The organism is Actinotignum schaalii FB123-CNA-2, from assembly GCF_000411135.1.
GTDB lineage: Bacteria > Actinomycetota > Actinomycetes > Actinomycetales > Actinomycetaceae > Actinotignum > Actinotignum schaalii_A.
The window spans coordinates 1246522-1289037 of sequence record NZ_KE150262.1 but is presented as its reverse complement, the minus strand read 5'-3'; the positions used below and the strand labels follow the sequence as shown (position 1 = coordinate 1289037).

The following is a 42516-nucleotide window of genomic DNA, read 5'->3' as shown; positions in this document are numbered from 1 at the left end:
AAAAAATTCACGTAAAAAATAATAGTCAGACACGCTATTAAGCATCCAAACACCACACCCACACCCCACACCAACCACCAAAACCATTGACTGGTCAGCCCAGGAAGAATCATCCACGCTCAAGAAGAGCAACCCCGTAAGCCTACCACCACAAGCCGACCCATTCAAACCAGGAAGCTAGTGAACTAGGCCACTCACGAGGAGTTTCCGTGCCACCTCGAGGCGTTTCCGGCTCTCGGCGACGGATAACAAGCTTACAAGCCCACCCCGCTATACGCAAACCAAACCAGAGAGACACCCACCACACCTGGCTAAATAAGCGGAAAACACTTGGAAAACACCCAAAAACCCGATAAAAAGCCGCAGCACGCCCGGCAAAAATCGTCAATTACGCCGATATCCCCCTACTGATCTATTCGTGCACCGTGGTTCATAGATAGTGGCGGCGCTACCACTACCGGTAACGCCGCCTACCCATCACAGCTCACGTGCGAAAGCCGTTTTGACTTCGCTATTTACTCCGTAACGCGGATAACCGCGAGGTTTTTCTTGCCCTTGCGTAACACCACAACACCCCCGGGAAGCACATCGCTGCTAGTCAGCACGTCAGCCTCTGCCACTTTGCGGTTGTTGATATTCAGCCCGCCGGATTTCGCGGTACGCCGCGCGGCGCCCAGACCCCGTTCTTGGCCCGTGGCCACAAAGAGTTCCGGAATCGGAGTTCCCAGGCTCGCGTTCGCCTGCGGCAGTTCTGCCACGGCATCACGCAGGGTATCCGCATCCAAAGCGGCCAAACCGTCACCGCCGAAGAGCGCGCGCGAGGCATTATCCACTCGTTCTGCCACGTTCGCGCCATGCACCCAGGCCGTCACATCTTGAGCAAGTACGCGTTGTGCCCGCCTTTCCTGGGGGCGCTCCGCCACCGCGGTAGCCAGCTCCTCGATCTCTTCCCGAGTCCGGAAAGTAAAGACCTTGAGCATGTGCACCACATCTTCGTCGGCGGTATTGAGCCAGAACTGGAAGAACTTGTAGGGACTGAGCATCTCGGGGTTGAGCCATACCGCCCCTCCCTCGGATTTCCCAAACTTTGTGCCATCCGACTTGGTAATCAGCGGATTCGTGAGCACGTGCACCGACTCCCCTGTCACCTTGCGGATGAGGTCCATTCCGCCAACAAGGTTGCCCCACTGGTCGTTCCCGCCAACCTCCAAGGTGCAGCCGTAACGAGTGAACAGCTCAAGGTAATCATTGGCCTGGAGAACCTGGTAAGAAAATTCGGCGTAGGAAATGCCCTCGTCCGATTCCAGGCGCCGCGCCACAATGTCTTTGGAAAGCATCGTCCCGAGCCGGAAATGCTTACCCAAGTCGCGCAGGAAATCAATCGCGGAAAGCTGCCCGGTCCAATCCAAGTTATTGACGAGCCGAGCCGGGTTATCTCCCTCGAAATCCAACAGGCCGCGCAACTGCCCGGCCAGAGATTCCACCCATTGAGCAACGGTGTCCCGTGAATTAAGCGTGCGTTCGGTTGAGGGGCGCGGATCCCCAATGAGCCCGGTTGCCCCACCTACCAGCACCAGGGGATGGTGTCCGGCCAGTTGGAGATGCCGCATGAGCTTCACCGCGACAAGGTGACCGTGGTGCAGAGAAGCCGCCGTCGGATCAAAACCGCAATAGAAGGTGACCGGACCGGAGTTCAGCGCGCTACGCAGCGCGTCAATATCCGTATGCTGGGCGATCAGCCCCCGCCATTCCAGTTCCTCAAGAACGTCCTTCACGTCTCGTGTCCTTCCGTTGTGATTCGCGCGTCACGGGCCTTTCCGTAACGTCACGTCCGGACGTTATCACGCCCGGTTTTTTCTTGCCACTATATTTTTACGACGACGCATCGGTCGCGCTGCGGGCAAAGCCCTCCGCGCGCCCGATGAATTCCCGCGCACTGGCCAGCTGCTCCGCGACCCGCTCCGGGGCGGTGCCGCCCGCCCCGCGCCGGGCCCCTACAGAGGCGGCCACCGTGAGTACTTCCCGGACATTCGGAGTGAGCCGCGCGTCGATGGAGCGCAGCTCGTCGTCGTCCATATCCCATAACTCAATACCGCGCTCTTCGCAGAAGGCGACCGCGCGACCCGAAATTTCATGCGCGTCACGGAAAGGAGCCCCGCCACGCACCAACCACTCGGCGATATCGGTGGCGAGGGAGAATCCCTGGGGCGCCAGCTCGGCCATGCGCTCGTAGTTAAGCACCATGGTCTCTACCATGCCCGCTACCGCGGGGAGGAGGAGGTCGAGGGTATCGATGGCGTCGAAAACCGGTTCTTTATCCTCTTGCAGATCTCGGTTATAGGCGAGCGGGAGTCCCTTGAGGGTAGCTAACAATCCGGCCAGATCACCGATGAGTCGTCCGCTCTTGCCGCGGGTTAATTCGGCCACGTCCGGGTTCTTTTTCTGCGGCATAATCGAGGATCCGGTCGCGTAGGCATCATCAAGAGTGACGAAGCGGAATTCGCGGGTATTCCACAGGATAATTTCTTCGGAAAGCCGCGAGAGATCCACCCCGATCTGGGCGCAGATATAGCTGAATTCGGCAACCAGATCCCGCGCGGCCGTGGCGTCGATGGAATTGTGTTCCGGGGCATTAAAGCCCAGTTCTGCCGCGATTGCCGCAGCATCCAGCCCCAGGGTATTCCCCGCGAGAGCCCCGGCACCGTAGGGTGAATACGCAGCCCGCTTATCCCAGTCCTGCCAGCGCCCGATATCGCGCAATAACGGCCAGACATGGGCGAGCAAATGATGGGCCACCAGCACCGGCTGGGCGTGCTGGAGGTGGGTGCGCCCGGGCATCACCGCGTCGCCGGCGCGTTCGGCCTGCGAAACGAGGGCCCGAACCACCGTCAGCAGTTTTTCACTCAGGTACCGCGCCGCGTCGCGCAGGTACATGCGGATGAGAGTAGCGATTTGATCATTGCGCGAACGTCCAGCGCGAAGCTTTCCTCCCAGCTCCGCCCCGGCTTCGGCCAGCAGGGCACGTTCTAGAGCCGTATGCACATCTTCATCATCGGGGGAAGGCGTGAGTTCCCCGCTCGCCACCCGCTGCCCGAGCGTATCTAAAGCGGCGAGCATCGCGGCAAGCTCGGAGTGGTCCAAGAGGCCTGCCTTGGCCAACGCCCGGGCGTGGGCGTGGCTCCCGGCAAGATCGTAGGGTGCCAAGCGCCAATCAATATGAGTCGAGCGTGAAAGTTCGGTCAGGGCGTCAGCGCTGGAACCGCTGAAGCGCCCACCCCATAGGGCGAGATGTTCAGTCATTACACTATTCTAAACACGGTCACTTTCATGCGGGAAGTTCAGCCGCTCCCCCGCGGAAAATTCCGTGCACCCGCCGGTATCCCACTACTCTGCTACGTCTTCCACTGGAAGTGCCACGTCAAAGCCCTGCGCTCCAATGGCTGCCAGGAGTCGCCCACGGCGTGCCACCGACCCGCTCAGGCGGGTGGGTACGTACTCGGTGAAAGGCCCGACCGGCTTTCCGTAACGGATATCCACCCAGGGCGCGATAGCGGCGTCGTATTCACGCAGCGATTCCACCGCGGATTCCGGTTCCTGATAATGATCGGTAAAAACGCGCAGCCCGGCATCCATGCGCGGTTTGAGCTCGGGAATGCGCTGCGAATCGGGGTATCCCATAATGAGGCCAATGACCGGGAACGTGAGTTCGGGCAGGTCCAGCACCTGGCACATGCGTTCGGCGTCGTTCAAAATAGAACCGAGGTAGGTGGTACCCAAACCGTGACCTTCCGCAGCCACCACGGTGTTCTGGGCCGCGATCATGCAATCCGCAACCGCGGCGTTAAAGGCGTCATAGCTACGGGCCCCGGCGCCCTCGACCCCCTGCTCCTGGCATACGCGCCAGACGCGGCGCGTATCCGCCACGAAAATCCACAATTCAGGTGCCTGCGCCACATAAGCCTGGGTGCAGATTTCCGCAATCGCCTGGCGGCGGTCCGGATCCTGCACCCGGATAATACTTGCGTATTGCATGCCCTGCGAGGTCGCGGCGTGCAGGGCTGCCTGGATCAGGGCGCCAGTAAGTTCCTCTCCGAGCGGCCGGCCATCAAAATCACGAATGGTGCGGTGGTTAAGCTGAGTGCGCAGAATCTCTTCCGCGCCGCTGTTGGCAGGACGCGTATCTTCTGAAGTCTTATGTGAAGTATCCATACGGGTATTCTCCCACGCTTGGGCCGCGGCGCAAGATTCGTCACAACTGGCATTGGCGGGGAATGCTGCTATGCTGGCACCCGTACCGGGACTGCTGTCTCTGCTCGCTCGCCTCCGCGCGGGCTCTTTTTGTGCATGCGCCGGGTGTTCGGCTACCCTGCCGCCCCGCCGCTCACCTTTGTACACCACAGCATCACAGAGTTACCGGAGCTAGGGTGCGTTCGTCTCACGGCTATATCTATGCCGCCAGCGTGCGCGTTGTTGTGAAGGATGGAATGGAAAATACGCGTTATTTCACGATTCCGGGTTCGGACCGAACGTATGACCGCAATAAGCTCCTCGTGGTGCTCATCGTTGCGCTCGTCATGTCGCTTATTCAGGTCAGCTCGGTTAATAATCTGCTTCCCATTATCGAAACGGGCCTGAATGCCGGGCGCGGTGATATTCAGTGGGTGCTCTCCGGCTATTCCCTAGCTTTCGGGCTGCTCCTGGTACCCGCGGGGCGCCTGGGTGATATCTTCGGACGTTCCTCGCTGTGGATGATCGGGATGGCGGTGTTCACACTCGGCTCGCTACTGTGCGGGGTGGCCAGCGACGCGTTGATCCTCAATATCGCGCGCGCCCTCCAGGGCATCGGTTCGGGGATTTTCTCTCCCCAGGTCACCGGCATGATTATGCAGTATTTCGACGGTCACGCCCGCGCGAAAGCCTTCGCCTATATGGGCCTGGCCATTTCTGCCTCGGTTGCCGTGGGACCGCTGCTCTCGGGGAGCCTCGTCCAGATCTTCGGGCCCGTGGGCTGGCGGTGGTCCTTTATTCTCAACGTCCCGCTCGGCTTGCTCGGTTTGGGGCTGGGTATTTTCTTGCTGCCGTTCCTGAAGGAACGGCGTGCTATTGGCGACGACGCCGCCAAGATCGACGCCGCCTACCGGGCAGAAATGGAACGCCGGGGCCAACCGGTCGGTCGCCGACGCGGGCATCACCTCGACCTCGACCCGGTGGGAATGACCCTGTTGGCTCTCGCGGTGCTCTGCCTCATGCTGCCCTTCATGTCGCACTTCGCCTGGCGCTGGGCGCTGCTGGGCGGTGGGGCCCTTCTCGGGCTCGCCTGGGTGCTCTGGGAGCATTCTTACGCGAAGCGGGGCCGGATTCCCATGGTCAACCTACGCCTCTTCCGCATCGAATCCTTCAGTTTCTGCACCTCCATTACCGCCATCCAGTTCCTTGGGACAACATCTGTTTTCGTGGTGCTGGCCATGTATCTCCAGCAGGGCATGGGATTCAATGCGCTGCAGGCCGGCATGCTCGGCCTGCCCAATGCGATTGCCTCGGCCTACGCCTCGGTGTGGGCGGGGCGCTACGCGGTGGCTTGGGGCCGGCATATCCAGGCTGGCGCTTTCGCGCTCGCACTGGTATCGCTCGCCTCAAGTATTCCGTTGGCTGCTGGAATTGCCTATTCGGGGTGGAGCCCGTGGTGGCTTTCCCTTCCCATTTGCGTTTTCGGCTTCGGAATTGGCGTCATTGGTTCGGCCAATCAGACCCAGGCGATGATTGATGTTCCGCGAGCCCACGGCGGTACCGCGGGCGGGGTGCAGCAAACCAGTCAGCGTATTACCACCGCTATCGGCAATGCCATGGTAACCGCCATCCTCTTCGCTTTCGTCAACGAAGGTACCCCACGCGGAGACGGTGCCTGGTTCACCGGTTACGCGGCTTCCATGGGGACCATCTGTTTTATTGTGGCACTCGCTCTGACTGTCTCGATTATTTTCATGCGCCGGCCCGCTTCGCCGGCGATGCTGCGCGCCCGCGAAGCGAAGTAACGCATTGTCAAGCACCGAATAAAAACGGGGCCGGGGTTATGACGACCTCGGCCCCGTTCTCTATACGGCTAAGTTGGCGTGCATCCTAAATATCTGTAGCTGCTCGCCGGGAACCTCGCCGCGCGAGCAAAACTTAGTTCGGTCGAGCTCACGCGCCTCACTAGTTCAGCCGCGCGGGCGGGATAGCCACCCCGCGCCCGAAGGTAACATCGCGAGCGGCTGCAAGTTTCGCGGGCAGCCCGGTCAATTCGATGAAGCCCTTCGCGTGGGACTGGTCGAAGGAGTCACCGGCATCGTAAGTAGCCAAATTGAAATCGTAAAGCGAAGCCTCCGAGCGTCGCCCGGTGACGGTAGCGCGCCCGCCATGCATAACCATACGAATATCACCGGAGACATAACGCTGGGTATCTTCGATATAAGCATCGAGGGAGCGCTTAAGTGGGGAGAACCACTGGCCTTCGTATACGATATCTGCCCAGCGATCTGCGACCGTACGCTTGAAACGAGCTTGCTCGCGATCCATCGTCACGTTCTCGAGTTCCTTATGCGCGGTGAGCAGCGCCATGGCACCCGGTGCCTCGTAAATCTCACGGGATTTAATACCGACATAGCGGTCTTCAACCACATCAATCCGGCCAATCCCCTGCTTTCCAGCCCGCTTATTGAGCTGTTCAATAGCTTGCAGCGGAGTGACTGCTTCGCCGTCGATCTTAACCGGAATACCGCCCTCAAAGGTGATAATCACTTCATCAGGCAATGGCGGATAGGTCGGATCATCCGTGTAGGTATACACATCCTTCGTGGGTGCATTCCATAGATCTTCGAGGTATCCGGTTTCAATGGCTCGGCCCCACACATTCTGGTCAATGGAGAAGGGATTATGGTGGGTGGTTTCGATGGGCAAATTGTGCTTATTGGCGTAATCAATAGCGAATTCGCGGGTGAGCGCGAGATCGCGCACCGGGGATAGGCAGGCCAGATCCGGTCCCAACTGGGTAATGCCGTTTTCGAAACGTACCTGGTCATTGCCTTTTCCGGTGCATCCGTGCGCTACCGTACTCGCCCCGAATTGCCGGGCCGCTGCCACCAGGTGCTTCACGATGACCGGACGGGAAATCGCGGAAATAAGCGGGTAGGCGTCCATATAGAGCGCCCCGGCCTTGAGGGCCGGCATGCAGTATTCGCTGGCGAATTCATCGCGGGCATCGGCGATATAGGCTTCCACGGCCCCGCAATCGAGGGCGCGTTGGCGAATGGTCTCCAGATCCTCGCCACCCTGGCCTACATCCACGGCGACCGTGATGACTTCGGCTCCGGTTCGTTCCCCGATCCAGCCGATCGCCACCGAGGTATCCAGTCCGCCCGAATAGGCGAGAACTACCCGCTCCTTCGCCATTATTACTCCTTTTTCTCCCCCATTGAGAGGAGGTGTTGCCTGATCTCTACCGCGCGTTCTTCGCTACGGGCAATGACCAGCACGGTGTCGTCTCCGGCAACGCACCCGAGCACGCCATCCAAGCGCGCCCGGTCAATCCCGGCGGCGAGTAGCTGCGCGGCCCCGGGCGGGGTGCGCAACACGATCTGGTTGAGAGCACATTCGGCGCTGAGCAGTATTTCACGAGCCCACCGCGCCAGGCGCTCCCCGGTATCCATCGTCTGGTCAGCGATGCGATATGCCATCGATCCGTCCACCCGGATCTTAACGGCCCCCAAATCGTCTAAATCACGGGAGAGCGTAGCCTGGGTGGCATCCACCCCGGCACGTATGAGATACTCCCGCAGTTCATTTTGGGAACCGATGAGATGAGCATCCAGAATCGAGGCGATAAGCCCTTGGCGGGCGGTGCGACTCGAAGGAATTCCGGCGGTCACAATGATCCTTTCGCATCACCGGGAGCGCGAACCGGCGGCCCGCGCTCCCTTGCATTATAATCATACACGCGCATGCAAGTTCTTGCATTACACGCGGCGGGTGCCGGCCCGAGTCAGGCAGACACCCGCATTAATGATGCCACGGCGCGCGCAAAGTCTCGGTAGCGTTCCATTTCCGTGCGGAACGGCACCAGCACGTTTTCGCGAACTTCGGTTTCGATAGCGGCGCGCGCCCGCGTGGTGACCTGACGTTGAAGGCGTTGCGCCCCGTGCGTGCGTGCGGCCCTCGCGCTCATACTTACGACGACGCCGCATACGGAACCGGCCACCAAGCAGATCAGGCTCGCCCGACGCAGCCCCAGCGGAAGGGTCACTCCCCCGACCTCGGTGATGATTCCGGCGGCTAGTCCTAGCGTTCCCAGCATCAGAGCGGCGAAAGCGAGCCATTGGAGGGCCGCGGCGCAGCCCCACCAGCGCGGCCGGTGCCAGGCCTGGCTTTCCCGCGCGATTATCCGGGCGATGTTATCGGCGAGCCGCGCAGCTTGCCGGGAACTCTCATCGCGTACCGCCCCGCGCCAGGAACGCGGGAGAAAACGGGTAACTTGGGTGGTGAATTCGGCCAAAGTTACCCGAGTGTTTTCCACGGCTCCGGAGCTAGCCACTGCCGCAACGCTGCCCGCCACATATGGCCTGGCACCCGTATCGGTGGTGGCGGCCGAATGAGACGTAACTCCCGCTGCGGAACTACGCATAATATCTGCGCCGCTTCCGTTTCTGCCACCGGGAAGGGCTCGCCTACCCCGCCCGCGCAGCGGCGGCCAGGCGGTGGCACGCCGTGCCGCCCTCCGGTAATGGCCTGCCGCTTCGCGTGCTGCGGAGCTGAGCCCGCCGGCCCGAGCCAGCCCGCTAACGAGCTCATCCACCCCGGCAATATCGGTGAGGTCACGCGGATAGCCGCCCTGGTCAATGAGGTTCTCCGTGAGCGCGGCTCCCGCGGTCCGCACATCCGCGGCGAGTTTTTCTGCCGCAGCTCTCTTCCCCGCCGCGATTTCTACCAGTGCCCCGCGAATCTCTTCGATGCCGCGCCCGGTGAGTGCCGAGGCCGCCACAATATCCGCGCTCACGCCTTCGGTGACGAGAATACGCCCCAGATCCGCGACAATAGCTTCTTCATCACCAGCACCGAGACGATCAACTTGATTGATAACGATGAGGAGAGACGAATGATATTCGCTCATCGCGGCCAAGAAGTCTTCGTGAACCACGGCATCCGCGTATTTTTGGGGGTCGAGTACCCAGATAACCACATCGGCTCGGGCAATAATACGCTCGGCCTGGACGCGATGGGTATCCGCCGTGGAATCAATATCCGGCAGGTCCACAAGCACCAGATTGGCGGTGGTATCGGGAGCTAGCTGGAGCAGCACTTTACGTTCGCGCACCCCGAGCCAATCGAGGACATCAGAGGCATGGTGCCCCGAGACTCCTAGAGGTGCGCGGGTGGCTGGACGGGTGGCGGCCACCCCGGCCACCTCCTGTCCCACAATGGCGTTAAGCAGGGATGACTTACCCGAGCCGGTGGCGCCTGCCAGAGCCACCACGGTGCGTTCGGTTCCTATCAGACCGCGCTGGCGCGCGCGGTTTAGCACATCGCGCGCCTGGGCACGCACCGACTCATCAAGGTAGGCACCACCCAGGTCGAGGGCCTGCTCCAGGTTCTTTAATCCAGTGGGGAGATCCATCCGCGCCTCCCTTCCGCGCTGCGCATCGCCTCATCTAGCTCATTCAGAGCATCTGTGCTGACTCCCAAGCGCGCGATTTCCTCTCGATAGGGTGCGGCCGTGGCCGCGAAGAACTCTTCTGCGCGCCCGAGGAGATCCTCGGTAGCGGAAGCGGCCATGCGGCGAACAGCGTCGTCGCCGAAAATAGCTTCCAAAACGCGCTGCGCTACCACGGCCGTTCCCCCGGCGATAGCTACTTCTCCACCGGTAAGACCGGCGGAGTGAGCAAAAACAACCAGCATGAGCGCGACGCCCACCGCATTAATACCGAGGGAAACGACGCGTGCGGTGAGCTGCTTGCCGTGTCCCTGCTCGCCGAGCATATCCATGAGAGAGCGGCGCCAATCACGGACCAGGGCTCCGGCAGCGTCCCGGCGAGCCGCGCGATCCCTGCCGGCTTCGATAGCCCCGCCTACCGCGGCATCATGCCCGGCATCTCCCGCCGCGGTATCGCGCTCGGAACCGGCCTCCGCGCCCCGGGACTCAACCGCGAGAACTATTCCCGCACCCGCTGCGCTGCGCTCCAATTCGGTGGTAAGGCAAGTGGCCAGGCCGGTGTCCGCGGTGAGGAGCATATCGGTGAGGGAGTCTTCGATGGCCTCTCCCACGGCGTCTTCGCTCGCGTTCCGGCTAGCGGTTCGCCGCGAGCTCAGCCGATCACGCCAACGCGTGACACCTGCCTGCACAGCGCGAGCCCACTGCCCGCTGCCGAGCATCTCATGCCAGCGACGCAGCACTTCTCCGCGCAACACGGTACCATCCGCGATACCGGATTCTATACGGGCACGTGCCTCTTTCAGCGCAGCACTGACCTCTGTGTCTAAGCGTTCGGCTTCCTCGATCTGTTCGAGATAAGAGTCGCGGGCCTGGGCGCAGGTATCGGCCAGGCTAGCGAGCGCCCCGGTGAGAGTTTGGCGCGCTACCGAGGCACGCGAACGTTCATCGCGGGCGAGCCCGGCGAGCCACTCGCGCAGCGGAGCCACATCGGCCTCCGGAATGCCCGGCGCCCCCGGGTACTCGGTTATCACAAAGAGCGGGGCGCTTCCCAAACCGCGTTCCTCAAGCCTGCGGATCAAATCGGGGCGAATCGCCGCGGCATCCCCAACAGGAACCCTATTGAGGACAACGGCAATGACAATATTGCGCTCGGCTGCTTCATCGAGGAGGGCCCATGGAATCGCATCCGAATAACGCGCGGCGGTGGTAACAAAAACCCACAAGTCAGCCGCTTGGAGAAGCTGGCCGGCCAATCTACGGTTATCCCCCTCGACTGAGTCAATATCCGGAGAATCCACCAGTGCCAGGCCCCGCGGGACACGAGGTGATTCCACCAAGCGGATGGCACCGCTCGCTTTCGCCGCCCGCGCGCTACCAACCGCTGCTGCGCCGTCGCTCACAACCACCGCTGCGCCCTTGCCGGAACGTTCTGGCGCAAGCGCTGCGCCGTCGCCACTCAAACGAGCTAGCCCGGGGAAAATACGGTCGCCGGAAAACCATGCTTCCTCCCCGGGAGCGTGGGCGAGCACCGGGATCCGGGTAGTGGGGCGCAGCGCGGAGGATGGTGTCACCGATGCACCCACGAGGGCGTTCACCAGGGCCGATTTACCCGAGCCCGTAGATCCGCCCACCACGGCCACCAGCGGCGCATCCAGGGAGCGCAGGCGCGGGAGCACGTAGTCATCAAGCTGGTGGAGACCGTCGGTGCGAGCATCACGCCCGTCTGCCGCCCCCGGGGTGGGCAGTGGGAACCTCAGGTCTTCCAGTGCCTGGCGCACCCGCTCAAGGGAAAGCAGGCGACTCACGGCATAATCACCCGCGGGTAGCGATCTTCTTCCGGCGGAGTCCAGGTATCCGGGTCAGCGGGGACCTGGGTGCCCGAGCGCACATCACGAACCTGCTCGCCTTCCGCCGTTGTAAACCACACAAAGGGAATACCGCGCTTATCAGCCGCTTTAATCTGCTTACCGAACTTCGTGGCGTTATGCGAGACGTCCGCCGGAATACCGCGGGCACGCAAACGTGCCGCGATGGTGGAGGCATGGTGACGTTCGGATTCATCGTTGACCGCCACGTACACGGCCGTGGGAACCTTGCGGCTAGCGCGCAGCAGATCCTGGTGCAGGAAACGTGCGAGCAGGCGCGATACCCCGATGGACAGGCCCACGCCCGGATAGCTGCGGTTACCGGCCGTTGCCAGGTTATCGTAGCGCCCACCCGAGCATACCGAGCCAAGATCTGCGTGACCTTCCACCGTCGATTCGAAAACAGAACCGGTGTAGTAGTCCAGACCGCGTGCAATAGATAGATCCGCGCTGACCGAACCGGGGATAAGAGAGTTCGCTTCGGTGACGAGTGTTGCTAGTTCTTCCAGACCTTCGTCCAAGAGCGACGACGACGCACCGAGCGCGCGGACTCTGTCTACGAAGGAGGCATCTTCGGTGGTGATACCCGCCAAGCTCAAGGCAAGTTGCGCCTGCTCCGCGCTGGCTCCCACGTGTTCGGAGAGTAACTCGGTCACCACTTGCGGACCTACTTTGTCGAGCTTATCTAGGATTCGCAGGGTTTCCTCGGTATTTTCCAGCCCGATCGCTTCGTAGAAGCCCTGGGCGAGTTTACGGTTCGAGGCACGCACCCGCACCCTTGGGATGGGAAGCTTGCTCAACGCATCAACCATGACGAGCGGCAACTCAATATCGTGGTGGAAGGCGAGGGAGTCCTGGCCAACCACATCAACATCAGCCTGGTAAAACTCCCGGAAGCGCCCGTCCTGGGGGCGTTCGCCGCGCCAGACCTTCTGGATTTGGTAGCGCTTGAAGGGGAAATCGAGTTTTCCGGCGTTTTCCAGCACGTAGCGGGCCAGCGGCACGGTGAGATCGAAATGAAGACCGAGGCCGGAATCCTGGCCTTCCTCCCCCTGGAGGCGGCGCAGCACATACACTTCTTTGGAAGTTTCGCCCTTGCGCAGCAGCTGATCCATAGGTTCGACGGCGCGAGTTTCCACGCCCGAAAAACCGTGGAGTTCAAAGGTGGAACGCAGGGTGTCAAGAACTTTCTGTTCCACGATACGGGCTTGCGGAAGCCATTCGGGGAAACCGGAAATCGGCGCAATTTTCATAGGTACTATTCTTTCACTTCATCGCGATATAGGCGCGCAGGTACGGTGAGGCTTTGAGCTCGCGCGCCAGGGTGGAGGGTTTGCCGTGGCCGGGGAAGAAAATCGTGGAGCCGTCCACCTCGGCAACGATGGTGCGCAAGGAAGCGCGCATCTGCGCATCGTTCCCGCCCGCGAGGTCGGTGCGGCCCACTCCGTCCCGGAAGAGCACATCTCCGGTGATCATGAAATTCTCCCCGAAACCCCAATCGGGAAGCTGCGGAGTTTCTGGATCCGCTTCGAAGCGCCCCGAGAAGAGAAAAACTGTCGAGCCCTCGGTATGCCCCGGGGTAGCGAGGGCGCGCAGGTGCACACCGGGAACCAGCTCCATTCCCTCCGCGTATATTTCTTCGGGAAGAGGCACGATCTTTTCCGGTTTCACCCAGGAACGCCCCCCGGTGGCGGCCAGGACGAGCGGCGCGTAAAAAGCATTGGCGATCGGATTATCCAGCCGGTATGCGTCAGGCTCAGCGATAAAGCACGGCACGCTTGAGCCGGCCACCACCCCGGCATCCCACACATGATCCCCGTGCCCGTGCGTGGCCAGTACGGCGCCCAGGCGCAAATGACGGGCTGCCAGGGTGCGTTCTACCCACGCGGCGCTGCCAGCTCCCGCATCAACAACCAGGGCAACCCGATGAGTAGGGTCGGCCATGATATAACAATTCGCCTCCAGGGCAGTATTGGAATACCGCAAGAAAATCATGCATTAACCGTATCCTTTCTCCCGATTTTTTCCTACTGGCACCCGGAATCCCTTTCTCCGTGGCACAATTGTGGTATACCGTAAGAATTAAAGTTGTCCCGCGGCGTGTACCTCACGCCTCTTTCTCCACAAGGAGTAACAATGTCCACAGCTCATCCCGCTCAGCCCGCTCCCGCGCCGCTGGATCCGGCCGCCGTCGCCAAAGCCCGTCCTTTCGGACGCGTGGACGACGAAGGGAAGGTGTGGCTTAAGGATGGCGATACCGAACGGGTCGTTGGCCATTACGCGGCTTCCGGCACCGAAGATGATGCCCTGGAATTCTATATTCGCCGCTATATTGACCTGGATACCCAGGTAAGTCTGGCAGAAACGCGTGCCCACCACGTATCCCCCGAAGAAAGCCGCAAGTCAATTGCATCCCTACGCAAGGAACTGGCCGAACCGGCCGCGGTGGGTGATATCGCGGCGCTGCGCACTCGCTTGGATAAGCTCGAAGAAGTCGTGGCGCTGCGCGCCAAGGAATACGCGGCTCAGCGCGCCGCCGCCAAGGAAGCTGCTCTCCAGGAGCGAACCCAGATTGTGGAACGCGCTGAGGAACTCGCCAACGCGAATCCGCACACCATCCACTGGCAGAATACCCGCGCTGAGCTCAATGATCTTTTCGAAAGTTGGAAACGGGCCCAGCGCCAGGGTGCGCGCATTGATCGTCCCACCGAAGAAGCACTGTGGCGGCGCTTTGCTACTGCCCGCTCCACCTTTGATCGCGCCCGGCGCAACCACTATAAGGAACTGGATGTACGCCGCAGCCAGGTGAAGGCCACCAAGGAAAAGCTCATTGCGGAGGCCGCCGCGCTCTCCTCCTCCACCGATTGGCGGGAAACCGGGGATCGCTACCGCGAACTCATGGATGAATGGAAGCGGGCAGGGCGGGCCGGGCGCCGCGATGACGATAAGCTCTGGGAGCGTTTCATGGCCGCTCGCCAACCTTTCTACGACGCTCGGGATGCGCATTTCAGCCAGGTGGATAGCCAGTACGCGGAAAATTTGGCCGCGAAGCTCGAATTGGTGGCGGAAGCTGAAGCTCTCCTTCCCATTACCAATGTTGATGAAGCCCGCGAAAAGCTCCGTGAGATCGGGGAACGCTGGGACGAGATCGGCTTTGTGGCCCGCGGTGATATCGCCCGGACCGAGGGCCGGATGCGGGAAATTGAGGAAAAGATTCGCGCGGCGGAAAACGACCGCTGGAACCGTACCGACCCGGAAAAGCAGCAGCGTTCTTCCGGTATGGCCGCACAGCTCGAAGCGCTTATCGCCGAACTCGATGAGGAAATTGCCCAGGCCCGACAGGCCGGTGATGAAAAGAAGCTCACCGAGCTAAACGAGGCGCGGGCCGCCCGCGTGGCCTGGCTCGAGCAGGTAAATAAGGATCTGTAACTTTTTCCTACCTGTGGATAAATGCAAGCCGCTCTCCCCGCCTGGGGAGAGCGGCTTGCATTATTTTATTCACCACCACACACTCTCGGTATGTATGTGGACGGGGTGCAGCGCCTGGATATTAACGCTGGCTTGCTGGTGGAATACGCTCCCGGGTTAGTGTGCGCGGCTGATTGTGCCGCTTATGCGCCGCTACGGGCTTCTCTTCTTGCGCAGGTACTGGGGCGGGATAGCATTGCCACCACACTGAGCGCAATGTGGGTTTATACCGGTTACTGGCCCGCGGACCGGCTGATTCGGATCTGTAGCGTGCGAGCTAAGTCACGGACTATCCGCAAGCCGGCACCCGAGGAGCGCCAATCGATAGCCGGCTTGTGCTTAACCACGCTGCCACGTACCATCACGGATATTTTTCGCCAGGAAGAGCTGGACGTAGCAATTACCTGTGCTCTGGAGGTGGCGCGGCAGCGCCTTCTAGAAGCTGATGGGTGGGAAGCGGCGGCAGAAAACCTGACCGGCCGGCACCTCGCCGCAGCGCGTGCGGCTGTGCATGCTATTGCCCAGCGCTAAGCACGGGAGCGACCAGGAGCTTCCGGCGTTCAGCTCCGTGCCGTAACCGCGGCGAATCCGCGCTATGCACGCGGAGATTCCACCCGGCGCTGATTAGCGGGCTTGGAATTAGTCACCCGGTACGCATCGTACACGCCTTCAATCTTGCGTAGATCTGCCAGCACCCGAGCTAGGTGATGCGGATCGGCCATCTCAAAGGTGAAGGTGTTACGCACCATGCGTTCTTTCGTGGTCATCATATTGCCGGCCAGAAGATTCACCCCGTTATCCAGGAGCGCTCGGGAAATATCGGAGAGCAAGCCCTGCCGGTCGAGTGCGTCCACCTGGACCTGGATAACGTACACCGCTTCGGAATCATCAGCCCAGTGCACCTCGAGGAATCGTTCCGGTTGCTTTTGCAACTGCTCCACATTCGGGCAATCCGCGCGGTGGATGGACACACCCGAGCCGCGAGTCACGAAACCAACGATGGAATCGGGGGGAACCGGGGTGCAGCAGCGGGCTAGCTTGACCATAACATCCCCGGCTTCCATGCCTTGGACCACCACAGCGTTATCGGTGCTGGCCGTGCTCCGCCGCCGTGAAATACGGTTCGGAGTCACTGCCTCCGCGAGAGTTTCCTCCACCCCGGCCTGCCCGCCCTGGGAGGTAATGAGGTTACGCACCACTGTTTCGGGGGAGATATCCCCTTCCCCAATACCCGCGTACAGGTCATCGACGGAACTGCGTCCGGCCTCCCGCGCTACTTCCGCGAGTGTGTCATGGCTCATGAGGCGCTGGACGGGTTGGTTACGTTTACGGATGGCGCGGGCAAGCTTATCCTTGCCCTCTTCTACCGCTTCATCCCGGCGACTCTTCTTGAACCACACCCGGATCTTGGCGCGGGCACGCGGACTTGCCACGAAATCAAGCCAGCCGAGGGAAGGTCCGGCATCCGGGCTTTTCGCGGTAATAATCTCAACCGTATCCCCGGATTCCAGCTTGTGATCGAGGGTGACGAGACGATCATTCACCCGCGCCCCCACCGTACGATGCCCCACTTCCGTGTGGACAGCATAGGCGAAATCGACCGGGGTGGCTCCGGTGGGGAGCTCCATAACTTCCCCGGCCGGAGTGAACACGTACACCTTATTACCGGAGATCTCATAGGAGAGCGACTCGAGGAATTCTGCCGGGTCCGCGGTTTCCCGCTGCCAATCAACTAGCTGGCGTAGCCAGTTGAGCTGGGTTGTTTCTTCGTCGACTTTCGCGGTCCCGCCCCCGCGCTTGGTGGCATTCGGGTTTTCCTTATACCGCCAGTGCGCTGCCACTCCGTATTCCGCGCGCCTATGCATATCGTAGGTACGGATCTGAATTTCAAGAGAGCGGTTATCCGGGCCGATAACCGTGGTGTGAATCGACTGGTAGAGGTTGAATTTAGGGGTGGTGATATAGTCCTTGATCCGCCCCTGAATGGGCGTGAAAATAGTATTGGCAACACCCAGCACCGCGTAGCAGTCCGGGATAGTTTCCACGAGTACCCGCACTCCCACGAGGTCATAAATATCTTCGAAGTCCTTACCCCGCAAAATCATCTTCTGGTAGATGGAGTAATAGTGCTTGGGGCGACCGGTAATCGTGCATTTAATATGGGAACTCTTGAGCTCCCGCTCCAAAATGGCCTTGATTTTCGCGATATACGCTTCGCGTTCCGGGGTGCGTTCTTGCACCAGGGATTCAATTTCGGCGTAGACCTCCGGGTACATGGTTTTAAAAGAGAGGTCCTCGAGTTCCCATTTAATGGAATTCATGCCGAGGCGGTGCGCGAGGGGCGCGTAGATCTCCAGGGTTTCATGTGCCTTGGATCGTGCCTTTTCCTGCGGCATGAAACGCCAGGTGCGGGCATTATGGAGCCGGTCGGCAAGTTTAATGAGAAGCACGCGGATGTCTTTGGACATCGCGATCACCATTTTGCGCACCGTTTCCGCCTGCGCTGCTTCTCCGTATTCGACCTTATCGAGCTTCGTGACTCCGTCCACGAGCAGTTCCACGGTGGAGCCGAAATTATCCCGGACCTGCTCGAGGGTATATCCGGTATCTTCCACTGTGTCGTGAAGGAGAGCACCCACGAGGGTATCCTCGTCCATTCCGAGTTCGGCGAGGATGGTTGCCACCGCGACCGGATGCGTAATATACGGCTCTCCCGAGCGCCGCTTCTGGCCACGGTGGCATTCCTCCGCCACGTTATACGCCCGGATAATGCGTTCCTTATCAACATTACCCAGGGCGCGCATAAGGGGTTCCAGGGCATCAGGAACCTGGCTGGCCGTGCGTCCGGTCAACCACGATAGCCGCGATAGTACCCGCGGACCCTGCGATTCCGACATGCCCCACTCCCCTCTTGCGTTAATCGAAGGTTAGCACCGCTTCGACCTGCCTACCGGCCAGACGCTCCCGACCGCCCATACCCGCCAGCTCAATGAGCATGCACAGGCCGGCCACAATCCCGCCCGAGCTTTCCACCAGCTCACAGGCTGCATTCGCGGTTCCACCGGTGGCGAGAACGTCATCGATGATAAGAACGCGCTGTCCATCTTCAATATTAAAGGGCTGAACCTCCATCCGGGCCGAACCGTATTCCAGTTCATAATCAACCCCGATAACCGGCCCGGGCAACCGCCCGGCTTTGCGGATGGTAACCATTCCCAGCCCCATGGCGTATGCCAGCGGCGCGGACAAAATAAATCCGCGTGATTCCAGCCCGGCAACGGCGTCGATCTTACCTTCGTAATGGCGGGCCAGCTCATCAATAAAGAGGTGGAATGCTTCACCGTCTGCTATCAGCGGGGTGATATCACGAAAGATAACCCCGGGCGCCGGGAAGTTTTCACGTTCTCGCACCCGACTGGCCGCTAGTTCCACGAGTTGCGAAGAAAACGCAGTGCTCACTTCTTGCTCCTCTTCTTGCGGCGCGGCTGCGCGGTATTACCAAGATGGTGGCCAGGTTCGAGCACCGCGGAGACGACGTCCTCTTCCGCAACACCGGCCTCAACACGTTCGGCGCGCGCAGCAGCCACTTCCGCGTTATGGGCCTTGATGCGCGGATCGGCATTCGTCAGGGTGACGGCGAGCGGCGCCGCCAAGAAGATGGACGAGTACGCCGAGAGCAGCAGACCGACGAAGAGCACCAGCGCAAGATCGCGCAAGGTACCCGCGCCCATAAGGTACACCCCGATGAACAGAATGGATGCCACCGGCATAATCGAGGTGACCGAGGTGTTGATGGAGCGGATGAGAGTCTGGTTGACGGCGTGGTTCGTGGACTCCCCGAAGGTCACACGGTGCTGACGCAGCACGTGCTCGGTATTTTCACGGACCTTATCGAAAACCACCACGGTGTCGTACAGGGAGTAGCCGAGGATTGTCAGCAGACCAATCACGGTGGACGGCGTGAATTCGAATCCAAAGAGACAGTAAATACCCACCGTCACCACAAGGTCGTGGAAGAGCGCAACGATTGCGCCCAGGGCATTGCGCCAGGATCGCATATAAGCCCACAGCGCGAGGAGCACCAGCACGATAAAGACCACGAAACCCTGGAGGGCCTTCGTGGAAATATCCTGGCCCCACACCGGGCCGATATAGGTGGAGGTGACATCCTGAACGGAGGTTCCGTATGCTTCAGCCAATTCCGTGCGGATCGCTTCTGTTTCCGTATTGCCCACGCCGGTACCATCAGCATTCGCCGAGGTTTGGATGCGCAGGGAGTTCTCACCTACCTGGGCTACGCGAGCGGCTGCATCCCCGCCGTGGCGGGCCATGATATCCGAGGCGAGGCGCTGATCGGTGGTTTGTGCCCCCGAGACCGTGAACTGGGATCCACCGGTGAACTCAATACCCATATTGAGCCCGCGGGTGAAGAGCGCGATAAACGAGGCGATAACGCAAATAATCGCGATGGTGTACCAGGTCTTGCGCCGCTGCACAATTTTGAAGCTGCGCCGCCCAGAGTAGAGATCATTACCTAAGCTGTACATCGACATTAGGCGTTCTCCTTTCCCTCGCTGCTCGCGGGGAGAGCGGCCCGACGCTCGCGGGTGCGACGCTCAGCAAGCGAGCCTTCCCCGGGAACCTTACGGCCGCGGTACGCCGGGGTATGCGCCAAATGCTTGGCGGACATACCCGATGCCGGGTGCCCCCCGCCGAAGAACTTAGTGCGCACCAGCAGCGTCATAAGCGGATAGGTAAACATAAAGACGACAACGAGGTCGAGGATCGTGGTGAGCCCCAAAGTGAAGGCGAAACCGCGCACCGAGCCCACTGCAATGAAGTAGAGAACCCCGGCGGCAATAAGGTTGACGGAATCAGAGGCGATAATCGTGCGGGTTGCGCGCTTCCATCCGCGCTGCACCGCGGTACGTACCGCGTGCCCGTCACGAATCTCATCCCGAATACGTTCGAAGAACACAATGAAGGAATCGACCGTGATACCGATAGAAATAACCAGACCGACGACGCCGGCCATTGACAAGCGGTAACCCATCACCCAGGACAGTAAACAAATAACCCCGTATGACAAGCCCGTGGCAAGCACCACCGAGCCGATAGCCACAATAGCGAGGGCGTGGTACTGCCAAATCAGGTAAAGAACAATAAGCACAAGACCGATCAGCCCGGCCACCAGGCCCGCGCGCAGCGATTCAGAACCGAGGGTGGCCGAAATTTGCTGTTCGGATTGCACCTCAAATTCCAGGGGTAGCGAACCGAATTGCAGCTGGTTGGCCAGCACCCGCGACGTCGTCGCGTTAATGCCGGAACCGTTAATAACGGCCTGCCCGCCTGAAATCTGGGTTTGCGGAACCGCGGAGGAAATAACGCGCCCGTCTAGAACGATAGCGAATTGGTTTTGTGGACTCTTCAGGCCCACCAGCCGCCCGGTCACTTCAGAGAACTTCTGCGCGCCCTCGTTATCGAATTCCAACTGTACAATCCACTGGCCCTGCTGCTGATCGAAACCTGACGTGGCCCGGGTCAGGTTCGTTCCGGCAATCTCGGCCGGGCCGAGCACGTACTTAAACGGCGTGACCTCGCCCGTTTTAGAATCCTTGCTTTGCCCGCAGGCCACCAGCGCGGTATCCGGGTTTTCTTCCGGGGCGGTAGCCGGGTTCTCTGCGGTGCAATCCAAGGTCAGCGCATCGTAGGTGACCCGCTCGGTTTTCGCCCAAGCTGGATCCGAGGCGTTGCTCGGCTGGCTGGGCGGAGTGGTGGAGAGCTTGCCGTCTCCATCTGCGTCGGCAGCCTTCATGGCCGCTTCTTCCAGCGCGGTGCCGGCCAGGGGTGCGGCATTCTCCCCCTCGCCCTTCATGGTTCCCGGATTCGCCATGGCGAGCACCGGGCGCATCCGCAACACCGCGGAATTACGCACGAGGTCGAGGGTTTCCTGACTGGGATGCCCGGGCAGACCCACCACAATATTGGAGCCACCCTGAGAGGTAATTTCCGCTTCCGCCACACCCGAAGCGTCCACGCGCTGGCGAATAATTTCAATCGCCTGGTTGACATCTTCGGCAGTGATCTCGGAATTATCCGTGGTCTTCGGGGTGAGAATAAGCTCCGTGCCCCCTTCGAGGTCAAGAGCAAAATTCGGGGTCCACCGGGAATCCGATCCGGAGCCCGTTGCCGACCCCACCCCCAGGGAGACAAAGAGCGCGATCGCCAAGATCGCAAGGGTAATGATCCGGCGCCAGGATAACCGGACGCCGGAATTTTTAGATTGAGACATAGTGTTTACTTCCAGGCCGAGCCCGACTCATCTTTCTTTTCACCAAAAGCCGAGTCCGTGCTCCGAGGAGTCACGTGACCGGTCACTTCCGGGGCCGCCGCACTAGCGGAAGCAGCAGTTCCCGCGGCACTATCCGCATCGCTCGCGCCGGCTCCGGATAGCTCCGAAGCGCTCAGGCGAGCGGCTTCCGCAGCATCTTCCGCCGCCGCTTCTTCTTCAGTGATCGGCGCGAAGGGAATGGAGGCCTGCTCCCGAATAGCCAGGCGCGACCACACAGTTTCATCCCCGGAGGGACTTTCGAGCGTCACCGCATCCCCGTCAATAGCAACAATGCGCCCGTAAAAACCCGCGGTGGTCATGACATCTGTGCCGACCACCAGAATGCTATTGCGGTGTTCTTCAGCACGTGCCCGGGCCTTCTTATTGGACTGGGACATGAACAGAACCATCCCCACCAGGATGGCGCCCATGATGACGAATTCCACGCGAGAGCTCCTTGGAAAAGACAATAATTACCGTGCCAGTTTACCGTGCATAACTGAAAACACCTGCGGCCGTGACGAAACTAATCTGTAGGCGGAGTTAAACCCAGATGCGTCCAGGCCCGCGGGGCCGCCATTCGCCCCCGCGGAGTGCGCACTAGATAGCCTTCGCGCACCAGGTAGGGTTCGACCACCGTCTCTACCGTTTCCGGTTCTTCTCCCACCGAAACTGCCAGGGTAGTCAGGCCCACCGGCCCACCGCCAAAGCGGGTACACACCGCGTCGAGTACCGCACGGTCAAGCCGATCCAACCCGGCTGGATCCACCTGGAAAAGGTCGAGGGCGGCCCGCGCGGCCCTCAGGTCCAGCTCCCCGGTGCCGCGCACCTGCGCCCAGTCCTGGACGCGGCGCAACAGCCGGTTGGCGATACGCGGGGTGCCGCGCGAACGCCCGGCGATTTCCTGAGCGGCATCCTCGGTAATGCTATGGCCGAGCTTAACGGCATTACGCCGCACAATACGGGCTAGGTCGCGCTGTTCGTAATATTCCAGGTGCGCCGTAAAGCCGAAGCGATCACGCAAGGGAGCGGGCAGCAAGCCGGCGCGCGTCGTCGCCCCTACCACCGTGAAGAAAGGCAACGGCAAAGGGATCGAGGTGGCGCCCGGTCCCTTCCCCACCATCACGTCCACCCGAAAATCTTCCATGGCCAGGTAGAGCATTTCTTCGGCATTGCGGGCCAGGCGGTGGATTTCATCGATGAAGAGGACGTCGTTTTCCTGCACGGAGGAAAGAATCGCAGCCAGGTCTCCCGAATGCTGGATCGCCGGACCGGAGGTCAGGCGCAGCGCCCCGCCCACTTCCGCCGCAATAATCATGGCGAGGGTAGTTTTCCCCAAACCCGGCGGCCCGGAAAGGAGCACGTGATCGGGAGTACGCCCGCGCTGCACCGCTGCCTGCAGCACGAGGGAAAGCTGGTCACGTACGGTGTCCTGGCCCACGAATTCGGAGAGCTGGCGCGGGCGCAGGGCCGCTTCGGCGGCACGCTCCGTTTCGTTGGCTTCCGGGGAGACCAGGCCGGCGTCGAAGGACATATCTTCGCTCATCGGCGGGCCCCTAGTATTTGGAGACTTGCGCGCAGCAGCTGGGCCACGGTGCCCTGCGGTACTTGCGCGCGCGCTTCTTCATACGCGGCGACGGCGTCGCTTTCTTTCCACCCCAGTCCCACCAGACCGGCAACCACGGCATCGGGATCCGCCCCGGCGGTGGCCGTCTCACCCGCCGCCACCGGCGCCGGACCAAGCTTATTGCCCAGCTCCAAAATAATGCGCTGGGCGCTCTTCTTGCCAATACCGGGAACCCTGGTGAGGGCAGCTTCGTCCTTGGATTGCACGGCGGCGCGCAGAGCATTCGGGGTGTGGACAGAGAGGAGAGCGAGCGCAACTTTGGCGCCGATCCCGGACACCGTTTGCATAATGTCGTAAACGTCGCGCTCGTCCGCTTCGCTAAAACCGTAGAGGGAGGGAAGATCATCGCGGCTGGCAACCAGCGAGGTATAGAGAAAAGCTTCCGCGCCTTCGCGAAGGCGCGCGAGAGTATCCGGCGTCGCAAAAACTTTGACGCCCCACCCGCCGACCTCCATCACCGCGAAAGTGGTGGTAACACGGCTCACAGTTCCGCGAATACTTGCAATCACTCAGGGCTCCTTCCTCATGACTCTAGCCGGTAGCGGAGCGGTGCGGGGAGACCGCGCCGGCGCGCCGACTCATGCGTTCAGCTCCCGCCCACATTCGCTGCGCGGCGGTCAAATCCGCTCCTTCGGCACGTGGGAGGGTACCGGCCCCGCCGTGCTGACCATTATCCACCGTGGCATCCAGGGCGTGGGCGCCCCCGCGCCATGCGTGGGTGATGGCAATGGCGAGGGCGTCCGCGGCATCCTTGGGACGCGGCAGCTCGGCCAGACCTAAAATCCGCTGAACCATATTTTGCACCTGGAGTTTCCCGGCGCGCCCCGAACCGGTGACCGCTGCTTTCACTTCGGAGGGCGAGTGCAAGCCGAGGGGAAGCTGGGCGCGGGCAGCAGCCAGCATAGCGATACCGGCCACCTGCGCGGTTGAGGTCACCGAGCGCACATTTTCCTGCGCGAAAACGCGTTCCACCGCCACGACCTCGGGAGAAAACTCCGCGATCACCGCGTCGATTTCATCCGCGATAAGGAGAAGACGCCGATGCGGGGCCAGGTCCACCGGAGAGCGCGCCACGCGCATATCCACCAAACGCACCCGCCGCGTCACATCGGCGTCAATGGTTCCCAGCCCGCAGCGCGTAAGTCCCGGGTCAATACCCAGAATGCGCACTACTCACCCTCGAGCTCAGCGAGGATCTCATCGGCGATATCCGCGTTGGTGTAGACCTCTTGAATATCATCGACATCGTCGAGCGCATCGGTGAGTTTGAGGAGCTTTTCCGCGCCGGCGCGATCCAGGGGAACATTGGTAGATGGAACAAAGCGTGATTCTGCGGAATTGTAGTCAATTCCGGCTTCCTGAAGCGCGGTTCGCACAGCTACCACATCGCTAGAAGCACAGTAAATGGTGAACGTTTCGCCGTCGTCCTCAATTTCTTCGGCGCCGGCGTCAAGAACCGCCATGAGAACGTCATCCTCGGAGTTCTCCCCTTTAACCGCTTCCACCACACCGCGACGGTTGAAGAGATAGGAAACCGAACCCGGATCCGCCAGGGTCCCCCCATTGCGCGTGAGTGCGGTACGCACATCCGAGGCGGCACGATTGCGGTTATCGGTCAGGCATTCGATGAGGATAGCCACCCCACCCGGGCCGTAACCTTCGTAAGTAATGGCTTCATACTGGATGGAATCATCAGTTTCACCCGAGCCACGCTTAACCGCGCGATCAATATTATCGGCCGGCACCGAGTTCTGCTTGGCTTTGCGGATCGCGTCAAAGAGCGTGGGATTGCCCGCGGGATCTCCACCACCGGTTGCCGCTGCCACTTCGATATTCTTGACCAGACGCGCGAAAAGCTTGCCGCGCTTGGCGTCATTAGCGGCTTTCTTATGCTTGGTGGTTGCCCACTTGGAGTGTCCTGACACGTGTCCTCCCGAGTAGATAAAAACTTCCGGAGCCATTGTACGCGGTTCGAGGCCCGGGAACTATTACCTGGGCCGCAGCGCGCCTAAGCTGTACCGTTCAGGGAGGTTAGTTCTCCCAAAGCTCGCGGCAAATTCCATCCCATCCGGCGTGCACCTGGGCCGCCAGCTCCGCGAGACCCGCCGGATACACCCGTTCCCTCGGGGAACCAGCGAGTTGCGCGCCGGCACGCCAGTCGATAACGTCGAGAAGTTCTTCTTCCGCCGCGGTCCAGGCCCGCCCGCTTCCGGTCACCGCCGCGCGGGCGCGCACCGCGTCCAGCCGCACCGCGAAAAATTCTTCGTCTTGGCTGAGGGTGGTACGGGCAAAACGAAAAGTTGCGTGCCGGCGCAGAACCGGCCCGATAAGTTCCGTTTCAGTTACGACGACGCCGGTCTCCTCCCGAAATTCCCGCACTGCCGCCTGCCGGGGGCTTTCCGTATCTTCCAGTCCCCCACCGGGCGTGAACCACCACCGGTGGGAAGGATCGTCCCGGTCATGGCCGCGGATGAGGAGGACGCGGCCGGCTTCATCCAGGGCGATAATGCGGGCAGCACGCCGGGGAGTGGTGGTCATCGGGAACTCTTACTCATCGTCAATATCGATGGTTTGCGGGACCGGGGCGTGCCCGGCGATGGGAAAAATGGAGAGAATCCGGGAATTGCGTACCCGGCGAGCCTGGTCCACATGCGAATTATGGAAGGAGCGTGTCATGCGCACATCGAGACGGGCACGTTCGAGGCGCCGGTAAAATTCACGGGCGGCTGCATCGGTGATATCGTTCGGGTCCAGCTCATCCACGGTGAGTCGCAGGGCGCGGGAAAGCTCGGATTCCACCGCGCGCCGTTCCCGGGCTGCCACGGCCGGATCGGGAAGATCATCGCGCATATCACCGGGTAAGGCTTCCAATCCGTCCGCCACCACCGGAAGCATGGAGGCGGAGAGCACCCGCTGGGCACTATCGGTGAGGATAAGAGCCCCGGCCATATCCAATTCCCCGGACATAGCCATATCGTAGGCGGTGCGGGCGCGGGCGGCGAGCGCCTGTTCCACCGCCCGGCGCGATTTCAGGAGGGTGGTATGGAGGCGATCAAGGCGACGGGCCGCCACCACCGCGCTCAGACCGAGAAGGAGAAGCACCACGCCGGCGACGAGGGCAAGCCACCACCATATATTCACTGCTCTACCTCCATCTGGGCGGTGCGGACCGCTGTTTCATACACGGCAAAGACTTGAGAGGCAACAGTGGACCAGTCGTAACGCTGGGCTTCGGCCTGGCCGGCCTGCGCCACCCGAGCCCGGCGTTGCGGATCACGCAAAGCCGCCACGGCCACCCGGGCCAGATCCTCCGGGTCTTCATTGGCGAAGTGGTCCCCGAAGGTTCCCCCGCCCAACACCGCGCGAAAAGCGGGAATATCCGAGGCGAGCACAAAACCACCCGCGCTCATTGCTTCGATAAGAATAATTCCGAAGGATTCACCCCCGGTATTGGGGGCTACGTAAAGGTCCACACTGGCGAGCATGGCGGCTTTATCGGGATCGCTGACGGGACCGAGGAACGTCACCCGTGCGGCCGCCTCCCCGAAGAGTTGCCGTGCCGCTTCCTCATCACCTTTCCCGGCCACGAAGAAGCGCGCCTGCGGGTAGTCGCGCAGGATGAGCGGGGCGGCAGCGGCCAGCACCGGCAGACCCTTGCGAGGCTCATCCAGACGGCCGAGGAATCCGAAAGTGGGCGAGTCGGGCGTGCCGGTGAAGCGGGCATCACGCGGTACTTCGAAATCGGCGGTATATACGCCATTGGGAATAATAAAAGCGTCTCCGCCTAAATACTGCACCGTGGTACGGCGTGCTTCTTGGGAAACCGCGATACGCGCCTGGATCTTTTCCAGGATGGGGCGCAGCACCGGAGAAAAGAGGTCGAAGGCCCGGGAACGGTCCATGGCGGTGTGGTGGGTGGAGACGACCGGGCATTCCGCACTCATGAGGGCAAGCATAGAAACGGAAGGAACGAAAGGTTCGTGCACGTGGAGCACATCGAAATTCCCTTCCCGCAGCCAGCGGCGTACCGCCCGATTGACTCGCGGACCGAAGGAGAGGCGCGCTACCGAACCGTTATAGGGAATCGCCACGGAGGCTCCCACCGGTACCACGTAATCGGGCAGCGCCTCGTTTTCTTCACTCGGGGCGATCACCGAAACACTGTGTCCGCGGGCGATGAGCTCCTCGGCTAGATCCCGGATGTGGAATCCCACTCCCCCGGGCACGTCCCACGAATAAGGGCAGGCAATCCCGATGTTCACGGCGTTCCTTCCTTCGCGTCGTACTCTGCTTGGCGGCACGCAAGTTCCCGGGCGGCTTTCTCACGGTTGGTGCGGTAGCGTTCACCGTCCAAATCGGCGACAAAAACAGGCTGGAGCATATGCCAGTCCTCAGGGTGCTCAGCCAGCACGCCTTCAAAAGCTGTGATCCATTCCTGGGTGATTCGCTCGATTTCTGCGTGGCGTTCGCGCGGGGAAGCCGCGGCGTCCACTCGCGCGCGGATGGGTGCGCCGCTGCGCAGCACCATCCGCCATCGGGTGGGCACTTCCCGGGTACGTTCCCTTTTCACGTAGTAGGAGAAAATAGGAACGACGGCGCAGCCGGTATCTATGGCAAGGATCGCCGGTCCGGCAGCGGCGAGCATACTCTCCCCAAAGAATTCCACTTCCACGCCAGACGCGGTGAGATCACGATCAGCCAGAACCGGGGCGAGAATGGGGGCCTGGCGGGTATCCTCCGCGAGACGGTGAATCGCCCCACCGCCTTTGACCACGGGATAGATAACCATCCCAATATTTTCACGCAGGCGCACGAAGCGCTCGAAAACCTCGGCGGGTTCTAATTTTTCTACCAGGGTGTACACAGGTGCGAGGAAATAGCGCGACCACGCCCCAGCCATATCCCAATTGCCCATGTGCATGAGCGCCCCGATGAGGGCATGGCCGCGGGCAAATTCCGCGCGAGCGGAATCGAGACCGTCCTCGATGACCCGCGCCGCTAAGTCGTCGGCTTCCCAATTTCCCAGCCGCAGGGCTTCGTAATAGTAGCGCATATAGGAACGCATGGCGGCGCGATTGAGCCGGCGGGCAGCCCTGCCGCGCACATCTGGGCGTATCCGCGCGAGGTTGCGGCGCAATTGCTGGGTTCCGCGCAGCGGCAGAGCTCCGGCGACCGTCCCGACCGCGGCAAAGAGACCGCGGCCCACCGGTTCGGGGAGCCGGGCCACCGCCCCGGTGGCACGGAAAAGAAGATTGCCGAGATTCACTGGCCGCTCCCCTGGCCGACCCGCTCACCAGCACCGTGCTCCGCGCGGGACTGCCGGTAGACCGTTACCATGCGCTGGGCCACCGTGATCCACCCGGCTACCGCGAGATAACCGAGAGCCACCAGCAGCACCCATGCACTGGCCCCGTAGCCGGTAATCAGCGCCCCGAGCAGCACGATAACCAGCCGGTCCGCGCGTTCACTGATCCCCACATTCGCGGTGAATCCCACCGCTTCGGCGCGGGCGCGCGCGTAGGAGGTGCACAGCGCGGCCGGGAGGGCCGCCAGGCAGGCCAGAGCCAGCCAGTCGGTGAGCCCGGCCGTCGCCCCGATGTTCCAACGCGTGATCCACAGGAGAATCCCGCAGAATATCGCGGAATCTGCCAGGCGGTCCAGGGTGGAGTCCAGGAAGGCACCCCAGCGGGACGCGGTTCCGGTCAACCTCGCAATTTGGCCATCAAGACTGTCGAAAATGACGGTGATACCGATAATCCAGGAGGCCCACACGGGGTGCCCGAGGGGATAGAGGATGAGCGCGCAGGCCACCACCGCCACGGTTCCGGTGATCGTCACCGCGTCGGCGCTGATCCCCGCGCGCACGCACAGGCGCGCAATGGGACCGAAAATTGCCTGGGCCAGAGGCCGCCCGCTCCGGGAGAGCATTAGAACTTCTCCGCTTCCGGCTCATTAGCGCGCCGTCGTACCACATCCACGATATGCGCGATCGCTTCGTCAATAGCGACCCCGTTATGCTGCTCGCCGTCGCGGAAACGGAAGGACACGGCGCCGGCATCGACGTCGTCCCCACCGGCAATGAGGGTGAAGGGAATCTTTTCCTTCGCGGCGTTCCGAATCTTCTTGCCGAAGCGATCATCGGACGTATCCACTTCGGCACGAATATGCTGTTCACGCAGGCGCCGGGCGATATCTTCGCAGTAGTCGTTGAAGGTTTCGGCCACCGGCACCAGGCGCACCTGCACGGGAGCGAGCCAGGCGGGGAAAGCCCCGGCGTAGTGCTCGACCAGCACACCCAGGAAGCGTTCGATGGAGCCGAAGAGGGCCCGGTGGATCATGACCGGGCGCTGGCGCGAGCCGTCCGGCGCGGTGTATTCCAGGCCGAAACGCTCCGGGAGGTTGAAATCAAGCTGGATCGTGGACATCTGCCAGGTACGTCCGATGGCATCACGTGCCTGCACCGAAATCTTGGGGCCGTAGAAGGCCGCGCCTTCCGGATCGGGCACCAGCTCGAGACCGGAGGATAGCGCCACTTCTTCCAGGGTGCGGGTGGCTTCTTCCCAGAGGTCGTCATCCCCGATGAACTTCTTGGGGTCTTTCGTGGATAGCTCCAGGTAGAAATCGTTGAGACCGTAGTCCTTGAGGAGGGACAGCACAAAGGTGAGCAGAGAGGAAAGTTCCTCGCGCATCTGCTCGCGGGTGGTGTAAATATGGGCATCGTCCTGGGTGAAACCGCGGGCGCGGGTGAGACCGTGGATAACGCCGGACTTTTCGTAACGATACACCGTTCCGAATTCGAAGAGCCGCAGCGGGAGATCGCGGTAGGAACGCCCCCGCGCCTTATAAATAAGGGAGTGCATGGGGCAGTTCATCGGCTTGAGGTAGTAATCCTGATCCTCATCCACCCGCATGGCCGGGAACATACCATCCTTGTACCAGGACAGATGCCCGGAGGTCTGGAAGAGCTGGCCTTTGGTGATATGCGGAGTATTGACGAAATCGTAACCGGCTTCGATATGGCGCTGGCGGGAGTAATTTTCCATTTCCATGCGGATAATGCCGCCCTTGGGGTGGAAGACCGGGAGCCCGGAGCCAATTTCATCGGGGAAGGAGAAAAGATCTAATTCGGTTCCCAGCCGGCGGTGGTCCCGGCGTTGGGCTTCCGCAATACGGGTCTGGTAGGCATCCAGTTCTTCTTTACTCGGCCACGCGGTGCCGTAGATGCGCTGGAGATGATCGTTATTCTGATCCCCCTTCCAGTAGGCGGCCGAGGCGCGGGTGAGCGCAAAACCATTGCCGATGAACTTGGTGGAAGGCAGGTGGGGCCCGCGGCATAGATCGGTCCACACCACATCGCCGTGGCGATTGACATTGTCGTACATGGTGAGCCCACCATGGCCCACTTCTACGCTGGCGCCATCCGCATCGTGACCCTTGGTGGTGATGAGCTCGAGTTTATAGGGCTGGGAGGCTTCTTCCTGGCGCGCCTCTTCTTCGGTGATTTCGCGCCGCACGAAACGCTGATTTTCCTTAACGATGCGCTTCATGCGCTTTTCGAGTTCTTTCAGCATCTCCGGAGTAACCGGGTCAATATTGCCGAAATCGTAGTAGAAGCCATCCTCAATGAAGGGGCCGATGCCCAGATTCGCATCCGGGTAGATTTGCTGGACTGCCTGGGCCAGCACGTGGGTGGCGGAATGGCGGAGAATATTGAGCCCGTCCGGGGAATCAATGCGCACCGGTTCCACTTCGGCGCCGTCCAGCGTGGTCAAATCCGTGGCCAAATCCTTGAGTTCCCCGTTGACTTTCAGGGCGATAATCGCGCGATCCGCGGCGAAATAGGCGGTTCCCGGGCACGGTTCGTCAAGGGTGACGAGGGTGCCGTCCACGGATAGACGTGCGGGCATAGTTTTCTCCTTAGTTCTATTTTTCACGGCATCCAGACCGGGGATGCCCGCCCACCAGGATACCTGTTTCACTCCGGCCACGCCCGCGGGGCATCACCACCGGGGCCCGGAAGGGGATACAGCTCACGCATACCGCGGGTAGAGTCCTGGGACGCTCACACACCCGTTATAAACACAGCGGAGGGGACACACCCCACATATCAGTGGGATGTGTCCCCTTCGCTCAGAGTCACAAATGTGAGCGTCAGTATGACGCAGGTGACTTAGTTTTCGACCGCGGAGGCCTTCATGAACCAGCCCTGCAGCTCCAGGTTGCGAGCGACCCCGATGAGTAGGTCACCGCTGAGCGGATCGGCTTCGTCCACCTTGGACAGGTCATTCTGAATACGCCGGGACGCTCCGTAGAGCTTTTCTGCCATCACGGTATAAACATCGTCCACATTGAAGGGACCGGTACCCGCATCATCGAGACCGCTTTCCTTGGCCACGGTCACGGCCCGTCCATCCGGGAAACCACCGATGGTTGCGATACGTTCGGCAACCTCATCAAGGTCAGTGCGGGTGACGGATACGACTTCATCAAGAGCAAGGTGCAGAGCACGGAAACGCGCACCCTGAATATTCCAGTGGTACTGCTTAGCCTGCAGGGAGAGGTCAATAAGATCGGTCAGCGTGCGCTGAAGAGCATCGATAACAACTTTTTCGGCCATTGATCCATCCTTTCGTTTACGTATATAGGTCTACCCGCTCTATTGCGGAAAATATAGTCAGGAAGACCTAACACACCGCCGCGCGCGGCACTTTTTTCACCCGCTTTTTCCGCACGACGACGCCATTTTCCCGCGTGGTTGCGCGCTTTTACGCTCATGGCATGATTGCTTCCAGCTTGAGGCGGCCACCCGGGACTTTGGTCATTTACTTCCCTGCCTATTCTTTTACCCGGCCCTGTAGCGATCACCCGCTCGACATGGACAAGCGTGGATGATATGAGCGGTGGCGCCCATAAAAAGCAACCTGACGACAACGGGCCCCACATGATGCAACTCCACGACACTAAGACAATTTCTTAACGTAGTTGCCGTTGCGCTTTGATTTCGGGTGGATCCCGCGGCTTCCCTCGAGAACCCCATGGGCCTCACAAGCTTCAATAGTCACACCGGCATCTGCAGGGGTGGTATGTGTTTTCAGAGCTGTACTGCGTTTGTCGTACATGCGAAGTACATCCCGGAAAAACATACCTTCCTCGACAGCGCGGTACTCCAGATCTGCGGGGCAGCCGAGCGGTCCGGCGAGACAGAGTGTAAGTTCGGGACATCACCCCTCACAGAGTGTGCGTAAGGGACACGAAACCGCCCCGAAACGGTGCTCTCCCGCACACTTTGTTTCCAGGACACAGTTCACGGCAGTTCCGGGCAGGATCCAAGAACGGTACGCCGTCATTAGCAACCATTTTGTCTAGATAACCCGGTGAAAAAATATGGTGGGCGATACTGGGATCGAACCAGTGACCTCTTCCGTGTCAGGGAAGCGCGCTCCCGCTGCGCCAATCGCCCGAGCGGATGACGGGGCTCGAACCCGCGACCTCAACCTTGGCAAGGTTGCGCTCTACCAGCTGAGCTACATCCGCACTGTTTCACAGCGAGCCACTAGCTTACCCAACCGTGAGAGCCGGGTCAAAATGGCGCTGCAAGGAAATAGTGGTGGGCGATACTGGGATCGAACCAGTGACCTCTTCCGTGTCAGGGAAGCGCGCTCCCGCTGCGCCAATCGCCCCGCGAGGTGGGTACGGGATTCGAACCCGTGTACACGGCTTTGCAGGCCGTTGCCTCGCCTCTCGGCCAACCCACCGTCCGGATACGTGAGAGGAGTATGGGCACGTGTGCCGCTTTGCCTTTCTTCACATCCGAGCGGATGACGGGGCTCGAACCCGCGACCTCAACCTTGGCAAGGTTGCGCTCTACCAACTGAGCTACATCCGCGTGGCCGATCAACAATCACTAACCAAACCTGCCGGCAGGCTATACCGTGGCGGGAACCGCCGCGGCGACGTCGATGACATCGAAAAACTATAGCGACATTCCGCGCACCCGGTCAAACCGGGACAGTGAGGTGCACACCACGTTAGTTAAATTTGAGTTTCTCCGCCCACCCCCTATAAGCTTGCGTGATGCACGGGCCGTTACGGTCGCCCGGGCGATTAGCTCAGTGGTAGAGCGCTTCGTTCACACCGAAGAGGTCACTGGTTCGAACCCAGTATCGCCCACCGTTTCGCTAGATTTTCAGTAGATTCCCACTTTCGTATGAGATACTCAGGTATGAGAATTTGGCCTGGACACCCGTATCCGCTGGGCGCTACTTTCGACGGCACCGGCACGAATTTCGCGATCTACTCCTCCGTGGCTGAGAAAATCGAACTCTGCCTACTTGACGATAACAACAAGGAAACCCGCGTGGAACTGCGGGAAGTTGATGCCAATGTCTGGCATTGTTACCTCACCTCGATTCGGCCCGGGCAGCGTTACGGATACCGCGTGCACGGCCCCTACGATCCGGCCCAGGGCCTGCGTTGCGATCCTTCCAAGTTCCTCCTGGATCCCTACGCCAAAGCTATCGAAGGCAATATCACCAATGCTCAGGAAGTCTTTTCCTACGACTTCAACGACCCTTCGCAACCGTGCACCTTGGATTCGCTAGGCCACGTGCCGGTCTCCGTGGTCATCAGTCCCTATTTCGATTGGGGTTATGACCGCCCGCCCAAGCACGAATATAACGAGACCATTATTTATGAAACGCACGTGAAGGGCTTCACCCAGCGCCACCCGGATGTTCCCGAAGAATTACGCGGTACCTACCAGGGCCTCACTCACCCACCCGTTCTTGATTACTTCACTTCCCTGGGGGTGACAGCTATTGAGCTTATGCCGGTGCACCAATTTATCAATGACACCTCGCTCCAGGATCGAGGGCTGAGCAATTACTGGGGTTATAACACCATCGGCTTCTTTGCGCCCCATGATGGCTACGCCACCAGGTCGCGCGGGGAGCAGGTCGATGAGTTTAAGGCCATGGTCAAAGCTTTTCACGAAGCCGATATTGAGGTCATCCTTGACGTGGTCTACAACCACACCGCGGAAGGGAACCACATGGGCCCCACCCTATCTTTCAAAGGTATCGATAACCGGTCCTACTACCGCCTGGTTCCCGATGACCCACGGCACTATTTCGATACCACCGGGACCGGGAACTCCCTGAATATGACCTCCCCGCACACCCTCCAACTGATTATGGATTCACTGCGGTACTGGGTGACGGAGATGCACGTGGATGGTTTCCGTTTCGATTTAGCCTCCACTCTGGCCCGGGAACTTCACGCAGTGGATAAGCTCTCCTCCTTCTTTGACATCATCCAGCAGGATCCCATCATTTCCCAGGTCAAACTCATTGCCGAACCCTGGGATGTGGGCGAAGGTGGCTACCAGGTGGGTGGATTCCCCCCACTATGGACAGAATGGAACGGCAAATACCGTGATACCGTGCGTGATTTCTGGCGCGGGGAACCCGCTGCCCTTCCGGAATTCGCCTCGCGCCTGACGGGCAGCGCGGACCTGTATGAATCTTCCGGGCGTCGCCCCTTTGCCTCCATTAATTTCGTGACCGCGCACGATGGTTTCACCATGCGCGATCTAGTTTCCTATAACGAGAAACACAATGAAGCCAACGGTGAGAACAACGCGGATGGAGAATCTAATAATCGCTCCTGGAATTGCGGGGAAGAAGGCCCCACGGACAATCCCGATATTCTCGATCTGCGCGAACGCCAAATTCGTAATTTCATCTCCACCCTGCTGCTTTCTCAAGGCGTGCCAATGATTTCCCACGGTGATGAAATTGGGCGCACCCAGGGCGGTAATAACAACACCTACTGCCAGGACAATGAGATCGCCTGGATGGATTGGGATCTCGATGACCGCCAGATGGATATTTTGCAATTCACGCGGGCAGCGATTGCTTTCCGCAAGAACCACCCGGTCTTCCGGCGCCGGCGTTTCGTTTCCGGTTTCAATCCTGTATGCGAAGGTTGCCTGCCGGAAATCGAATGGTTCCGCCCCGATTCCAGCCAGATGGAAGATTCCGATTGGGATTCCGGTTTCGCGCGTGCCCTGATGGTTTTCCTCAACGGCGCTGGCATCCGCGAACCTGATGAGCGCGGCAACCCAATTATTGATGATGATGTCCTCCTCATGTTCAATGCGGGCGACGACGAAGTTGAGTTCGCTATCCCCGGCGGCGAATACGCCCGCGAATGGACAGAGGTGGTTAATACCGCGGCGGAGGTGAATCCCCAGCTGATTTTCGCTTCCGGGGATACCACCAGTCTGATCGGGCGTTCGATGCGCGTTTTCGTGCATGAGCCCTCCGAGGAAGATATCGATGATGCCCTGGCCGGTGCTCAGAAAACTACGCCGACCGTGCGCTAAGCTCGAAAGTATGACCGCAATCACTGATACCTCCAGTATTCCAGCTCTACGTTCCCACGTGCCCGGCGCTGGGCAGCGCCAACCCGTGTCCACGTATCGACTGCAACTCGGTCCCCATTTCACCTTCGCGGATGCCACCGCCCTGCTCCCCTACCTCGTGCAGCTCGGGATTACCGATGTGTACTGCTCCCCCATCCTCCAGGCAGCCCCGGGATCCACGCACGGCTATGACGTAGTTGATCACACCCGGATTTCCGAGCCAATGGGTGGGCGGGACGGTTTTGAGGCTTTTGCGAATGCGGCGCACGCTGCTGGCCTCGGCATCATCGTTGATGTGGTTCCCAACCATATGGCGATGCCCACCCCGCTCTACCTCAATCGGGCCATGTGGTCCCTGCTGCGCGATGGGCCCGAGTCGCCCTACGCTTCCTGGTTCGATATTGACGTGGAGTCCAGCGACGATGGGATCCTCATCCCGGTGCTGGGCGAACGGGTGGGTACGGCACTCGCCCGGGAGGCAATTGCGCTCGATCACGTCGTCGTACCAGGTTATGAGGACGACGGCGAAGTTCCGGTACTGCGCTACTATGACCACATTTTCCCGGTCCGGAAAGGCACCGAATTTCTACCGCTGGCAGAACTGCTGCAACGCCAGTACTATCGGCTCGCCTATTGGCGAGTAGCTGAAGAAGAACTCAATTACCGCCGATTTTTTGATGTGGATACCCTCGCGGGGATTCGGGTAGAGGATCCTGAGGTATTTCACGCCTCCCACGCGCTGCTGCTGGAGCTCTTCCACGCCGGTTTTATTGATGCATTCCGTATCGATCATCCCGATGGGCTCGCCGATCCGCGCCAGTATATGGAGCGCCTGTACGAGGCAACCGGCGGGACGTGGATCGTAGCGGAGAAAATCCTGGAGGGTAACGAAAAGTTGCCTTCGGATTGGAAGTGCGCGGGGTGTACCGGGTATGAGGCTTCGTGGCGTATCGGGGCGCTACTGACCGACCCTGAGGGGATGCGTGCCCTCACCGCGAATTTCGTGCACCTATCCCATACCACCCAGCCGTATCCGGTTCTGGAGCGCGAGGCGAAAAGCCAGATTATGCATTCCTCCCTCCAGGCGGAAGTGGAGCGGATGGCGCGGCTCATGGCGGAAGTATGCCGCGATGATCTGCGCTTGCGGGACCATTCCCAGCGCTCTTTGTATGATGCGGTGTCCGCGCTCGTCATCTGCATGGATAGGTATCGGGCCTACGTGGTTCCCGGGGAGAAAGCGCATGCCAGCGCTGAAACTGCGCTGCTCGAGGCCGCCGAACGGGCCCGGGGCCTGCTCTCCGAAGATCGGTGCGAAACCCTGGACGTTGTTGTTGATATTTTGCTCGGGCGGGAAATCGGTTCGGCAACGAAACGCCATGACGCTTCCCGTAATGAAGCGATTATCCGATTCCAGCAGGTATGCGGCGCGGTCATGGCCAAAGGTGTGGAAGACACCGCTTTTTATCGGTATACCGCGCTCACTTCGGCAACGGAGGTGGGATCCGATCCGCTGCGCGCGTCGCTCACCCCCGATGAACTCCACACCTGGACCCGGCAGATGATGGCCGATTGGCCCGTGATGATGACCACGCTCACCACCCATGATACGAAACGCGGGGAAGATACTCGCGCCGCTATTGCCACCTTGGCCGATTACCCCACCGAATGGCTGGAACTCCTGGAACGGCTGCGCGAACGGCACGCTGCCTCCCGCCCCGCGGAACTCGATGGCCAGATCGAGAACCTCATGTGGCAAACAATTATGGGAACCTGGACGGATAACGGGCCTATCGAAGCTGATCGCCTCATTGATTACCTACGCAAGGCCGCCCGCGAACAAAAATCGTGGACCACGTGGACCGAACCGGATGAAGCACTGGAAACCGGGCTTTTTGCCTATGCGCGCTCGGTTATTTCCACCCCGGAATCGGTGGCGGAGCTCACGGCTTGGTGGGAACATACCCGCCCGGCACGCCGCGCGCGTATCCTCGCCGCGAAGGTTCTGGCCCTCACGCTGATCGGGGTGCCCGATACCTATCAGGGAGAGGAAATCACCCGCAATCTGCTGGTGGATCCCGATAACCGCCGCCCGGTGAATTACCGGCGGCTTGCCAGCATGCTCGAGCAGCTGGATAGCGCGGGTGCGCTCCCCGCGCAGGCAAGCGTGGATGAAGAGAAAATGTGGGTGACCTCGCGCCTCCTGCGCCTGCGCCGGCACCGCCCGGATACTTTTGTTTCGCTGCGTTCGGGCTACGAGCCGCTGGCTGCCACCACCGGAAATATTTTTGCTTTTACCCGCACCCTGGATGGGGAGCCGGATGTGATCGTGGTGGTCTCGCGCCTCGCGCACCGCCAGGAGGTGGCCGGCGGCTGGGGCGATGCGCATATCGTGCTCCCGCCCGGGCGGTGGCGCAGCGTTCTGGAGGAAGGTGAGATTGAAGGGCCCCAGCTCCTTGTTCGCGATGCCTGCGCGAATCTGCCGGTGGCAGTGTACGTTCGTGCTGATGCCTGCGGATCCGACGGCGCGAATGCGGCAGGCCGCGCTCAAGCGAGCACTGAATCACCTACTGGAGCGAAGGCCGGAGGGAACGCCGGGGGCAACGCAGGGTGCGACGCAGGAGGGAGCACCGAGTAATGGAACCGCTGAGCGTGTGGGCACCGGGGCGCACGAGAGTCGAGGCCCTCGTGGACGGGGAGCGCCTCCCCTTCCGGCCGGTCACCGCCGCGGATATTGCGGCAGCTCGCTCTGGGCGCGACGGCGCTGCTCTAGCTAGCGGACCGGGATGGTGGATCCTCGATACTCCCCTGCCGGCCGGCACCCGCTACCGCATCAGTCTGGATGGTAGCATGGGGCTACCCGATCCGCGCACCCGGCGCCAGCCCGAAGGAGTCATGGGCCCTTCCGAAATTGTTGATCTCGACGCTTTCGAATTTTCGCCTTTCCTCGGTATTGATCCGCTCGGCAAAGTGTTTTACGAACTGCATATCGGCACCTTAACCCCGGAAGGCACGTTCGATGCTGCGGCGCAAAAATTCGGGTACCTGCGCGAACTCGGGGTGGATATCGTCGAAGTCATGCCGATTTGCCCGGTACCCGGCACCCGTAATTGGGGCTATGACGGCGTGGATATCTATGCGGTCACCGAAAATTACGGCGGTCCGGCGGGTTTCGCGCGTTTCGTGGAGGCCGCACACCGCGCTGGCCTGGCGGTGTGCCTGGACGTGGTCTACAACCATTTCGGACCGGACGGGAATTTCTTAGCTGAGTTCGGCCCCTACACCACGGATCGTTATTCTTCGGTGTGGGGCCCGGGTGTGAACGTGGATGGCCCGGATTCCGGCCCGGTACGGCGTTATTTTATTGACAATATGCTCCAGTGGGCCCGCGATTACCGCGTGGATATTTTTCGGCTTGACGCCGTCCACGCTATCCGGGACCGCTCCAGTAAACATATTCTCGCCGATTTATCCGACGCCGCCGCGGCTTTCGCCGCGGAAACCGGCCGGCATATCGCCCTCGTAGCAGAATCCGATCTCAATGATGTGAGGATGCTGCGCCCCACAAAGGCAGGCGGCTACGGTATGGATATGCAGTGGGCTGATGATATCCACCATGCCCTGCATGCCTATGTGACCGGGGAACATTTCGCCTATTACGGGGATTTTGCGCTTCCCGGAGCCCTGGAAAAGGCCATGCGCCGCGTCTTCGTGCACGACGGTAATTTCTCTACGTTCCGGAAGCGGAACTGGGGTTCTCCGGTGCCCGATACGCTTGATTCGCGCCGTTTCCTCGTCTATACCGAAAATCACGACCAGGTGGGTAACCGCGCACTGGGAGACCGCCGCTCCCATACTCTGAGCGCGGAACGCGCCCTCGTTGCCGACGCGCTCATGCTGCTCTCCCCCTTCACACCCCTCCTTTTTATGGGCCAGGAGTGGAATGCTTCCGCGCCTTTCCAGTTCTTCACCGATCACACTCCGGAGCTAGGGGAACGTGTGGATGCGGGGCGGATTGCGGAATTTCGTGACTGGGATTGGGGTGAGCACGCCGGCCAGATTCCCCCACCGCAGGCGCTTTCTACGTTCACGCGCTCGCATCTGGACTGGGCGGAGCTCGAGGAGACCTCCCATGCTCGCTATCTCGAGGCGACCCGGGAGCTACTGCGGCTACGGCGCGAGCACCCCGATTTTTCTTCCCCTAACCGGGAAGATTCGGAGATCGTGCGCCTGGGTGAGGCGGGATATTACCGGCGCGGAGCCAGCTTCGTGGTTTTCCACGTGGGGGAAGTCTCCCCACTTCCTGGCGAAACAACTGCCAATAAACAAGATGAAACACAAGCGGAAACACAAGGGGAAGAAACGGCCACCGTGGCCGCTCACCCCACTCGGGTGCAGCTGCCGCCCGAGGCGAGCCGCCTGCATACGCTCCTCACCTGGGGCAGCGTGAGCGTGGCCGAATCCTGTGTTGATTTTTCCGGGCCCGGTTTCGCGGTGCTCAGCCCCTACCGCCTCAACAATCCCTGCACTCCCGGCAAGGCCTAGCCCCGGGGCGCGGGCCGCGCTGAGGAGCCTAGGAGCTAGGAAGCTTTGCCTAAGCGGCGGCCCAGGCGCTCGCGCACGCCGCGCACCGCCCCGGCAGAAGCACGTACCGCCCCCACCGCGGAGCGTTTAGCACGCAGGGCCAGCTTGAGACCACGGTAGTAGCGCGGGCGCAGCGGCACGTCCCAGGCGCCGGCCACCTCGGTGAACTCGGCAGCGAATTTTTGTTTGTAGCCGGTCACGCCTTCCAATTGCGGGGCGCGCTCCGAATGCACCCCCATCAGGTCATAAGCTTTCCGCCCGGTTTCCCGCAACCACGTTATGGTGTGCAGATCCATAAACATGGAGGCGTGGCGCTGGCGGGCCTCCGCGTTGGTCGCCCCGTAATAGGCCTCCCCAAGATCATCGGTGGCGAGCACAATTTGCCAGGCCAGCGCCCGGCCCTCGGCACGCGCCACAAAAAGCCGGGCGTGATCCGGGCCCAGAGATTCCAGCATGGTCACGTACTGGCTCATCGGTGCCGCCCCGAAATCATCACGGGTAGCTGTTTCGGTGAGGATGGCGTACAGCTCCGGGAAAACCTCCCGGGCCCGCTCCGTTTCATCGCAAAATTCCAGACCTTCCGCCTCAGCTTTCCGTGCTTGACGACGCCCCGACTTGGAGAAACTCGCCCGGATCTCCGCATCCGGGCGTGCGACGTCGACCACAACGGTGCGATCATAGGTGACTGTTTGCAGTAATTCGTGCAGGTCCGGGGCCCGGTGCCAGGCGTGAATCCTCATAAAAGCGAGACCGCGATCAGCACGCCGCACCAGCTGCCCCAACGCGGTGCGGAACTCCAGTTCTTCGCTGGCGGTGGGCCGTTCCCCCAACCAGACCGGGCCCTTTTTCGCCCACAGGTAAGTAAAACCGCGCCCTTCCATCCGGGTGAGAGAAATAAGAGCACGCGGCGCACCTGCGCTATCACGCCACAGGAAACGCCCGAAAGGTGCGTGGCCGGGCAGAGCATCCTCGTAGCGGTCCCAGGCGGGTAGCTGCTCAAGGGGCAAGCCGTGGCCGGCAGCCAGGTCCAGGTAGGTGGTGTCATCGATCCGCGACAGCGAGAGTGTAGACATGCCGCCATCCTACCCGCGCGGCGCGCCTGGCTAAAACCCGTGCACCGGCGCATTACGGTAACTAGCGTGTCTCAGATTCATGCACCCGAGGACTTTCTCACCGCGCTTGATAGCCTGCGCGGGCACGAGTTTCGTCCCGAGCTGCACATCGTGCAGATACCGCCGCCCAAGCGTATAGCCCCGTGGGCCGTTGCGCTTCAAGCTGAGATTAACGATTCGACAGCGATGGAACCGGATAACTACCGCGGCGGAGCCCGCTTCGTGGTGCTTCATGACCCGGCCGGCCAGGAGGCCTGGCACGGAACTTTCCGGATCGTATGCCATATGGGGGCGCCGATGGATGCGGCCATGGCCGGCGATCCGCTGCTCGGCGAAGTAGCCTGGGCGTGGCTTGCCGATACTTTGGATGCGCACGGAGCTGACTACCACCACCTGGTCGGAACCGTGACTCGCATGTACAACGAAACCTTCGGCGGGCTGGAACTCGCCTCCTCCCTGACCGAAGTGGAATTACGGGCCTCCTGGACGCCGAACAGCCCCGATCTTTATCACCACGTGCGCGCCTGGGCAGATTTTATTGCGCTGGCCTGCGGCCTAGCTCCGGAAGGAACGACGGCGCTGCCAGCTCGCTAGGTGCGATCCTGCTAGGAGGTGGCACTCCTGCACGTGGCCACCCCGTGCCTGCCCAGGCCCGCTAGTATTAACCGCGGCCCCTAGTCTGATGCAGTTGTGAGGTTATGACGTCTTCTTCTATTCGCTGGAGCGAAGATCCCACCCTGGTCCATGTGGATACCCCGCGCGAAGGTATCCCGCCGCTCACCACCGGTCCCGCCTATCGCCCCGCACTCGCACGGTTGCGGCGCGGCAGCGGCCCCGTGGCGGTGGATGTGGAGCGTGCCATGGGAATCCGTTATTCGGCCCGGGCCTACCTAATTCAACTGCGCCGCGAGGGCTCGGGAACACTGCTATGCGATCCGGTAGGGAATGAGGAGTACTACCCGGAGCTGGCCGCGATTCTTGGCGATGCCGTGTGGATTTTGCACGCTGCCGATCAGGACTTGCCCTCCCTGGGAGACCTTGGTTTACGCCCGGGACCGGGCAAACTTTTTGATACCGAAGTAGCCGCGTTGCTCTTGGGCGATGAACGTATTTCCCTCCAGGCCCAGCTCGCGGAAAATTTAGGATTGCTCCTCGCCAAAGAACATTCGCAAGCGGATTGGTCAGAGCGCCCGCTCGCCGATGAGCTGCGTTCTTATGCCGCGCTCGACGTGGAATTGCTCGCTCCCCTGCGCCACGTGCAACTCGAGCGCCTGGAGCGGGCCGGGCGCCTGGAGTGGGCGGCCCAAGAATTTGAAGAGATCCGCACCCGGCCTCCTAAAGCCGCTCCCGCAGAACCGTGGCGGCGCGCCACCCATCGCCAAGATTTTTCTTCCCGGCGCGATCTCGCCCTGGTGCGGGCCCTGTG

34 protein-coding genes and 6 tRNA genes (1 of these 40 only partly in view) are annotated in these 42516 nt (G+C 60.9%); 9 read left to right on the top strand and 31 right to left on the bottom strand.

The window, feature by feature from the left end; translation table 11 throughout:
* Nucleotides 1–515: 515 nt before the first annotated feature.
* The 3 genes from tyrS to HMPREF9237_RS05220 all read right to left on the bottom strand — a co-directional run bounded on the left by tyrS (nucleotide 516) and on the right by HMPREF9237_RS05220 (nucleotide 4209).
* On the bottom strand, nucleotides 516–1775 hold the full coding sequence (gene tyrS, locus HMPREF9237_RS05230; RefSeq protein WP_016442690.1) for a tyrosine--tRNA ligase: 1260 nt from the start codon (nucleotides 1773–1775) through the stop codon (nucleotides 516–518).
* A gap of 97 nt (nucleotides 1776–1872) precedes the next feature.
* Nucleotides 1873–3300, bottom strand: a complete 1428-nt coding sequence (argH, locus tag HMPREF9237_RS05225; RefSeq protein ID WP_016442689.1) for an argininosuccinate lyase — start codon at nucleotides 3298–3300, stop codon at nucleotides 1873–1875.
* Nucleotides 3301–3384: 84 nt separating this feature from the next.
* Nucleotides 3385–4209 carry a nitroreductase family protein gene (locus tag HMPREF9237_RS05220; protein ID WP_016442688.1) on the bottom strand — a complete coding sequence of 275 codons (825 nt, stop codon included), beginning with the start codon at nucleotides 4207–4209 and terminating at the stop codon, nucleotides 3385–3387.
* 275 nt (nucleotides 4210–4484) lie between these two features.
* Here HMPREF9237_RS05220 and HMPREF9237_RS05215 point away from each other — a divergent pair, with 275 nt between their 5' ends.
* Entirely contained in the window at nucleotides 4485–6032 is a 1548-nt protein-coding gene (locus tag HMPREF9237_RS05215) for an MFS transporter (protein WP_155875866.1), read from the top strand.
* Between the two features lie 160 nt (nucleotides 6033–6192).
* On the opposite strand, the gene HMPREF9237_RS05210 is transcribed toward HMPREF9237_RS05215, so the two are convergent.
* From HMPREF9237_RS05210 to HMPREF9237_RS05185, 6 genes are all read right to left on the bottom strand, one after another.
* Nucleotides 6193–7428, bottom strand: coding sequence for an argininosuccinate synthase (locus HMPREF9237_RS05210; protein WP_016442686.1), 1236 nt, complete (start codon nucleotides 7426–7428; stop codon nucleotides 6193–6195).
* Between the two features lie 2 nt (nucleotides 7429–7430).
* The gene (locus HMPREF9237_RS05205; RefSeq protein ID WP_016442685.1) at nucleotides 7431–7904 is read right to left on the bottom strand and encodes an arginine repressor; all 474 of its coding nucleotides are present in this window, start codon (nucleotides 7902–7904) and stop codon (nucleotides 7431–7433) included.
* Nucleotides 7905–8017: 113 nt separating this feature from the next.
* On the bottom strand, nucleotides 8018–9646 hold the full coding sequence (locus HMPREF9237_RS05200; protein ID WP_016442684.1) for a dynamin family protein: 1629 nt from the start codon (nucleotides 9644–9646) through the stop codon (nucleotides 8018–8020).
* Complete coding sequence (locus HMPREF9237_RS05195; protein ID WP_016442683.1) at nucleotides 9625–11487, bottom strand: dynamin family protein; 1863 nt, start codon at nucleotides 11485–11487, stop codon at nucleotides 9625–9627. The genes HMPREF9237_RS05200 and HMPREF9237_RS05195 overlap by 22 nt, the downstream gene beginning before the upstream one ends.
* A complete protein-coding gene (gene hisS / locus HMPREF9237_RS05190; RefSeq protein ID WP_016442682.1) occupies nucleotides 11484–12800 on the bottom strand; it encodes a histidine--tRNA ligase in 1317 nt (438 codons plus the stop codon). The genes HMPREF9237_RS05195 and hisS overlap by 4 nt, the downstream gene beginning before the upstream one ends.
* A 13-nt stretch (nucleotides 12801–12813) precedes the next feature.
* Nucleotides 12814–13542: an MBL fold metallo-hydrolase gene (locus tag HMPREF9237_RS05185; protein WP_016442681.1), complete on the bottom strand. Its 729-nt coding sequence runs from the start codon at nucleotides 13540–13542 to the stop codon at nucleotides 12814–12816.
* 141 nt (nucleotides 13543–13683) lie between these two features.
* Here HMPREF9237_RS05185 and HMPREF9237_RS05180 point away from each other — a divergent pair, with 141 nt between their 5' ends.
* Nucleotides 13684–14976, top strand: coding sequence for a DUF349 domain-containing protein (locus HMPREF9237_RS05180; protein WP_016442680.1), 1293 nt, complete (start codon nucleotides 13684–13686; stop codon nucleotides 14974–14976).
* Between the two features lie 90 nt (nucleotides 14977–15066).
* Nucleotides 15067–15546, top strand: coding sequence for a hypothetical protein (locus HMPREF9237_RS05175; RefSeq protein ID WP_016442679.1), 480 nt, complete (start codon nucleotides 15067–15069; stop codon nucleotides 15544–15546).
* Between the two features lie 62 nt (nucleotides 15547–15608).
* Here the strand turns inward: HMPREF9237_RS05175 and HMPREF9237_RS05170 are convergent, their stop codons facing one another.
* The 21 genes from HMPREF9237_RS05170 to HMPREF9237_RS05070 form a co-directional block, all read right to left on the bottom strand.
* Entirely contained in the window at nucleotides 15609–17912 is a 2304-nt protein-coding gene (locus HMPREF9237_RS05170; protein ID WP_016442678.1) for a RelA/SpoT family protein, read from the bottom strand.
* 19 nt (nucleotides 17913–17931) lie between these two features.
* Nucleotides 17932–18474 carry an adenine phosphoribosyltransferase gene (locus tag HMPREF9237_RS05165; protein ID WP_016442677.1) on the bottom strand — a complete coding sequence of 181 codons (543 nt, stop codon included), beginning with the start codon at nucleotides 18472–18474 and terminating at the stop codon, nucleotides 17932–17934.
* Nucleotides 18471–19568, bottom strand: coding sequence for a protein translocase subunit SecF (gene secF, locus HMPREF9237_RS05160; protein WP_016442676.1), 1098 nt, complete (start codon nucleotides 19566–19568; stop codon nucleotides 18471–18473). Before secF ends, HMPREF9237_RS05165 begins: the two co-directional genes overlap by 4 nt.
* Nucleotides 19568–21307 (bottom strand): protein translocase subunit SecD, encoded by a 1740-nt coding sequence (gene secD / locus HMPREF9237_RS05155; protein WP_016442675.1) that lies wholly within the window; start codon nucleotides 21305–21307, stop codon nucleotides 19568–19570. The genes secF and secD overlap by 1 nt, the downstream gene beginning before the upstream one ends.
* A 5-nt stretch (nucleotides 21308–21312) precedes the next feature.
* A complete protein-coding gene (locus tag HMPREF9237_RS08945) occupies nucleotides 21313–21792 on the bottom strand; it encodes a preprotein translocase subunit YajC (RefSeq protein ID WP_016442674.1) in 480 nt (159 codons plus the stop codon).
* An 80-nt stretch (nucleotides 21793–21872) separates the two neighbouring features.
* Nucleotides 21873–22892, bottom strand: coding sequence for a Holliday junction branch migration DNA helicase RuvB (gene ruvB / locus HMPREF9237_RS05145; protein WP_016442673.1), 1020 nt, complete (start codon nucleotides 22890–22892; stop codon nucleotides 21873–21875).
* Nucleotides 22889–23482 carry a Holliday junction branch migration protein RuvA gene (ruvA, locus tag HMPREF9237_RS05140; RefSeq protein WP_016442672.1) on the bottom strand — a complete coding sequence of 198 codons (594 nt, stop codon included), beginning with the start codon at nucleotides 23480–23482 and terminating at the stop codon, nucleotides 22889–22891. The genes ruvB and ruvA overlap by 4 nt, the downstream gene beginning before the upstream one ends.
* 22 nt (nucleotides 23483–23504) lie before the next feature.
* Nucleotides 23505–24143: a crossover junction endodeoxyribonuclease RuvC gene (gene ruvC / locus HMPREF9237_RS05135; RefSeq protein WP_016442671.1), complete on the bottom strand. Its 639-nt coding sequence runs from the start codon at nucleotides 24141–24143 to the stop codon at nucleotides 23505–23507.
* Nucleotides 24143–24898: a YebC/PmpR family DNA-binding transcriptional regulator gene (locus HMPREF9237_RS05130; RefSeq protein WP_016442670.1), complete on the bottom strand. Its 756-nt coding sequence runs from the start codon at nucleotides 24896–24898 to the stop codon at nucleotides 24143–24145. Before HMPREF9237_RS05130 ends, ruvC begins: the two co-directional genes overlap by 1 nt.
* A 106-nt stretch (nucleotides 24899–25004) precedes the next feature.
* A complete protein-coding gene (locus HMPREF9237_RS05125; protein ID WP_016442669.1) occupies nucleotides 25005–25511 on the bottom strand; it encodes an NUDIX hydrolase in 507 nt (168 codons plus the stop codon).
* Between the two features lie 9 nt (nucleotides 25512–25520).
* Nucleotides 25521–26114: a hypothetical protein gene (locus tag HMPREF9237_RS05120; protein ID WP_016442668.1), complete on the bottom strand. Its 594-nt coding sequence runs from the start codon at nucleotides 26112–26114 to the stop codon at nucleotides 25521–25523.
* Nucleotides 26111–27235: a glycosyltransferase family 4 protein gene (locus HMPREF9237_RS05115; protein WP_016442667.1), complete on the bottom strand. Its 1125-nt coding sequence runs from the start codon at nucleotides 27233–27235 to the stop codon at nucleotides 26111–26113. The genes HMPREF9237_RS05120 and HMPREF9237_RS05115 overlap by 4 nt, the downstream gene beginning before the upstream one ends.
* Complete coding sequence (locus tag HMPREF9237_RS05110; protein ID WP_016442666.1) at nucleotides 27232–28239, bottom strand: phosphatidylinositol mannoside acyltransferase; 1008 nt, start codon at nucleotides 28237–28239, stop codon at nucleotides 27232–27234. Before HMPREF9237_RS05110 ends, HMPREF9237_RS05115 begins: the two co-directional genes overlap by 4 nt.
* Nucleotides 28236–28901 (bottom strand): phosphatidylinositol phosphate synthase, encoded by a 666-nt coding sequence (gene pgsA / locus HMPREF9237_RS05105; RefSeq protein WP_016442665.1) that lies wholly within the window; start codon nucleotides 28899–28901, stop codon nucleotides 28236–28238. Before pgsA ends, HMPREF9237_RS05110 begins: the two co-directional genes overlap by 4 nt.
* The gene (gene thrS / locus HMPREF9237_RS05100) at nucleotides 28901–30880 is read right to left on the bottom strand and encodes a threonine--tRNA ligase (RefSeq protein WP_016442664.1); all 1980 of its coding nucleotides are present in this window, start codon (nucleotides 30878–30880) and stop codon (nucleotides 28901–28903) included. The genes pgsA and thrS overlap by 1 nt, the downstream gene beginning before the upstream one ends.
* Before the next feature lie 263 nt (nucleotides 30881–31143).
* Nucleotides 31144–31590 carry a Dps family protein gene (locus HMPREF9237_RS05095; RefSeq protein ID WP_016442663.1) on the bottom strand — a complete coding sequence of 149 codons (447 nt, stop codon included), beginning with the start codon at nucleotides 31588–31590 and terminating at the stop codon, nucleotides 31144–31146.
* Between the two features lie 768 nt (nucleotides 31591–32358).
* Nucleotides 32359–32433, bottom strand: a tRNA-Val gene (locus HMPREF9237_RS05090).
* A gap of 1 nt (nucleotide 32434) precedes the next feature.
* Nucleotides 32435–32507: transfer RNA gene (locus HMPREF9237_RS05085), tRNA-Gly, on the bottom strand.
* 71 nt (nucleotides 32508–32578) lie between these two features.
* Nucleotides 32579–32653, bottom strand: a tRNA-Val gene (locus HMPREF9237_RS05080).
* Between the two features lie 4 nt (nucleotides 32654–32657).
* A tRNA-Cys gene (locus HMPREF9237_RS05075) sits at nucleotides 32658–32728 on the bottom strand.
* A gap of 58 nt (nucleotides 32729–32786) precedes the next feature.
* A tRNA-Gly gene (locus HMPREF9237_RS05070) sits at nucleotides 32787–32859 on the bottom strand.
* Nucleotides 32860–33071: 212 nt separating this feature from the next.
* Here HMPREF9237_RS05070 and HMPREF9237_RS05065 point away from each other — a divergent pair.
* The 4 genes from HMPREF9237_RS05065 to treZ all read left to right on the top strand — a co-directional run bounded on the left by HMPREF9237_RS05065 (nucleotide 33072) and on the right by treZ (nucleotide 39939).
* Nucleotides 33072–33143, top strand: a tRNA-Val gene (locus tag HMPREF9237_RS05065).
* 52 nt (nucleotides 33144–33195) lie between these two features.
* Entirely contained in the window at nucleotides 33196–35358 is a 2163-nt protein-coding gene (gene glgX, locus HMPREF9237_RS05060) for a glycogen debranching protein GlgX (RefSeq protein WP_016442661.1), read from the top strand.
* Between the two features lie 10 nt (nucleotides 35359–35368).
* Complete coding sequence (gene treY, locus HMPREF9237_RS05055) at nucleotides 35369–38032, top strand: malto-oligosyltrehalose synthase (protein WP_155875860.1); 2664 nt, start codon at nucleotides 35369–35371, stop codon at nucleotides 38030–38032.
* Nucleotides 38032–39939, top strand: coding sequence for a malto-oligosyltrehalose trehalohydrolase (gene treZ / locus HMPREF9237_RS05050; protein WP_016442659.1), 1908 nt, complete (start codon nucleotides 38032–38034; stop codon nucleotides 39937–39939). The genes treY and treZ overlap by 1 nt, the downstream gene beginning before the upstream one ends.
* A 35-nt stretch (nucleotides 39940–39974) precedes the next feature.
* Here treZ and HMPREF9237_RS05045 read toward each other — a convergent pair whose 3' ends face one another.
* The gene (locus tag HMPREF9237_RS05045) at nucleotides 39975–41051 is read right to left on the bottom strand and encodes a lipid II:glycine glycyltransferase FemX (RefSeq protein WP_016442658.1); all 1077 of its coding nucleotides are present in this window, start codon (nucleotides 41049–41051) and stop codon (nucleotides 39975–39977) included.
* 66 nt (nucleotides 41052–41117) lie between these two features.
* Here HMPREF9237_RS05045 and HMPREF9237_RS05040 point away from each other — a divergent pair, with 66 nt between their 5' ends.
* Together HMPREF9237_RS05040 and HMPREF9237_RS05035 are read left to right on the top strand one after the other, a co-directional pair.
* Entirely contained in the window at nucleotides 41118–41684 is a 567-nt protein-coding gene (locus tag HMPREF9237_RS05040) for a DUF3000 domain-containing protein (RefSeq protein WP_039898346.1), read from the top strand.
* 104 nt (nucleotides 41685–41788) lie between these two features.
* On the top strand, nucleotides 41789–42516 hold the 5' portion of the coding sequence (locus HMPREF9237_RS05035) for an HRDC domain-containing protein (protein ID WP_016442656.1). It continues 490 nt past the right edge of the window; 728 of the gene's 1218 nt are visible here — the first part of the coding sequence; the start codon lies at nucleotides 41789–41791; the stop codon falls past the right edge of the window.

Coding starts and splice junctions, on each gene's coding strand:
- argH (WP_016442689.1), bottom strand. CDS start 3,300: ATGACTGAACATCTCGCCCTATGGGGTGGGCGCTTCAGCGGTTCCAGC.
- HMPREF9237_RS05220 (WP_016442688.1), bottom strand. CDS start 4,209: ATGGATACTTCACATAAGACTTCAGAAGATACGCGTCCTGCCAACAGC.
- HMPREF9237_RS05215 (WP_155875866.1), top strand. CDS start 4,485: ATGGAAAATACGCGTTATTTCACGATTCCGGGTTCGGACCGAACGTAT.
- HMPREF9237_RS05210 (WP_016442686.1), bottom strand. CDS start 7,428: ATGGCGAAGGAGCGGGTAGTTCTCGCCTATTCGGGCGGACTGGATACC.
- HMPREF9237_RS05200 (WP_016442684.1), bottom strand. CDS start 9,646: ATGGATCTCCCCACTGGATTAAAGAACCTGGAGCAGGCCCTCGACCTG.
- hisS (WP_016442682.1), bottom strand. CDS start 12,800: ATGAAAATTGCGCCGATTTCCGGTTTCCCCGAATGGCTTCCGCAAGCC.
- HMPREF9237_RS05185 (WP_016442681.1), bottom strand. CDS start 13,542: ATGATTTTCTTGCGGTATTCCAATACTGCCCTGGAGGCGAATTGTTAT.
- HMPREF9237_RS05180 (WP_016442680.1), top strand. CDS start 13,684: ATGTCCACAGCTCATCCCGCTCAGCCCGCTCCCGCGCCGCTGGATCCG.
- HMPREF9237_RS05175 (WP_016442679.1), top strand. CDS start 15,067: ATGTATGTGGACGGGGTGCAGCGCCTGGATATTAACGCTGGCTTGCTG.
- HMPREF9237_RS05170 (WP_016442678.1), bottom strand. CDS start 17,912: ATGTCGGAATCGCAGGGTCCGCGGGTACTATCGCGGCTATCGTGGTTG.
- secF (WP_016442676.1), bottom strand. CDS start 19,568: ATGTCGATGTACAGCTTAGGTAATGATCTCTACTCTGGGCGGCGCAGC.
- secD (WP_016442675.1), bottom strand. CDS start 21,307: ATGTCTCAATCTAAAAATTCCGGCGTCCGGTTATCCTGGCGCCGGATC.
- ruvB (WP_016442673.1), bottom strand. CDS start 22,892: ATGAGCGAAGATATGTCCTTCGACGCCGGCCTGGTCTCCCCGGAAGCC.
- HMPREF9237_RS05125 (WP_016442669.1), bottom strand. CDS start 25,511: ATGACCACCACTCCCCGGCGTGCTGCCCGCATTATCGCCCTGGATGAA.
- pgsA (WP_016442665.1), bottom strand. CDS start 28,901: ATGCTCTCCCGGAGCGGGCGGCCTCTGGCCCAGGCAATTTTCGGTCCC.
- thrS (WP_016442664.1), bottom strand. CDS start 30,880: ATGCCCGCACGTCTATCCGTGGACGGCACCCTCGTCACCCTTGACGAA.
- HMPREF9237_RS05095 (WP_016442663.1), bottom strand. CDS start 31,590: ATGGCCGAAAAAGTTGTTATCGATGCTCTTCAGCGCACGCTGACCGAT.
- glgX (WP_016442661.1), top strand. CDS start 33,196: ATGAGAATTTGGCCTGGACACCCGTATCCGCTGGGCGCTACTTTCGAC.
- treY (WP_155875860.1), top strand. CDS start 35,369: ATGACCGCAATCACTGATACCTCCAGTATTCCAGCTCTACGTTCCCAC.
- treZ (WP_016442659.1), top strand. CDS start 38,032: ATGGAACCGCTGAGCGTGTGGGCACCGGGGCGCACGAGAGTCGAGGCC.
- HMPREF9237_RS05045 (WP_016442658.1), bottom strand. CDS start 41,051: ATGTCTACACTCTCGCTGTCGCGGATCGATGACACCACCTACCTGGAC.